Annotated in this window: 51 protein-coding genes, 7 pseudogenes and 1 other annotated feature (1 of these 59 cut by a window edge); of the genes and pseudogenes, 38 read left to right on the top strand and 20 right to left on the bottom strand. The window is 69.1% G+C overall.

What is annotated here, in order from left to right; genetic code table 11:
* Window positions 1-34: 34 nt before the first annotated feature.
* Window positions 35-1282 (bottom strand): aminotransferase class III-fold pyridoxal phosphate-dependent enzyme, encoded by a 1248-nt coding sequence (locus DA075_RS18825; protein WP_099954505.1) that lies wholly within the window; start codon window positions 1280-1282, stop codon window positions 35-37.
* Window positions 1283-1857: 575 nt separating this feature from the next.
* Here DA075_RS18825 and DA075_RS18820 point away from each other — a divergent pair.
* The 4 genes from DA075_RS18820 to DA075_RS18805 all read left to right on the top strand — a co-directional run bounded on the left by DA075_RS18820 (window position 1858) and on the right by DA075_RS18805 (window position 5747).
* Window positions 1858-2937 carry an ABC transporter ATP-binding protein gene (locus DA075_RS18820; RefSeq protein ID WP_244936207.1) on the top strand — a complete coding sequence of 360 codons (1080 nt, stop codon included), beginning with the start codon at window positions 1858-1860 and terminating at the stop codon, window positions 2935-2937.
* A 101-nt stretch (window positions 2938-3038) separates the two neighbouring features.
* The gene (locus tag DA075_RS18815; protein ID WP_244936620.1) at window positions 3039-3869 is read left to right on the top strand and encodes an ABC transporter permease; all 831 of its coding nucleotides are present in this window, start codon (window positions 3039-3041) and stop codon (window positions 3867-3869) included.
* Window positions 3866-4660 (top strand): ABC transporter permease, encoded by a 795-nt coding sequence (locus DA075_RS18810; protein ID WP_244936205.1) that lies wholly within the window; start codon window positions 3866-3868, stop codon window positions 4658-4660. Before DA075_RS18815 ends, DA075_RS18810 begins: the two co-directional genes overlap by 4 nt.
* A gap of 43 nt (window positions 4661-4703) precedes the next feature.
* The gene (locus DA075_RS18805) at window positions 4704-5747 is read left to right on the top strand and encodes an extracellular solute-binding protein (protein ID WP_244936203.1); all 1044 of its coding nucleotides are present in this window, start codon (window positions 4704-4706) and stop codon (window positions 5745-5747) included.
* A 98-nt stretch (window positions 5748-5845) separates the two neighbouring features.
* Here the strand turns inward: DA075_RS18805 and DA075_RS18800 are convergent, their stop codons facing one another.
* A complete protein-coding gene (locus tag DA075_RS18800) occupies window positions 5846-6493 on the bottom strand; it encodes a class II aldolase/adducin family protein (protein ID WP_244936201.1) in 648 nt (215 codons plus the stop codon).
* Between the two features lie 122 nt (window positions 6494-6615).
* Here DA075_RS18800 and DA075_RS18795 point away from each other — a divergent pair, with 122 nt between their 5' ends.
* The 3 genes and pseudogenes from DA075_RS18795 to DA075_RS18785 all read left to right on the top strand — a co-directional run.
* The gene (locus DA075_RS18795; protein ID WP_099956667.1) at window positions 6616-7875 is read left to right on the top strand and encodes a four-carbon acid sugar kinase family protein; all 1260 of its coding nucleotides are present in this window, start codon (window positions 6616-6618) and stop codon (window positions 7873-7875) included.
* A gap of 92 nt (window positions 7876-7967) precedes the next feature.
* Window positions 7968-8696, top strand: coding sequence for a TetR/AcrR family transcriptional regulator (locus DA075_RS18790; RefSeq protein WP_164712395.1), 729 nt, complete (start codon window positions 7968-7970; stop codon window positions 8694-8696).
* 707 nt (window positions 8697-9403) lie between these two features.
* Window positions 9404-9742, top strand: a pseudogene (locus DA075_RS18785) (hypothetical protein); the annotation flags it as partial.
* A 345-nt stretch (window positions 9743-10087) separates the two neighbouring features.
* Here the strand turns inward: DA075_RS18785 and DA075_RS18780 are convergent.
* Window positions 10088-10495 (bottom strand): FCD domain-containing protein, encoded by a 408-nt coding sequence (locus DA075_RS18780; protein ID WP_099954499.1) that lies wholly within the window; start codon window positions 10493-10495, stop codon window positions 10088-10090.
* 17 nt (window positions 10496-10512) lie between these two features.
* On the opposite strand from DA075_RS18780, the pseudogene DA075_RS18775 reads away from it, so the two are divergent.
* From DA075_RS18775 to DA075_RS18765, 3 genes and pseudogenes are all read left to right on the top strand, one after another.
* Window positions 10513-10854 (top strand): annotated as a pseudogene (locus tag DA075_RS18775) (helix-turn-helix domain-containing protein); the annotation flags it as partial.
* A 40-nt stretch (window positions 10855-10894) separates the two neighbouring features.
* Window positions 10895-12123 (top strand): IS3 family transposase gene (locus DA075_RS18770; protein ID WP_099952597.1). Its coding sequence is split into 2 segments (ribosomal slippage): window positions 10895-11189 and window positions 11189-12123, totalling 1230 coding nucleotides; the frame shifts between segments, so codons are not numbered across the junction.
* Window positions 11176-11292 (top strand) — a sequence feature (AL1L pseudoknot). Its footprint overlaps the gene before it by 117 nt.
* Window positions 12124-12163: 40 nt before the next feature.
* A pseudogene (locus DA075_RS18765) lies at window positions 12164-12805 on the top strand (integrase core domain-containing protein); the annotation flags it as partial.
* On the opposite strand, the pseudogene DA075_RS18760 reads toward DA075_RS18765, so the two are convergent.
* A pseudogene (locus tag DA075_RS18760) lies at window positions 12794-13638 on the bottom strand (IS630 family transposase); the annotation flags it as partial. The pseudogenes DA075_RS18765 and DA075_RS18760 overlap by 12 nt on opposite strands.
* A 407-nt stretch (window positions 13639-14045) precedes the next feature.
* Here DA075_RS18760 and DA075_RS18755 point away from each other — a divergent pair.
* The 9 genes from DA075_RS18755 (at window position 14046) to DA075_RS18720 (ending at window position 24547) form a co-directional block, all read left to right on the top strand.
* Window positions 14046-14240 (top strand): hypothetical protein, encoded by a 195-nt coding sequence (locus DA075_RS18755; protein ID WP_244936199.1) that lies wholly within the window; start codon window positions 14046-14048, stop codon window positions 14238-14240.
* Between the two features lie 296 nt (window positions 14241-14536).
* Complete coding sequence (locus DA075_RS18750; protein ID WP_099954497.1) at window positions 14537-15139, top strand: TetR/AcrR family transcriptional regulator; 603 nt, start codon at window positions 14537-14539, stop codon at window positions 15137-15139.
* 18 nt (window positions 15140-15157) lie between these two features.
* Complete coding sequence (locus DA075_RS18745) at window positions 15158-16951, top strand: ABC transporter ATP-binding protein (protein WP_244936197.1); 1794 nt, start codon at window positions 15158-15160, stop codon at window positions 16949-16951.
* A 57-nt stretch (window positions 16952-17008) separates the two neighbouring features.
* The gene (locus tag DA075_RS18740) at window positions 17009-17680 is read left to right on the top strand and encodes a response regulator transcription factor (protein WP_099954495.1); all 672 of its coding nucleotides are present in this window, start codon (window positions 17009-17011) and stop codon (window positions 17678-17680) included.
* Window positions 17680-19011, top strand: coding sequence for a sensor histidine kinase (locus DA075_RS18735; protein WP_099954494.1), 1332 nt, complete (start codon window positions 17680-17682; stop codon window positions 19009-19011). The genes DA075_RS18740 and DA075_RS18735 overlap by 1 nt, the downstream gene beginning before the upstream one ends.
* A 95-nt stretch (window positions 19012-19106) precedes the next feature.
* Window positions 19107-19403: a hypothetical protein gene (locus tag DA075_RS18730; protein ID WP_099954493.1), complete on the top strand. Its 297-nt coding sequence runs from the start codon at window positions 19107-19109 to the stop codon at window positions 19401-19403.
* 196 nt (window positions 19404-19599) lie between these two features.
* Window positions 19600-20052 carry a hypothetical protein gene (locus tag DA075_RS36040; protein ID WP_123834359.1) on the top strand — a complete coding sequence of 151 codons (453 nt, stop codon included), beginning with the start codon at window positions 19600-19602 and terminating at the stop codon, window positions 20050-20052.
* Between the two features lie 157 nt (window positions 20053-20209).
* Window positions 20210-21370 (top strand): efflux RND transporter periplasmic adaptor subunit, encoded by a 1161-nt coding sequence (locus tag DA075_RS18725; protein WP_099954492.1) that lies wholly within the window; start codon window positions 20210-20212, stop codon window positions 21368-21370.
* 21 nt (window positions 21371-21391) lie between these two features.
* Window positions 21392-24547 carry an efflux RND transporter permease subunit gene (locus tag DA075_RS18720; RefSeq protein WP_099954491.1) on the top strand — a complete coding sequence of 1052 codons (3156 nt, stop codon included), beginning with the start codon at window positions 21392-21394 and terminating at the stop codon, window positions 24545-24547.
* Window positions 24548-24821: 274 nt separating this feature from the next.
* Here the strand turns inward: DA075_RS18720 and DA075_RS18715 are convergent, their stop codons facing one another.
* Together DA075_RS18715 and DA075_RS18710 are read right to left on the bottom strand one after the other, a co-directional pair.
* Window positions 24822-25163 carry a hypothetical protein gene (locus DA075_RS18715; RefSeq protein ID WP_123834357.1) on the bottom strand — a complete coding sequence of 114 codons (342 nt, stop codon included), beginning with the start codon at window positions 25161-25163 and terminating at the stop codon, window positions 24822-24824.
* Window positions 25164-25254: 91 nt separating this feature from the next.
* Window positions 25255-26355, bottom strand: coding sequence for a DUF1214 domain-containing protein (locus tag DA075_RS18710; RefSeq protein ID WP_276330938.1), 1101 nt, complete (start codon window positions 26353-26355; stop codon window positions 25255-25257).
* A gap of 65 nt (window positions 26356-26420) precedes the next feature.
* Between DA075_RS18710 and DA075_RS18705 the strand changes: the two genes are divergently transcribed.
* Window positions 26421-27604 (top strand): IS3 family transposase gene (locus DA075_RS18705; protein ID WP_099954489.1). Its coding sequence is split into 2 segments (ribosomal slippage): window positions 26421-26685 and window positions 26685-27604, totalling 1185 coding nucleotides; the frame shifts between segments, so codons are not numbered across the junction.
* Window positions 27605-27670: 66 nt separating this feature from the next.
* Here the strand turns inward: DA075_RS18705 and DA075_RS18700 are convergent.
* Together DA075_RS18700 and tehA are read right to left on the bottom strand one after the other, a co-directional pair.
* Window positions 27671-28126, bottom strand: a complete 456-nt coding sequence (locus tag DA075_RS18700; RefSeq protein WP_099954488.1) for a carboxymuconolactone decarboxylase family protein — start codon at window positions 28124-28126, stop codon at window positions 27671-27673.
* A gap of 539 nt (window positions 28127-28665) precedes the next feature.
* Window positions 28666-29694: a dicarboxylate transporter/tellurite-resistance protein TehA gene (tehA, locus tag DA075_RS18695; protein ID WP_099954487.1), complete on the bottom strand. Its 1029-nt coding sequence runs from the start codon at window positions 29692-29694 to the stop codon at window positions 28666-28668.
* Window positions 29695-29804: 110 nt separating this feature from the next.
* Between tehA and DA075_RS18690 the strand changes: the two genes are divergently transcribed.
* From DA075_RS18690 to DA075_RS18670, 5 genes are all read left to right on the top strand, one after another.
* Window positions 29805-30026, top strand: coding sequence for a hypothetical protein (locus DA075_RS18690; RefSeq protein ID WP_244936193.1), 222 nt, complete (start codon window positions 29805-29807; stop codon window positions 30024-30026).
* 79 nt (window positions 30027-30105) lie between these two features.
* The gene (locus DA075_RS18685; RefSeq protein ID WP_338067980.1) at window positions 30106-31242 is read left to right on the top strand and encodes an integrase; all 1137 of its coding nucleotides are present in this window, start codon (window positions 30106-30108) and stop codon (window positions 31240-31242) included.
* Window positions 31243-31532: 290 nt separating this feature from the next.
* On the top strand, window positions 31533-32006 hold the full coding sequence (locus tag DA075_RS18680) for an integrase arm-type DNA-binding domain-containing protein (RefSeq protein WP_099954484.1): 474 nt from the start codon (window positions 31533-31535) through the stop codon (window positions 32004-32006).
* A 175-nt stretch (window positions 32007-32181) separates the two neighbouring features.
* On the top strand, window positions 32182-33147 hold the full coding sequence (locus tag DA075_RS18675; RefSeq protein ID WP_099954483.1) for a site-specific integrase: 966 nt from the start codon (window positions 32182-32184) through the stop codon (window positions 33145-33147).
* A 172-nt stretch (window positions 33148-33319) separates the two neighbouring features.
* Complete coding sequence (locus tag DA075_RS18670) at window positions 33320-33610, top strand: hypothetical protein (protein WP_099954482.1); 291 nt, start codon at window positions 33320-33322, stop codon at window positions 33608-33610.
* 19 nt (window positions 33611-33629) lie between these two features.
* Here the strand turns inward: DA075_RS18670 and DA075_RS37580 are convergent.
* From DA075_RS37580 to DA075_RS18645, 5 genes and pseudogenes are all read right to left on the bottom strand, one after another.
* Window positions 33630-33954: pseudogene (locus DA075_RS37580) on the bottom strand (metallophosphoesterase); the annotation flags it as partial.
* A 319-nt stretch (window positions 33955-34273) separates the two neighbouring features.
* A complete protein-coding gene (gene qatD / locus DA075_RS18660; protein ID WP_099954481.1) occupies window positions 34274-35068 on the bottom strand; it encodes a Qat anti-phage system TatD family nuclease QatD in 795 nt (264 codons plus the stop codon).
* A gap of 36 nt (window positions 35069-35104) precedes the next feature.
* On the bottom strand, window positions 35105-36286 hold the full coding sequence (gene qatC, locus DA075_RS18655) for a Qat anti-phage system QueC-like protein QatC (RefSeq protein WP_123834355.1): 1182 nt from the start codon (window positions 36284-36286) through the stop codon (window positions 35105-35107).
* Window positions 36287-36381: 95 nt separating this feature from the next.
* On the bottom strand, window positions 36382-37206 hold the full coding sequence (gene qatB / locus DA075_RS18650) for a Qat anti-phage system associated protein QatB (protein ID WP_329618775.1): 825 nt from the start codon (window positions 37204-37206) through the stop codon (window positions 36382-36384).
* Between the two features lie 48 nt (window positions 37207-37254).
* On the bottom strand, window positions 37255-39120 hold the full coding sequence (locus tag DA075_RS18645) for a KAP family P-loop NTPase fold protein (protein ID WP_099954478.1): 1866 nt from the start codon (window positions 39118-39120) through the stop codon (window positions 37255-37257).
* 287 nt (window positions 39121-39407) lie between these two features.
* Here DA075_RS18645 and DA075_RS18640 point away from each other — a divergent pair, with 287 nt between their 5' ends.
* Window positions 39408-40100 (top strand): DNA-binding protein, encoded by a 693-nt coding sequence (locus DA075_RS18640; protein ID WP_164712394.1) that lies wholly within the window; start codon window positions 39408-39410, stop codon window positions 40098-40100.
* A 136-nt stretch (window positions 40101-40236) separates the two neighbouring features.
* Complete coding sequence (locus DA075_RS18635; RefSeq protein ID WP_099954476.1) at window positions 40237-40557, top strand: DMT family transporter; 321 nt, start codon at window positions 40237-40239, stop codon at window positions 40555-40557.
* Between the two features lie 16 nt (window positions 40558-40573).
* Here the strand turns inward: DA075_RS18635 and DA075_RS18630 are convergent, their stop codons facing one another.
* A complete protein-coding gene (locus DA075_RS18630) occupies window positions 40574-41461 on the bottom strand; it encodes a LysR family transcriptional regulator (RefSeq protein WP_099954475.1) in 888 nt (295 codons plus the stop codon).
* A gap of 103 nt (window positions 41462-41564) precedes the next feature.
* Here DA075_RS18630 and DA075_RS18625 point away from each other — a divergent pair, with 103 nt between their 5' ends.
* From DA075_RS18625 to DA075_RS18615, 3 genes are all read left to right on the top strand, one after another.
* Window positions 41565-42017, top strand: a complete 453-nt coding sequence (locus DA075_RS18625) for a DoxX family protein (protein ID WP_099954474.1) — start codon at window positions 41565-41567, stop codon at window positions 42015-42017.
* 135 nt (window positions 42018-42152) lie between these two features.
* The gene (locus DA075_RS18620; RefSeq protein WP_099954473.1) at window positions 42153-43361 is read left to right on the top strand and encodes an MFS transporter; all 1209 of its coding nucleotides are present in this window, start codon (window positions 42153-42155) and stop codon (window positions 43359-43361) included.
* Between the two features lie 597 nt (window positions 43362-43958).
* On the top strand, window positions 43959-44435 hold the full coding sequence (locus DA075_RS18615) for a YciE/YciF ferroxidase family protein (RefSeq protein WP_099954472.1): 477 nt from the start codon (window positions 43959-43961) through the stop codon (window positions 44433-44435).
* Between the two features lie 127 nt (window positions 44436-44562).
* Here DA075_RS18615 and DA075_RS18610 read toward each other — a convergent pair whose 3' ends face one another.
* The gene (locus DA075_RS18610; protein WP_099954471.1) at window positions 44563-45036 is read right to left on the bottom strand and encodes a hypothetical protein; all 474 of its coding nucleotides are present in this window, start codon (window positions 45034-45036) and stop codon (window positions 44563-44565) included.
* A 204-nt stretch (window positions 45037-45240) separates the two neighbouring features.
* Window positions 45241-46152 carry an AraC family transcriptional regulator gene (locus tag DA075_RS18605; RefSeq protein ID WP_099954470.1) on the bottom strand — a complete coding sequence of 304 codons (912 nt, stop codon included), beginning with the start codon at window positions 46150-46152 and terminating at the stop codon, window positions 45241-45243.
* 95 nt (window positions 46153-46247) lie between these two features.
* On the opposite strand from DA075_RS18605, the pseudogene DA075_RS18600 reads away from it, so the two are divergent.
* Window positions 46248-46999, top strand: a pseudogene (locus DA075_RS18600) (SDR family oxidoreductase).
* A 24-nt stretch (window positions 47000-47023) separates the two neighbouring features.
* Here DA075_RS18600 and DA075_RS18595 read toward each other — a convergent pair.
* Together DA075_RS18595 and DA075_RS18590 are read right to left on the bottom strand one after the other, a co-directional pair.
* Window positions 47024-47679: pseudogene (locus DA075_RS18595) on the bottom strand (NAD(P)-dependent oxidoreductase).
* 229 nt (window positions 47680-47908) lie between these two features.
* Window positions 47909-48799, bottom strand: a complete 891-nt coding sequence (locus DA075_RS18590; RefSeq protein ID WP_099954469.1) for a LysR family transcriptional regulator — start codon at window positions 48797-48799, stop codon at window positions 47909-47911.
* A 102-nt stretch (window positions 48800-48901) separates the two neighbouring features.
* Here DA075_RS18590 and DA075_RS18585 point away from each other — a divergent pair, with 102 nt between their 5' ends.
* Together DA075_RS18585 and DA075_RS18580 are read left to right on the top strand one after the other, a co-directional pair.
* A complete protein-coding gene (locus DA075_RS18585) occupies window positions 48902-49771 on the top strand; it encodes an SDR family oxidoreductase (RefSeq protein ID WP_099954468.1) in 870 nt (289 codons plus the stop codon).
* A gap of 39 nt (window positions 49772-49810) precedes the next feature.
* Window positions 49811-50272: an SRPBCC family protein gene (locus tag DA075_RS18580; protein ID WP_099954467.1), complete on the top strand. Its 462-nt coding sequence runs from the start codon at window positions 49811-49813 to the stop codon at window positions 50270-50272.
* A gap of 123 nt (window positions 50273-50395) precedes the next feature.
* Here DA075_RS18580 and DA075_RS18575 read toward each other — a convergent pair whose 3' ends face one another.
* Together DA075_RS18575 and DA075_RS18570 are read right to left on the bottom strand one after the other, a co-directional pair.
* Window positions 50396-51286, bottom strand: coding sequence for an NAD-dependent epimerase/dehydratase family protein (locus DA075_RS18575; protein ID WP_099956666.1), 891 nt, complete (start codon window positions 51284-51286; stop codon window positions 50396-50398).
* 101 nt (window positions 51287-51387) lie between these two features.
* Complete coding sequence (locus DA075_RS18570; RefSeq protein WP_099954466.1) at window positions 51388-52296, bottom strand: LysR family transcriptional regulator; 909 nt, start codon at window positions 52294-52296, stop codon at window positions 51388-51390.
* 907 nt (window positions 52297-53203) lie between these two features.
* Between DA075_RS18570 and DA075_RS18565 the strand changes: the two genes are divergently transcribed.
* The 5 genes in view from DA075_RS18565 to DA075_RS18545 are tightly spaced (at most 11 nt apart) and all read left to right on the top strand, a layout consistent with a single transcriptional unit that may run on beyond the window.
* On the top strand, window positions 53204-54880 hold the full coding sequence (locus DA075_RS18565; protein ID WP_099954465.1) for an AAA family ATPase: 1677 nt from the start codon (window positions 53204-53206) through the stop codon (window positions 54878-54880).
* A gap of 11 nt (window positions 54881-54891) precedes the next feature.
* Window positions 54892-55122, top strand: a complete 231-nt coding sequence (locus tag DA075_RS18560) for a hypothetical protein (RefSeq protein WP_099954464.1) — start codon at window positions 54892-54894, stop codon at window positions 55120-55122.
* Window positions 55109-55696, top strand: a complete 588-nt coding sequence (locus DA075_RS36660) for a hypothetical protein (protein WP_164712392.1) — start codon at window positions 55109-55111, stop codon at window positions 55694-55696. The genes DA075_RS18560 and DA075_RS36660 overlap by 14 nt, the downstream gene beginning before the upstream one ends.
* Window positions 55674-56090, top strand: a complete 417-nt coding sequence (locus DA075_RS38785; RefSeq protein ID WP_459564363.1) for a hypothetical protein — start codon at window positions 55674-55676, stop codon at window positions 56088-56090. The genes DA075_RS36660 and DA075_RS38785 overlap by 23 nt, the downstream gene beginning before the upstream one ends.
* Window positions 56017-56223, top strand: the 5' portion of a protein-coding gene (locus tag DA075_RS18545; protein WP_164712390.1) for a metallophosphoesterase family protein. The gene runs 615 nt beyond the window's last position; 207 of the gene's 822 nt are visible here — the first part of the coding sequence; its start codon is at window positions 56017-56019; its stop codon lies beyond the right edge, outside the window. The genes DA075_RS38785 and DA075_RS18545 overlap by 74 nt, the downstream gene beginning before the upstream one ends.

The raw sequence follows: 56223 nt of genomic DNA, 5'->3' as shown, positions 1-56223 counted from the left end.
GGGCTCCGGTTCGGGGGGTCGCGTCGTCGTCGGCTCAGGCGGTCCGCGACCGGGCGAGAGCCGCAAAGGCGCCCTCCGTCGCCTCGAGCGCTCGGTCGATCACCGCCGGCGTGTGGGCGAGGGACAGGAACAGGTTGTGGCGGTGGTGGAGGTAGACGCCGCGCTGCAAGGCCGCCAGGCAGAAGGCCTCGCCGAGCGCCGCCTCGGGATCGTCGCGAAACAGCACCACGGGCATCGCCGGCGGGCCGGTGACGTCGAGCAGGAACCCGTGGCGCGCAGCCTGCTCCAGGAGCCCGTCGCGGAAGCGCAGGCCGGCGGCCTCCAGCACCCGGGGGGCGTCGACGCGCGTCAGCTCCTTGAGCGTCGCGATCGCCGCCGCCATCGGCGCGCCGGCATACCAGAACGAGCCGGTGACGAAGACCGTGGAGGCGGCCTCTCGGAACCGCTCGGTGCCGGTGACGGCGGCGAGCGGCTGGCCGTTGGCGATCGCCTTGGAATAGCCCGCGAGGTCGGGCCTGACGCCGACCCGCTCCCAGCTGCCGCCGAGGTCGAGCCGGAACCCCGCCCGCACATCGTCGACGACGAGCGCCGCCCCGCCCCGGTCGCAGGCCGCCCGCGCCGCCGCCGCGAAGGCCCGGGTCGGCAACTCCTGCGCCTGGCCGATATCGTGCCGGAAGGCCGAGACCAGGATCGCCGCGAGGTCGTCGCCCGCCCGCGCCACCGCCTCCTCCAGGCTCGCGACGTCGTTGTACCGGTAGTGGATGAGGTGGACGCGATCCTCCGCGGTGACGCCGACGAGCGAGGGCGAGCACCACGGCACCGCGCCGTGATAGGCACCGCGGGCGACCAGCACCTTGCGGCGTCCGGTCCCGGCGCGGGCCAGCGTCACGCAGGTCGTCATCGCGTCCGAGCCGTTCTTCTGGAACATCGCCCAGTCGGCGTGCGGGATGGTCGCCACCAGGGTCTCGGCCAGCTCCACCGCATGGGGCGTTGGACCGTCGAGGCAATCGCCGCGCTCCAGCTCGCGCCGGACCGCCTCCGACACCGCCGGATGGCGGTGGCCGAGGATGATCGGGCCCCAGGCGCACATGAAGTCGATGAAGCGGCGCCCGTCCGCGTCCTCGACGGTGGCGCCTTCTCCGCCGACGAAGAATTGCGGGTAGCCCCGCGGCACCGCTGCCGCGCGCTGGTGGCCCCACATCCCGCCCGGGATCACCCGGGCGGCGCGGGCCCGCAGGCCTGCATCGCCCATCGCCTCGGGGGCCTCGACGACGCTCGGCATCGGACAGGATCCTTCGCGCTCGGCGTCGCCGACATTCCACGGCCGCCATCGGAGGTTCCAAGCATCGGCCGAAGCCCGGGGATGTCAAGCGAAACAGGCGGAGAAAGCCATATAAAATTCGGCTATTGCCGGAGCCGCGAGGATCGGCACGGCGGTGGGCCGGTGGGGACGGCCCGACGAGAATTCGACAGTCCGCGCACTGAATCGGCCATCTAGCCTGCTCTCAAGGAGCTTAGATCCTCCCTGTCGTCCCGGAGCTGCGCGACGCAGCCTGGAATCCAGAACCGCTGATGGCGGAGGATCATACGAAGGATATTCCGCGTCGTTCAGCTCCACCTGGGTTTCTGGATTCGGCGCTCCGCTTCGCGGCCCCGGACTGAGGCGGAGAGTTGGAAGCGTCGTCTCCATGTCGATCGCACGCTCGGATTGATCTTGCGCGGCGCTGCCCGTCGTACGGGCGCATTGCCTCAAAAATCGTGCTTTGAAATTCGGCTAAACTCGGCTTCAATGCCCCATCACCTCAGCCGAGAGGAAACGGCATGCTCGCCATCGGAGCCAGCGCGGGAGGGCTTGGCGTGACCGCAGCGACGACGGGCGCGGCGATCAGCGTCCGCGGCCTGACCCGCCGCTTCGGATCGGTCGTCGCCGTCGACGACGTCTCGATCGAGATTGCCGCGGGCGAGTTCATCGCGCTTCTCGGCCCCTCCGGCTCGGGCAAGTCGACCGTGCTGATGAGCCTCGCCGGGTTCGACCTACCGGATGCCGGGCGGATCCTGATTGGGGGCGAGGACTGCACGCGGCTGCCGCCGCACAGGCGCAACATCGGCATGGTGTTCCAGCACTACACGCTGTTCCCGCACCTGAGCGTCGCCGATAACGTCGCCTTCCCGCTCAAGATGCGCGGCATCGGACGGGCCGAGCGGCGGGCCCGGGCCGAGGCAGCTTTGGAGGTGGTGCGGCTCTCAGGGTTCGGGGCGCGGATGCCGCGCCAGCTCTCGGGCGGCCAGCAGCAGCGCGTCGCGCTCGCCCGCGCCATCGTCTACCGGCCCCGCGTGCTCCTGATGGACGAACCGCTCTCGGCCCTCGACAAGAACTTGCGCGAGGAGATGCAGATCGAGATCAAGCGGCTGCATGCCGAGCTCGGCATCACCATCGTGTTCGTCACCCACGACCAGGGCGAGGCGCTGACGATGGCCGACCGGGTCGCGATCCTGCGGGCCGGGCGCGTGCAGCAGATCGCGCCGGCCCGCACGCTCTACGAGCGGCCAGCCAACCTGTTCGCGGCCGGCTTCATCGGCGACATGAACCGGATCCCCACGGCCTGGGACGGGCGCGCGGCACGCATCGCCGGCCGGGCGCTGGCCCTCGACGCGGAGGCGGCGGTCTCGCCCGTGCCGCCCGGGCCGGCGATCCTCGCGGTGCGGCCGGAGCGGATCGCCGTCGCCACCTCCGACCGGCCGGACGCCCTGCCGGCCATCGTCACCGACGTGGTCTATGGCGGGGCCGGCACCCTCGTGATCGCGACGCTCGACGACGGCGCGCAGGTCCGGGCGCGCGCGCCGAGCGCCGCTTTGCCGCCGCTCGTCCCCGGCGACCGCGTCGGGCTCGTCGTCCCGCCGGGTGCGGCCCTGCTCTATCCGGCGGAGGCGCCATGACCGCCGCCCGAACCACCGCCGCCCGAAACGGTTCCGTTCCGGCAGGCCACGCGACGACCGATGCCGTCACCACCGGCTTCTTCCGGGCCCGCGGGCGGCGGATGTCGAAAGCGGCGATCGTCGGCCTGATGCTGCCGTTCTTCTCGCTGCTGTTCTTCGCCTTCCTCTACCCGCTGATGAGCCTGATCGCGATCTCGGTCACCGAGCCGCAGCCGGGGCTGGCCAACTACGCCCGGGTGTTCCAGAACCCGGTCTACGCCACGGTGCTGCTGCGGACGTTGCGCATCGCGCTCCTCGTCAGCCTGCTGTCCCTGGTCCTGGCCTTCCCGGTCGCCGCCCTGATGGCCCGGTCCAAGGGGCCGAAGCTCGCGCTGATCACCGCCTGCATCCTGCTGCCGTTCTGGTCCTCGGTGCTGGTGCGCACCGCCGCCTGGGCGGTGCTGCTCCAGCGCAACGGGCTGGTGAACGGCCTCCTCACCGGGTCCGGCGTCACCGACGCGCCGGTCAAGCTGCTCTACACGCAAGGAGCCGTAGTGGTGGCGATGACCCACGTGCTGATGCCGTTCATGGTGCTGCCGATCTACGGCGCGCTTCGCAACATCCCGACCGACCTCACCCGGGCCGCCGCGATCTGCGGCGCGGGACCGGCCCGGGCCTTCCGCGAGGTGACGCTGCCGCTGGCGCTGCCCGGCGTGACCGGCGGGTTCATCCTCGTCTTCCTGTCGGCGCTCGGCTACTTCATCACGCCCTCGCTCCTTGGGTCACCGCAGGAGATGATGATTGCGACGCTGATCTCGCAGCAGATCCGCGAGACCCTCGACTGGCCGTTCGCCTCGGCCCTCGTCGGCGTCCTGACCCTGTTCGTCACCGGCATTACCCTCGCCTTCGGTCGGCTGTTCCGGTTCGACCGCCTGATGGGAGCCCGGGCGTGAGGCCGCGCCTCCTCGACGCGGCGGTCGCCGCGATCCTCGCCTTCGTGCTGCTGCCGATCCTGATCGTCCTGCCGATGGCCTTCAGCGAGACCACCTACCTCGCCTTCCCGCCGAAGGGCTTCACCACGCAGTGGTTCCACGAGTTCTTCGACGACCGGCGCTGGATGGGGGCCCTGCGGTTCAGCCTGGAGATCGCCGCCGCGACCGCCTTCCTCGCCACGCTCGTCGGCACCATGGCGGCCTACGCGCTGCTGCGCGGCGCGGGCGCGATCGGCACGGTGTTCCGGGCGCTGCTCGTTGGCCCGATTGTCGTGCCGCACATCGCGCTGGCGGTGGCGCTCTACCTGTTCTTCCAGCGGACCGGGCTCGGCGGCACCCGCCTCGGCTACGTGCTGGCGCATGCGGTCATCGCGATGCCGTTCGTGGTGCTCACCGTGACGGCGGCGCTGGCGAGCGTCGACCCGGCGCTCGAGGACGCGGCGATGATCTGCGGCGCCTCGCGCTTCACCTCCTTCCGGTCGGTGACGCTGCCGCTGATCCTGCCCAACGTGGTGTCGGGGGCGCTGTTCGCCTTCATCATCTCGTTCGACGAGCCGGTCGTGGCCTTCTTCCTCGCCGGCATCCGCGACAAGACCCTGCCGCGGATGATGTTCGACGACATCGAGCAGAACCTGACGCCGGTCATCCCGGCGATCGCCGTGCTGCTGACCGGACTGTCGGTCGCCGTCCTGATCAGCGCCGCGCTGCTGCGCCGGCTGAGCCGGAAGAACGCGGCGCCGGCGGGAGAATGAGAGGGATCCGGGCCCCTCGCCCGGCACCGACGGGAGGTCACTCGTGACGCTGAAACGGATCGTCGTCGCCACGCTCGCCGCCGCCCTGGCCACGGCGCTGCCGGCTGCCGCCGACGAGGTGGTGATTGCCACCACCGGCGGGCTGATGCGCAACACCCTTGAGAAGCTGGTCTACCGGCCCTTTGCCAAGGCGACCGGCACCGAGATCGTGCCCTTCGACATCGAGGTGCCGGACCAGTGGGCCCGTGCCGAGGGTATGGTGCGCACGAAGCGCGTCGAGTTTGACATCGTCACGGCGACCGGGCCCGACCTCGTCAGCCGCGCCGACATGCTGATGGACATCCCCTGCGGCGAGCTCGCCCACGTGAAGGAATACGGGTTGCCGGGCGCCTGCCAGCCGAAGGGCGTGGCGCGCACCACCGGCGGCATGGTGCTGACCTACAACAAGACCGCCTTCGGCGGGCGGGCGCCGAAGAGCTGGGCCGATTTCTGGAACGTCAAGGATTTCCCCGGGCCTCGCGGCCTGCCCGATACGGGCGACCGCGACTGGTGGGTGCCCGCGGTGGCCCTGCTCGCCGACGGCGTGCCGAAGGACAAGCTGTTCCCGCTCGACCTCGACCGCGCCTACGCGAAGCTCGACCAGATCCGGCCCTACGTCGCCGTATGGTGGAAGACCGGCAACCAGGTCCAGCAGATCATGCGCGACGGCGAGGTGGTGATGACCATGTCCTATTCCGGGCGGTCGCTCGCCACGATCAAGGACGGTGCGCCCTTCGCCATGGCCTGGGACGGGGCGTTGCGCGACACCGGCTACTTCGCCATCCTCAAGGGCGCCCCGAACCCCAAGGGCGCGCTGCGGTTCATCGACTACTTCTACCAGGTCTCCGAGAGCCACCCCGCCTTCATGCGCGCGGTCGGCTACGCCACTTCGTCGTCGAAGGGGCTCGCCGGCCTGCCTGCGGACGAGCAGAAGCTGTTCGCGACCGAGCCGGCGAACTATGCCGGCCTCGTCGACCCTGACTTCAAGTGGATCGGCGACAACCGCGACGCCCTACGCGCCCGCTGGACGGCCTGGCTGACGAAGTAGGCGGCGCTCGCGGCGATGCCCCGTCAGCGGGGCATCGCGGCAGCCCCGTCAGCGGGGCATCGCGGCAGCCCCGTCAGCGGGGCATCGCGGCAGCCCCGTCAGCGGGGCATCGCGGAGGACCCGTAATGGCCGTAACGGCGATGCACTTCCCGCATCTCGTCGTCCGAGAGCAGCACCGGCTCGCCGGCCTGGCGGGCGAGGATATACTGGCGGGCGAGGGTCTCGAGCTTGACCGCGAGGTCGAGCGCCTGGGCGATGTCGCGCCCGACGGCGATCATGCCGTGATTGGCGAGCAGGCAGGCGCGGTGGCCAGCCATCGCCGCCACGGCTGCCTCGGCCAGGGCGTCGGAGCCGAACGGCGCGTAGCGGGCGCAAGGCACGCTCATGCCGCCGAAGCTCGCGACCATGTAGTGGAAGGCCGGGATCGGCCGCCTCAGGCAGGACAGGGCCACGCAGGCATCGGCGTGGGTGTGGATCACCGCGCCGATCTCGGATCGCGCCCGCATCAGCTCGGTGTGGAATCGCCACTCGCTCGACGGGATGCCATCGCCCCGTACCGTCCCGTCGAGGGCGAGGTCGACGAGCCCGGCGGGCGCGAGGGTGGCCGCCCGCGCACCCGTCGGGGTGACCAGGAGGCCGTCGCCGTGCCGGATGCTGACATTGCCGGAACTGCCGTGGTTCAGCCCCTGCGCGTCGAGCGCGCGCACGGCCTCCACGACAGCCTCCCGCTTCCTGAATTCGTCCACGCAGCAATCTCCACCCGCCGATGGAATGAGATCCTGCCATGCCGCAATAATATTCCCATGTATGCAACAGATTTTTTGAAGTTTCATTATACATATTCACCGAAAGAAACATGGAATCTGCCATGCAACTCGGAATCATTGCGGACGACCTCACCGGTGCGGTGATGGTCGCCGGCACCATCGAGGCGGCCGGGATCGCCGCCCCGGTGGTGCTGGACGGCACCACCCCGGAGACGGCCGGCTCCGGGGTGGTCGTCTACGCGACCCGGGCCCGCCTCGCCCCGGCGGCGGAGGCGGTCGCCGAGGTGGCGCGGCTCGCCGACCGGCTCGACGCGGCGGGCTGCGCCCAGATCGCATACAAGGCCTGCGCCACCTTCGATTCGACGGATGACGGCAATATCGGCCCGGTCGCCGACCTGCTCGCCGCCCGCTACGGGCAAGTCCCGCTGCTGATGAGCGCCGGGCTGCCGCGCTTCGGCACCACGGTGCATCAGGGCTACCTGTTCTACCGCGGCCGACTGGTCTCGGAATCGATCAAGCGCTTCGACCCGGTGACGCCCATGAGCGATCCCGACCTCGTGCGCAGCCTCGGTCGGCAGACGCGGGCTCGGGTCGCGTCGCTGCCGCATCGCTGGCTCGCGGCCGGACTGGACGCCGCGCGCAAGGAGCTGCGCGACCTCGCCGCGGACGGGGCGGCGATGGTGCTGATGGATTGCAGCGACGATGCCGACGCCGCGACGGGCGCGCAGCTCGCCCGCGACGACCGCGCCACGATCGGCAGCGATCCCCACATCGTCGCCCTGGCGCTTCTGCGGGGGACCCGGTCGGTGACGGCGCGCCTGCGCCCCATCGACGGGCCCGGCGCGGTGCTGGTCGGCAGCGTCGGGCCGGTGGCGCGGTCGCAGGTCGGCGCCTTCGCGGAGATCGGCGCCGTCCTGACGCTCGACATCGCCGACGACCGGCCTGAGGCGGCTCTGGTCGCCGAGGCTCTGGACTGGGCGACCAGGCGGATCGGCGAGCGGCCATTGGCCGTCGCGACGCAGGGCGAGGCCGAGGCGGTGGCGCGGGCACATGGCCGGCACGGCGCGATGGGCGCGGCGCGGCGGGCCGAGCGGATCCTCGGCGCGGTCGCCGCCGGCCTCGTCGCCCGCGGCGTGCGCCGCCTCGTGGTGTCGGGCGGCGAGACCTCGGGCGCCGTCGCGGCCACCCTCGGGATCACCCGACTGCGGGCGCTGCCGGAAGGTCCGCTCGGCAGCGGCTTCTGCGTCGCCGAGGCGCAGGTCCGGGGGGCTCCGGTCTGCTTGTCGCTGTTCCTGAAGCCCGGAAAGCTCGGCGCCGACACGATCTTCGAGGATGCCCTTGCGTCGATGCGGGATCGATGACCCAATCCGGGCCAGCCGGGGCGTCCCGGCGCAAGGGTGCGGTCCAGCCCGCGATGGAACAGGAACCGACGGTCGGACATGCTACTCGGCCGATGCGCCGGCGCGGCCAGGCGCGCGCCGCCCTCATCCTGGATGCGACCGAGGGCCTGCTCGCCGAGCGTAGTGCCGCGGATATCAGCCTAGCCGACATCGCCGCCGCGTCGGGCGTTCCGCTGCCCTCGGTCTACCACTTCTTCCCTAACCGCAACGCGGCCTTCGAGGCGCTGGCGCTCCGCTTCAACGAGGAGATCTACCGGCGCTCGATCGAAGTGCTGACCGATCCCGAGCCGCACACCTGGCAGGAGCTGCTCGACCGCAAGCACCGGCGTGCGGCGGAGTTCCAGAACGGCCGGCCGGCCGCCCTGCGGCTGTTCCTCGGCGCCGGTGTCAGCGTGGCGGTGCGCAACGCCGACCTCACCGGCAATGCCAGGATCGCGCTGAGCCGCGCCCGGATGTTCGAGGCCTACTTCCAGATTCCGCCGATCCCCGGCTTCGTGACCTCTCTGGAGATCGCCGCCGCGGCGATGGATGGCATCTGGGCGCTCTCCTATGGCCGGCATGGATGCATCACGGAGCACTATCGCCAGGAGGCGACGGCGGCGACCATCGCCTATCTGCGACGGTTCCTGCCCGAGTTTCTGCCGCGACGGCCGCTCGAGCCCGCGATGCTCGCCCGCATCGCGGTCTCACCATCGGAGGTCTCCCTCTCCATCACGGGATCGCAAGGCGGCGCGACGGAGCTGACGGCTTCGAACACCCGAGCGACGCCGACATCCACATGACGAGAGGCATCCCGGCCGAACGGCGCCGGGGTCTGGCCCCGTCGCCACGCGGCTGCAGGGGTTGCACTATCCCGAGCGTCATCGCCTTGATCTGGAGTGCGCGATCTGAGCGGAAAGCCCCTTACCCCGCTGATCGGGAAGAGCTTTTTTGGCTGCGATAAGAGCGCGCTAGAATGCTGTCCGAGGGCCCAAGAGCGCCGCCGGCCGCCGAGTGGCCAAGCCGACGTGAACGCCGCTGGCAATTTCCGTCGAACGGAAGCGCCGGTGAACGATGGTTGAGTGATATCCTCTGGGGCGTTTTCGGTTTGGGCTGAGTCGGTATGGGGTTTGCGGGTCTGCTGCGGTGTAATCCCCGATCGCTCTGGACGAGGAGCGAGGCATGGGCCGACCTCCCAGGTCGCACCATAGGCCCCCTCCCCGGTGGGCAAGCCAGCTCAAGACGAACGTTCCGTCCGCGCGGCAGCCCTCCAGGGCCCGCAGCTCCTCGTTGGATACCGAGCCGTCGTCCTCGGCCTTCAGGACGGTCTCGATCTCGCGGATTAGGGCTGCCTGCCTCTCGCTCGGCTTCAGCCGCGCGTCGCGGATCAGGGGAAGGAGTTCTTCATCACGATGCAGCACGGATCTTGAGAGATAGGCGAAGCCGACGAGGGGCGAGGCGGGCCGGTCGGCTCGGCGGCTCCGCGACGGCGACACCCCACCCATGCAGCACGGCAGTCAAGGCGGCGGTGCCGACGTTCGACGAGGCTCGCTCTCCCCTGTCCCGCTTCCAGGCCATGGTCCGCGAGCGACGGCAGGACCACGACACCTGGACCGAAACAGCCGCCCGCAGCCTTCTCATGTCCTTCGTGAATGGCATTCGGAAGAACAGGAAAAGCTGTCCCGCGGCGCTAACCGAGCTTTGGTCGAACGGCCAGCTTGACGGGCAGATCATCCATCTCAAGCTCGTGAATCGACAGATGTTTGGCCGTGCCAAGCTCGATCTGTTCGAAGCTCGGCTGATCGATGCCGACTGCATCGGTAGTACGCCAGTTCCCCTTGGATTTTGATTGCCACTCGAGCAAGGCGCACCATCAAACCATACGATTGATCGTATACCCTTTTCAGGTATTCACGATTAGTATATCATAAATCTTTTCTGATTATATATATAGTTATAATCGATGATATACGATTTATTGTATTTTATATATCATATATTACCAATTAATTCTCACTTCGCGGAATGATCCAAGGAACTGCATTTGCCCCTGTCAGATAAATACGCGTAGTTATATTTTGATTATGCTTGTATGCCTAAATGTATATATCTTGCGCTCGGCGGAAAGGCTCCTGAAAGATATCGCAGCACACCAAACCATCATAGAAAGTCGGGCAGATTTTTCGAATTTTTGTCAACCACCGCGCGTGCTGCGCGGTCGCGGACCTATCGGGTGTACGGCACGGCCCTCCTCTGTCCCCTCTCGTGCGAGCAGCCCCTCCACCGAACTCTCCACCAGCGTGACGTGTCGCAGCATCGCGGCATGGGCCTCAGCCGCTCGGCCCGCCAGGATCGCGGCGACCACCGCGCTATGCTCCGCGTGCGAGCGGGCGAGGCGGCCGCTCAGGCGGAACTGCGCCTCGCGGTAGGGCTGGAGACGGCGGCGCAGGCCTGCGGCGAAATCGAACAGCACCCTGTTGTGGGCGGCGGCATAGATCGCGCCGTGGAACGCCGTATTGGCCTGTGCGTAGGAAGCGAAGTCGCCGGCCCGGGCGAGGTCGCCTGTTTGATCCCGCGATGTGGTGGTACATTTGACCACCATGCAGCGAGGGATGCGCTATGGGCCAAGTTCTCCACGGCAGCGCCCGCACGACGGAGGCGATCCGTCGGGCAATCCAAGCTCGTCAAGAGAGCGTGAGAGCCGCCGCCAAGCGCTACGGCGTCAGCCCGACGACGGTGCAGAAGTGGCGAGTTCGGCAGACGACAGCCGATGCCGCCATGGGGCCGAAGGAGCCCCGCTCGACGGTTCTGACACCGGAGGAGGCGGCGGTCATCGTCGCCTTCCGGCGGCATACCCTGCTGCCGCTGGACGACTGCCTCTACGGCCTGCAGCCCACCATCCCGCACCTGACCCGCTCCAGCCTGCACCGCTGCTTGGAGCGACACGGCATTGAACTGCTCCGGGTTTTTCGGAGGCTCCAACTTCTGAGAGGATGGAGCCATGACGAAACGAACAGCCCCGTTTTCCCCTGAGGTGCGTGAACGTGCCGTGCGGATGGTGCGCGAGCACGAGGGCGAGCACGGCTCGCAGTGGTCGGCAATCCAGTCGATTGCCGCCAAGATCGGCTGCTCGGGCGAGACGCTGAGGAACTGGGTGCGCCAGTCCGAGCGGGATCAGGGCGTGCGACCCGGGCAGACGACGGACGAGCGCGAGCGGATCAAGGCGCTGGAGCGAGAGAACCGCGAGCTGCGCCAGGCCAACGAGATCCTGCGCAAAGCGTCGGCGTATTTCGCCATGGCGGAGCTCGACCGCCGGTCACGGCCATGATCAGCTTCATCGACGATCACCGGGAGGTCTACGGGGTCGAGCCGATCTGCAGGGTGCTGCCGATCGCCCCGTCGACCTACTACCTGCATGCGGCCCGACGTGCCGATCCCGAGAAGCAGCCGGTTCGTGCGCGCAGCGACGCCGCGTTGATGATCGAGATCCAGCGCGTGTTCGAGGCCAACTTCTGCGTCTACGGCGTGAGGAAGGTCTGGCGGCAACTGGCCCGGGAGGGGATCGTGACCGCGCGATGCACGGTGGCGCGGCTGATGCGCCGATTGGGCTTGGCGGGGGTGGTGCGTGGCAGGACCGTACGCACCACGATCCCCGACCCGGCCGCTGCCTGCGCTCTCGACCGCGTCAACCGCCACTTCAAGGCTCCCCGGCCGAATGCCTTGTGGGTCAGCGACTTCACCTACGTGCCGACGTGGTCGGGCTTCGTCTATGTGGCCTTCGTCATCGATGTGTTCGCCCGGCGCATCGTCGGTTGGCGGGCCTCACGCAGCGCTCACGCGTGCTTCGTCCTGGATGCTCTGGAACAGGCGCTGCACGAGCGTCGCCCTGGTCAGGGCAGCGGGCTGGTGCATCACTCGGACCGCGGCTCGCAATACTTGGCTCTACGCTATACCGAGCGCCTGGCTGGAGCAGGCATCGAGCCGTCGGTCGGCAGCGTCGGCGACAGCTACGACAATGCCTTGGCGGAGACGATCAACGGCCTGTTCAAGGCAGAGGTCATCCACCGACGCGGACCCTGGCGCTCCTTCGAGGCCGTCGAGTACGCCACCCTGGAGTGGGTCGACTGGTACAACCACCGTCGCCTCCTCGCGCCAATCGGCAACGTCCCTCCCGCCGAGGCCGAAGCGCGCTACTATGCTCACGTCGGCGACCAGGCCTCGGCCGCCTGACCCAAGCCAACAAGCCTCCGAAAAACCCGGAGCGGTTCACATCAGCCGCCTGCCGGCGATGGAGGGCGACAAGCCCCAGAAGAAGCGCTTTGCCGAGTACGCCATCGGCTACATGCACATCGACATTGCCGAGGTCAGGACGGAAGAAGGCAAGCTCTACCTCTTCGTCGCCATCGACCGAAACTCAAAACTGGCCTTTGCAAACCTGGAGGCGGAAGCCAATCGCTACACCGCATCGGACTTCTTACGTGCGCTGGTCGCGTTCGTGCCCTACCAGATCCATACGGTTCTCACCGACAACGGCGTCCAGTTCTGCCATGCCCCGCGCAACCGCTCAGGCCCGACAGCCCTCTACAGCCGGCACATGTTCGATCGTGTCTGCCACGAGCACGGCATCGAGCACCGCCTGACCAAGCCCAACCATCCGTGGACCAATGGGCAGGTCGAGCGGATGAACCGCACCATCAAGGACGCCACCGTCAAGCGCTATCACTACGAGACCCACGAACAGCTCCGGGCGCACCTGCAGCTGTTCGTCGACGCCTATAACCATGCCCGTCGGCTGAAGACCTTGCGGGGCCTCACGCCCTACGAGCATGTCCTGCAGGCCTGGACGAAAGAGCCCGAACGCTTCAGGCTCGATCCGTCACACCACATCCCGGGACCATACAGGGTGGCGTAGTTGTCCAGGATCACGTGGATCAGTTTGCCGGCCGGCACCGCGGCCTCGATAGTGTTGAGGAAGCGCAGGAACTCGTCGTGGCGATGACGCTGCATGCAGCGACCGATCACGGTGCCCTCCAGCACGTCGAGCGCGGCAAACAGCGTCGTGGTACCGTGACGGACGTAGTCGTGGGTCTGGGTTTCGGGACGACCTGGCGTGACGGGACGACCTGGCGTGACGGGACGACCTGGCGTGACGGGACGACCTGGCGTGACGGGTCGGCTCGGACGGGTGCGTTCCAGGGCCTGGATCTGGCTCTTCTCGTCGAGCGAGAGCACGACGGCATGGCGCGGCGGATCCATGGAGAGGCCGACGATGTCCTCGACCTTCTCGGCGAAGGCTGGATCGTTCGAGCGCTTGAAGCTGCGGACCCGATGTGGCTGGAGGCGGTGTGCGTCCCAGATGCGCTGGACCGATCGTAAGGAGATCCCGACGGCCTGCGCCAGGGCGCGGCCGGTCCAGTGGGTGACCTCACCGGGCGGTTCGGAGCAGGTCAGCGCCAGCACCTCGGCGACGGTGTCGGTGGAGTGGGGCGGCTTGCCAGGCGGACGGGTCTTGTCGCGCAGCAGTCCCTCGACGCCTTCTTCGGCGTAGCGCTGTTGCCAGCGCCAGACGGCTGGCCGGCTGACGCCGGCCTGGCGGGCGACGTCGAGGACGGAGAGGCGTTCGGCCGAGAGCAGAACGATGCGGGCGCGCTGGATGTGCTTGAGGGGCTGCGCCCGATCGGCGACGATGGCGGACAGGTGCGCCAGGTCGGCGGCGCTGGGAATCACGCAGACAGTCTGAGCCATGCCTCAGACTCGCATGCCTCACGCCTGACGTGAATCATCTGAATGCGTCAATGCACTAGCGGTGGCCACGACCTTAGCAGGTATAGGTCCATTGGTGACCTAAAACCTGAGGACGCCACCTCAGCCTTCGTGCGCCTGCATGATGAGGACACGTCGCGCTCGCAGAACTGTTGGCCACAATGGCGTGCCACCATCTGCCGTTAGACGTATGAACGGCCGAGCCCTTTCCCGTCTTGACTTTACGGAAGTCTGAGGCCGGATGGGGTGGGCGCCCCGTAGCGGGGAAGCCACTCATGGTCGGGGACATTTCACTCGTCCAACATCCCGTAATGCTGCCGTAACCTAGCACTCCTATCGAGCCGACCTGCCATCACGGGAGGCGCCGAGTGGATACGGAACCAGAGAAAATGGACGACATCTTCGAGAAGGTGCTGCGACAGGCGGTCACGAAGACCGTCACCTCGGTCCTGGACGAGGATCTCTACTGGGACGAGGACATCATCGCTCGCCTGATGAACTACGAGATACGCGCACGCCAGGAGGAATTGGGTTCCCAGACGCTGCAGGTCATTCAGTCGGGGAAACGCCTGCTCGGCAAATGATTGGAAAGCCTACGGCTGGCCCGCCGGAGCATATGCATCCCGCCGGGCGTCTCACGCGGAGCAGATGACGGATCCGGGAACGCCACTTCGGTTGAAAGATACCGTACGGTATGTATGATACGCTGAGCCGGAAACGTCGACCACCGCGGTACTGGGTGCACGGTAGCGGGCCAAGGGACCCGCAGCGCTCCGTCGCGGTCGAAGTCGGCACCGAGCAACCGACACGTGGCGGCACCGGCGATGGCGACGGCCCATCCTGCCGGAGCCGTACCTTCGACGTCGCGAGAACCAGGACCATGGCGACCGAAACAGGATACCGACGCAAGAAGCAGCCCGAGTTCGTCCGGCGCACGCTGCTCGACTGCGCCGCCAAGCTCGCCCTGGAGCAGGGCCTCGCCGCGGTGACCGTGCAAGGGGTCTGCGAGGCCGCCGGCGTGACCAAGGGCGCCCTGTTCCATCATTTCGCGAGCAAGCAGGTGTTGGTCGAGGGCGTCGTCTCCGACCTCATCGCGCAGCTCGATGCCGACATCGAGGCGGCGATGGCCAGGGACGCCCACCCGCACGGTCGGTTCACGCGGGCCTACATCGACGTGACCCTGCACGACCCGATGATGACGGAGGGAGGCCAGTGGGCCGCCCTTCACATCTCCATCCTTGCCGAGCCGAGGCTGCGCCGACTGGTCTCGGACTGGTTCGCGGAGCGACTGCGCCGCCACCACGACACCGACGGAGGCCCGGAGCTCGAACTGGTCCGGCTCGCCGCCGACGGCGCATGGCTCGCCTATCTCGTACGCGAGAAGCCGAGCGACCCGGCACCCATCCTCGGCGAGCTCCGCGAACGCCTCGTCGCCATGACCCTGGCCGGACGGGCAACGACCTCGAACGACGGCAACCCCTGACCCATGAGACAAAGCTCAATGAACGGGTTCGCGCCGGAAGGGGCGGACGACACGGCCTACGAGGACCTCGCCACGGCGCACGTGTCGGTGGCGCGCATCCTCGGCCTTTTCCGGCCCTACAGGGGGCGGATCGCGCTCATCCTGTTCCTGATCGCCCTGGCATCGGCCGCCGGGCTCGCCGCCCCGTTCCTGCTGCGGGCGATCATCGACGAGGCCCTGCCGAAGGGCGACATCGCGTTGCTGGCCACCCTCTCCGGCAGCCTGGTCGCCCTCGCGGCGGTCGGCGCCGGCATCAGCGTGCTGCAGGTCCTCGTCACCGCGAAGGTCGGGCAGGCGATCATGCACGACCTCCGGGTGGCGGTGTACGCCCACCTCCAGTCGCTCTCGCTGCGGTTCTTCACAGCGACCCGCGCCGGCGACATCCAGTCCCGCATCGCCAACGACATCGGTGCCCTGCAGGCACTGGTGACCCACACGGCCGGCGAGGCGACCAGGAACGCCAGCACGGTCGTCATGACGGCCGCCGCGATGCTGCTCCTGGATTGGCGGCTCGCCCTGCTCTCGTTCCTCGTCCTGCCGCTTGCGACCTGGATCAGCGACCGGGTCGGCCGGAAGCGCGAGGAATTCACCTACGAGCAGCAGGGACGGATCGCGGAGATGTCGTCGGCGGTACAGGAATCCCTGTCCCTGTCCGGCATCGTCCTCGCCCGCACCATGGGGCGGACCGCGCATCTGACGCAGCTTTTCGCACGGTCGTCGCGCGAGGTCGCGACGCTGGAGGTCCGGTCCCACACGGCGGGCCAGTGGCAATGGTCGGTCATCGACCTGGTTCTCCAGGCCATGCCGGCCCTGACCCTCCTCCTCGGCGGCTGGCTGATGGCCTCGGGCACCGCCATGACCGTCGGCACGCTCGTCGCCATGATCGCCCTGCAGGAGCAGCTCCTGTTCCCGCTCGAAGAGGTGCTGCGCTCCGGCGTGGAGGTCAGGAAGACCCGGGCCCTGTTCGCCCGCATCTTCGAGTACCTCGACGAGCCCGTGGGCATCACCGAACGGCCCGATCCCGTCACGCTCGACCCTGCCACGGTCGCGGGCCACGTCCGGCTGGAGCGCGTGGCGTTTTCCTACGACCGGGCAGGACCGGCCACCATCCGCGGCGTCACCATCGACATCCCGGCGGGCTCGCACACCGCCATCGTGGGCGCCACCGGATCGGGCAAGTCCACGCTCGGCTACCTGCTCGCCCGCCTCTACGACGTGGATGCCGGCGCCGTGCTCTACGACGGCGTCGACGTGCGCGACCTGAGCCGGCATTCGCTCACCGACATCCTGGGGGTGGTCACGCAGGACCCCTACCTGCTCCATGCCAGCGTCGCGGAGAACCTGCGCTTCGCCCGGCCCGACGCCAGCGACGATGACTTGTACGCGGCCGCCCGGACCGCGCAGGTGCACGACCTGCTCGCGGCCCTGCCCGACGGGTACGACACCGTGGTCGGCGAGCGGGGACACCGCTTCTCCGGCGGCGAGAAGCAGCGCCTGTCCCTCGCCCGCACCCTCCTGCGCGATCCGCAGGTCCTGCTGCTCGACGAGGCGACGAGCGCGCTCGACACTGCGACGGAGCTGGCGATGACCCGTGCCCTCGACCGGCCCGGCAGGACCCGCACGACCATCACCATCGCGCACCGGCTCTCGACCGTACGCCGGGCGGACCAGATCATCGTGCTCGACCGGGGGGCGGTGGTCGAGCACGGGACGCACGACGAGCTGCTGGACCGCAGCGGCGCCTATGCCCGTCTTGTCCGCAAGGCGGCTTGACGACCCGCTTCGGCCGGCCCCGTCCTGCCGCCATCGTTCCCTGGAGGTCCAACCGTCTTGCGCATCCTGGTTGTAGAGGATGACCCGCAGCTGAGCGCGTGGCTCAAGACCACGCTCTCGGACGCCCTCGGGCACGCCGACGTCGTCGACAACCTCGACGAGGCGCTGGCCGCCGTCAGCGTCCAGCCGTTCGACCTCGTCGTGCTGGACCGCCGGCTGCCGGACGGCGACGGCATCACCCTGATCTCGCGCCTGGCGCAGCTCAGGCCACGGCCGGGGGTGCTGATGCTGACCGCGTTCGACGACCCGGTCGAGATCGCGCGGGCGCTCGACGCAGGGGCCGACGACTACGTGCCGAAGCCGTTCGAGCCGGTGGAGCTCGTCGCCCGCGCCAGGGCCGTGATCCGTCGGCTCCAGGTCGACAGGAAGGGTACGCTGAGGGCCGGCAACCTGTCTTTCGACACGGCCGCACGCTCGGTCAGCATCGACGGTCGCCCCGTCCCGGTCCCGCGCCGGGAACTCGCGTTGCTCGAAGCCCTCATCCGCCGGGCCGGGCAGGTCGCCATGCGGGAGGTGCTCGAAGCCGCGGCCTACGGCTTCGACGACGAGATCCAGTCCAATGCCCTCGACGCCCACATCTCGCGCCTGCGCAAGCGGTTGCGGGCCGCCGACTGCTCCGTGGCGATCAAGGCGCTCCGAGGCCTGGGCTACATGATGGAAGCCGGTTGATGCCACGCTGGCAGCCCTCCATCGCCCGGCTCGCCGCCGTCCTGCTCAGCCTGGTCGTCGCCGTCACCATCCTGTGCACCTGGACGCTGGTCATCGCCCTCCAGGGCGACGATGGCCTCCTCGCGCAGTATGATGCGGCGAGGGCGATCAAGGGGGCTCTTTCGCGCGACGGGGATGGGGCGCCGGTCGTGTCGTCGACGGGCGACCTTGATGGGATCAAGCGGTCCTTCCCCGACCTCTGGTACGTCGTGACGACCAAGGGAGGGACGTTGCATTACGGCGCCGTGCCCGTATCGGTCAGGGACGGCGACGTCGCGGCTCCCGATGCGTCGGACTTCCCGGAAAGCGGCGATGCGCTGCGCCTGACCAACGCGACCGTGGTGACGAGGCTCGGAGGGGAATTCGTACGGATTCAGGTCGGCGGCGCCGCCTACACCCCCACGCAAGCCGCGCTGACCAGCCTGCGCGACGTGAACTACACGGCCATCCCCATACTGGCCGTGGTCGTCGCGACCATCCTGGTCGCCCTCGTCACCGTCCCCGCCCTGATCGCCCGACCCGTACGCCGGGTCTCGCGCTCGGCGGAGCGTATCGACGGCGGGTCCGACGGCATTCGCCTGCCGTTGGGCGAGGCCCCGCGGGAGCTCGTCCCGATGGTGGCCGCCTTCAATCGAGCGCTGGAGCGCATCGACGTGGCCTCGGCCACGCAACGCCGGTTCCTGTCGAACGCGGCCCACGAGCTCCGAACCCCGCTGACCCGGGTCCGGACCGGCCTGGAGCGGGTGGACGACCCGCACCTGCGCCGGGCGCTCGTGGCGGATATCCAGTCGCTGTCGTCCACCGTCACGATGCTGCTCCAGATCGCGCGGCTGTCCTCGAACAGTCCGGAGATGCGCAGGTTCGACCTCGTGGCGACGGTTCGCGCCACGACCGCGGAGCATGTCCCCGCGGCGCTCGCGGCCGGGGTGGACATCGCGTTCTCCTCGCAGGGCGAGGCCGTCCTCGTCACCGGTTCGGACACGGCCGCGGGCATGGCCGTCGGCAATCTCGTCCGCAACGCGCTTCAGCACGCCCATGCGGACAGGAGCATCCTGGTCGACGTTCGCGCGCCCGGCACCGTTCGCGTCATCGACCACGGCGGGGGGGTCGAGGCTCGCGACCGGGCGGAGATGCTGCGACCGTTCGTTCGTGGCGAGGCGAGTGGCGGGACGGGCCTCGGGCTCGCCCTCGTCGCGCAGGTCATGGCCCTGCACGGCGGACGCGTCGCGATGGAGGAGACGCCCGGCGGCGGGTTGACGGTCGTGCTGACCTTCCGGGGCGCCGATGCATGACCACCGCCATCGATGGTGATGGCGGCGCGTAATGCTGCGGCAACCTCCGCCGCTAAGGTCACCTCAGGTTTTCCCCGCGCCTGAGGTGCCACACCATGTCCAAGACCATCATCGTCCTCGCGGCCTCGCTGATCGCGTTCTCGTCCGCGGTCCCCGGCGCCCAGGCCCGCGGTCGGGGGGAAGCGTTCGCGGCAGGCCTCGTCGGCGGCCTCGCGGTGGGTGCCCTCGCGGGAGCCGCCGCCCGGGCGGAGCCGGTCTATGGCGAGGGCTACGATTACGCGCCGGAATACGACCCGCCGCATTGCGAGCGTGTCTATCATCGACCGCTCGTCATGCGGGAATACGAGGAGCCCTTCTGGGAACCGCACCCGTACGACCCCTGGCACGACTGAGTCTTTCCGCCGCCCGGTTCCTGCCTTTGCCGACATCGGGATGGCGATGATCCGACGGCTCCCGCCCCTCGCCGGAAGACGGCCTACGCGATGGTGGCGGCGCGGCATCCAAGCCGCGCATGGCGCCGGCAACGGTCGAGACGCGCAACGTGCCTTCCATCGCATCGACCGAAATGCGCTGTCCCAAGGAGTACCGATGATACGGCTTCCCAAACCAAGCGCCCGTTCGATCATGACATGCCTCGTCCTGGCCGCGGCGGGTTTCGGACCGTCCGCGGCGACCGCGATGTCGACCGGATCCGCCGGCTCGGCATCCATGGATGGCCGGGCCAGGGGTGGCCCGCTGGATGCGCTCGAGCGCTCGTGGTCGGCCCTGCTCGCATCGCTCGATGCATCGACGACCGGAACGCCTTCGTTCGGGCCGGTCCTGGTCCTCTCGAAAGCCCCTTGTCCTAGAAGCGCCGACGGAACGTCGTCCGATTGCGGCCTGGCGACCGACCACCTCTGCCGCGGGGCGGGCCGCACGACGGGGATCTCCTTCGACCAGACGACAACGAGAAGCTGCCGAGGCGGCCTCGCATCGCCAACCGGCAAGCTTTCCATCTTCTGCAAGCCGTCGGCCTGGATCAATCATGCCCTGTGCTGGTGACGCGCCTGCGATGTCGGGCAAGACCATTCCGTCCCCGCTCGTTCGGACCGATGCGCCTGCGTCCTTCGCGTCGGGCGCATCGGGTCACCGTGGTGGATCGGTGGCACCGGTTCGTTCGAGGGCCGTTCCTGCCCGGCTGCAGACCAGCACATCCCTCATGGTGACGAATAGCGGCGGCTGGCGCCCGGGCGCCCTGGCCGTGGTCGGCCTGGTCGTTCTTGCCTCGACGGCCTGCAAGCCGGTTGCGGATACCCCTGCCGCGCCTACCTCCGATGATCGCCCCTTGGCAGTCTCGACGGCCGTGGCGGAGGCCGTCAGGGTACCGCAGACCGTCGACCTGCCGGGCCGCCTCGCCTCGACGCGGGTCGCCGAGGTCCGGGCCCAGGTCGCCGGCATCATCCAGGAGCGTACATTCGAGGAAGGCAGCTTGGTCCGGAAGGGCGATGTCCTGTTCCGCATCGACCCCGCCGTCTACCGGGCCGAGGTCGACGCCAAGGCCGCCGCACTCGCCCGCGCCGAGGCGACCAAGCTCCAGGCGCGGCGCCAGTCGGAGCGCACCGAGACGTTGTTGGAGCGACAGGCGGCGAGCGCCGCCCAGCAGGACACCGCGACCGCCGCCCTGCGCCAAGCCGAGGCCGACGTCGCGAGCGCCAAGGCGCAGCTCGCCCGCGCCTGGATCGACCTCGACCATGCCACCGTGCGCGCGCCCATCGCCGGCCGCATCGGCCGGGCCATGGTCACGGAGGGCGCCCTCGTAAGCCAGGGCGAGGCGACCAAGCTCGCGCTGATCCAGCAGGTCGATCCGATCTTCGCCGATTTCAACGCCCCGGCCGCCGACCCGAGCCGGCTCGGATCGGGCCGGGAGGAGACGAAGGTGCATCTCGTCCTGCCGGACGGCTCGCTCCATGCGGATGCCGGGCGGCTGCTGTTCACCGACGTGAGCGTTGATCCCGGCACCGGACAGGTGTCGATGCGGGCGACCTTCCCGAACCCGACGGTCGCCCTGCTGCCGGGCACCTTTGTCCGCGTCCGTGTCGAGCAAGGTTCACTGTCGGGCGCGGTCGTCGTCCCGGCCCAGGCCATCCAGCGTTCGAGCGCGGGCTCGGCCCAGATCTTCGTGATCGGCGAGGACAGGAAGGCCGCCCTGCGCCCGGTACGGGCGGGGGCGCTGACGGATGCGGGTTGGATCGTGGAGGACGGGCTCAAGGCCGGCGAGACCGTCGTCGTCGAGGGCTTCCAGCGCATCCAACCCGGCATGGCGGTGAACCCGATGCCCTGGCACGGCGCCCGGACGGCCGCCGCGTCCGCGAAGCCCTGACCGCGCCGGGACCTGACCGACATGAGCCGCTTCTTCATCGCGCGCCCGATCTTCGCCTGGGCGATCTCCATCTTCATCATGCTGGCGGGCGCGATCTCCATCGCCTACCTGCCGGTCTCGCAGTACCCGGACGTGGCGCCGGTCACGATCCAGGTGAGCGCGACGTACCCGGGCGCCCCGCCGGAACGGCTGTACGACGGCGTCACCCGCATCATCGAGGAGGAGCTGAACGGCATCCCGGGGCTGATGTACTTCGAATCCAGCAGCGACACCTCCGGCATGGCCCAGATCACGGCCTCGTTCGCACCGGGTTCGGACCCGTCGAAGGCGACGGTCGCGGTCCAGAACCGGATCAAGCGCATCGAGGCGCGCCTGCCTCGGGCCGTCACCCAGCAGGGCGTCACCGTCGAGGAGGCGAGCACCAGCTTCCTCCAGTTCGTGACCGTCTCGTCCAAGGACGGCTCGCTGAGCGAGACCGATCTCGGCGACCTCGCCGCGCGCCGTCTGCTGGGCGAACTCAGGCGCGTGCCGGGCGTGGGCCGCGCCACCCTGTTCTCGTCCGAGAAGGCGCTGCGCATCTGGATCGACCCGGTCAAGCTCGTCGGCCTCGGCATGACGCCGGGCGACGTCACCGCCGCGGTCGGGGCGCAGAACGCGCAGGTGGCCTCGGGCGTCGTCGGCGCCCAGCCGGCGCGGGAGGGCCAGCGCATCGCCGCCAACGTGCTGGTGAAGGGCCAACTGACGACCGTCGCCGAGTTCGGGGAGATCATGCTGCGCGCCAACCCAGACGGTTCGCTGGTGCGCCTGCGCGACGTCGCCGAGGTCGAGCTCGGCAGCCAGTCCTACGGGATGCAGACCCGCCTCGACGGGCGCCCCGCCGCCGGCATCGGCATCCAGCTCGCCCCGGGCGCCAACGCCCTCGCCGCCGCCGGCGGCGTGAAGGCGAAGCTCGCCCAGCTCCAGCGCACGCTGCCGGCCAACGTCAGCGTGAGCGTGCCCTACGACACCACGCCCTTCGTCGAGGTGTCGATCAGGAAGGTGCTGACGACGCTCGCCGAGGCGATGGCGCTCGTCTTCGCGGTGATGTTCCTGTTCCTCCAGAACGTCCGCTACACCCTGATCCCGACCATCGTCGTGCCGGTGGCCCTGCTCGGCACCTGCGGCGCGCTGCTGCTCGCCGGCTTCTCGATCAACGTGCTGACCATGTTCGGCATGGTGCTGGCCATCGGCATCCTCGTCGACGACGCCATCGTAGTGGTCGAGAACGTCGAGCGCATCATGAGCGATGAAGGGCTCCCGCCGCGGAATGCCACCGCCAAGGCGATGGGCCAGATCATCGGCGCCATCGTCGGCATCACCTCGGTGCTGATCGCGGTGTTCGTGCCTCTCGCCTTCTTCCCTGGCTCGGTCGGGGTGATCTACCGCCAGTTCGCGGTCAGCATGGCGACCTCCATCGCCTTCTCGGCCTTCCTGGCGCTCTCGCTCACGCCCGCCCTCTGCGCCACCCTGCTGAAGCCCGTCGAGGCCGGGCACGGCCACGCCAGGGGCGGTTTCCTCGGCTGGTTCAACCGCCGCTTCCGGTCCAGCACGCTGGCCTATCGCTCCGGCGTGGCGGGTCTGCTGCGCCGGCCCACACGGGCGCTCCTGGTCTACGCCCTGCTCGTCGCCGCGCTCGGCTGGGGCTACTTGCGGATGCCGGGAAGCTTCCTGCCCGTCGAGGATCAGGGCTACCTCATGGTCGATGCCCAAACACCTCCGGAATCGGCTACCGAGCGCACGCTCGACGTGGCCAAGCGCATCGAGGAGCATTTCGCGTCCGAGCCCGGTGTCGATAGCCAGACCCTGCTGCTCGGGTTCGGTTTTTCCGGCCAGGGCCAGAACGCGGCGCTCAACTTCGTCGGGCTGAAGCCCTGGGGCGAGCGCGGCCCGAACGACGGCGCCGATGCCATCGCCGCCCGGGCCAACGCCGCGTTCGGGGGCATGGCGGACGCCGTCGCCATGTCGCTCTCGCCGCCGGCCATCGACTCGCTCGGCAACTCCAGCGGCTTCGCCTTCCGCCTCCAGGACAAGGGCCAGCAGGGCCATGCGGCGCTGGCGGCCGCGCGCGACCAACTCCTCAAGGCGGCGAGCCGGAGTCCGGTCCTCGCCGGCGTCTACGTCGAGGGCCTGCCGACCGCGCCGCAGATCGAGCTCGTCCTCGACCGGCAGAAGGCGAACGCGCTGGGCGTCACCTTCGCGGACATCAACGACGCCCTCTCGACCAGCCTCGGTTCGTCCTACGTCAACGACTTCCCGAACCAGGCGCGCATGCAGCGGGTCATCGTCCAGGCCGAGGCGTCCAAGCGCATGAAAGCCGAGGACCTGCTCGACCTGCATGTCCGCAACGCCAAGGGCCAGATGGTACCGTTCCAGTCCTTCGCCCGCGTCTCGTGGGCGATGGGACCTTCGCAGGTCGTGGGCTTCAACGGCTATCCGAGCATCAAGATCTCCGGCAGCGCCGCGCCGGGCTACGCCAGCGGCGACGCCATGGCCGAGATGGAACGCCTCGCCGGGCAACTGCCGCCCGGCTTCGACTTCGCCTGGACCGGGCAATCGCTGCAGGAGAAGCTCTCGGGCAGCCAGGCTATCTACCTGCTGGCGCTGGCGCTGTTCTGCGTCTTCCTCTGCCTCGCCGCGCTCTACGAGAGCTGGTCGATCCCGCTTGCCGTGCTTCTCGTGGTCCCGACCGGCGTGGTCGGCGCGGTGTTCGCCATGCTGCTGCGGGACATGCCCAACGACGTCTACTTCAAGGTCGGCCTGATCACGGTGATCGGCCTGACGGCGAAGAACGCGATCCTCATCATCGAAGTGGCCAAGGACCTCGTGGCGCAGGGCCGGTCCCTGCACGAGGCGGCGTTGGAGGCGTGCGAACTACGCTTCCGGCCCATCGTCATGACCTCGTTCGCGTTCATCCTCGGCGTGGTCCCGCTCGCCGTCGCGACGGGGGCCAGCATGAACAGCCAGCGGGCCATCGGCACCGGCGTGCTCGGCGGCATGATCACTGCGACGATACTCGCCGTCTTTGTGACCCCGCTCCTCTACGTCCTGATCGCGCGCGCCTTCCCGCCGCGCCAGGAAACGAGAACGAACGACGGCCAAACCGACGCTCCGACTGCCCACGGCATCCCAGCGGGCTAGCCCTGCACCACGCGCTCATGGCTTCGCCCGACGGAGGTTACACGACCGCTTCATCCTAGCGGTCCGCGATGGCGGTCGGCGACATGCTTCATTCCCCCGGCAAGCCGGCAATCAGGATCTTGCGGCCGCCCAGCTTGAACCCTTTCTGCAGTGGTAGCTTGCGGCAGGAAAGCGGTCATTCCAGCGGCTATCGCCGAAGGTCCGGAAGTGGCGTCAAGCCGAACAAGCTGGATGCGAACACCTGACCCCTTGCAGGCCTTCGGGACTACCGGTCCTAACGTCCGCTCGGTAGGAAGAAGCGGACTTGCGGGCGGCGGCTACGATATTTGGAGATTGTGATACGAGGCGTCGGTGCCCCGCGGGTGATCCCGCCGCCATAGGCGCCGACCTCGCCGTAGCCGAGGTTGTCCATCAGGATGAAGGCAATGCTGGGTTTGCCGTCGCCTGTGGGCGGCGATCGCGCCAGGGCGGTCCCGGTCCACAGCGTGACGGCGATGGTCGGCGCACCGGAGAGCAACCGCTGCCGTTTCCTGCCGGCTTCTCGCCCACGCGCGAAAGGCTTACGGGCAGGATGAGATGTCGCAAGCGGACGCGTCGCGGCAACCATGATGCTCATTGCCTTCAACCTCGCTCGAATGGTTCGACGTCCTTCAGGATGGTCCCTCCGGCACGACGGCCCACCGGGTGATCGCGATGGCGTGCCATGCCTATTCCAGCGCGACCGTCTCGACGTCCGGCAGCACCCAGGTCCTGTCGAAGAACTCCTTTCTTGGCGCGTAGACGCGGAAGAGAAGCTCGAAGTCACGCTGCGGGTCGGTCGGTACCCAGTTCGTGTCCTTTCCGGCGGGGGCGTTCGGGCTGAAGTAGACGTCGATGGAACCGTCGGCGTTCTTCCGCAACTCTGAGACGTTGGAGGCGCGGCTCGCCCGGGGCATGTTCTTGACCAGCGCATGCGTCTGTCGGTCGTATACAGTCACTGACCAGTATTGGTCGACCGGCACGTTCGGTGGCACTTGCAAGCGGTAGGTCTTGCCGCCGTTGAAGCGCCTGCCGTCTCTGTCCTTCTCTGCGATGAGGTAGGCCTGGGCGGTGCCGAGGCGCTTGATGCCGATGTAGCCGAGGCTGTACGTGAGGGCGCGGGCATCGAGGGGGTACTGGTCGCTTGCGACGAACCCGGAGGATTGCGCTTTCACCAGTACCGGGAAGGCCGGCACCGCCCAGCGCGAGGTGGGGAAGAACCGGGGAAAGCCCCGATCGTACATGCGGTCGACGACGTCCCGCGCCTCGGTCGCGGCGGCGTTCAGTATCTCGGTCGTCGCGGCGTCCGGTGCGAAGGCCTTGCCCTTCTCGATCCCGAGCGACCGGAGCTGGTCGATCATCGCCATGTCGCGCGTCAGCCACGGCTCGGTTTGCACGATGCGGTCCAGCGACCGGAAGAACCGAACGTCGTAGGGAATGGTCGAGTCGTAGAGAATGTCCTTCGCGTCCGTGAACCTCGTTTCCGGCGGGCTCGCGGCCTGCGCGAGCGGGTAGACCTTGAGACGCTTCCCATATGCGGCTGACTTGGCAATGTCCTCCTCGCCGTGGCTCGCGAGGTTCGAGCGGAACAGTGCATAGCCTGCGAACGTCTCGGACGGGACAACGATGTATCCGTCAGGGGCCTTGCCGATGTGACCGGGGGGCAGGATCAAGTATTTGCCGCCGGCTCCCTTGTCGGCACCGTAGGGCCCGGCATCTTCCATCGGCGTTTGCCACACGGTATCGATGTTGGACGCGAACGAGCCCGTGTCCGCAGGCGGAACGTCGATTGGTCAGCCCCCAGCGGAGTGGTCCGCCCTGAAGTATGGCTCTGAGCCGACGGAGGACGGACGCGATGGGAACGAAGAAGCACAAGCCGGAAGAGGTCGTGACCAAGCTGCGGCAGGTGGACGTGCTGGTCTCGCAGGGGCAGAGCGTGGCTGATGCGATCCGGGCGATCGGCGTGACGGAGGTCACCTACTATCGTTGGCGCAAGGAGTTCGGCGGGCTGAAGTCCGACCAGGTGCGCCGGATGAAGGAGCTGGAGACCGAGAACCAGCGGCTGCGCAAGGCGATCGCAGATCTCACGCTCGACAAGCTGATCCTGCAGGAGGCCGCCCGGGGAAACTTCTGAGCCCCGCGCGCCGGCGCGCCTGCATCGAGCATGTCCGGACCGTGCTGACGGTCTCCGAGCGGCGCGCCTGTCGCGCGCTCGGGCAGCATCGCTCGACGCAGCGCAAGGTGCCGCGGGGGAGAGACGACGAGGCGGCGCTGCTCGCCGACTTGATTGAGCTGGCGCGCCGGTACGGCCGCTACGGCTACCGCAAGATCGCCGCCCTGCTGCGGGCGGCGGGCTGGCTGGTCAACGACAAGCGGGTCGAGCGGCTGTGGCGGCAGGAGGGGCTCAAGGTGCCGGCTCGCCAGCCCAAGAAGGGTCGGTTGTGGGACGGGGATGGCTCCTGTGTCCGGCTGCGGCCCGAGCACCGCGATCATGTCTGGTCCTACGACTTCGTCGAGGCGCGCACGCATGACGGGCGCAAGGTCCGCCTGCTGAACGTCATCGACGAGTTCACCCGCGAGTGCCTGGCCATCCGGGTGGCGCGCAAGCTCAAGGCCCCGGACGTGATCGATGTGCTCTCGGACTTGTTCATCCTGCGTGGCGTACCTGCGCACGTTCGCTCTGACAATGGGCCGGAGTTCATCGCACAATCTGTGCAGAAGTGGATCGCCGCCGTGGGCGCAAAGACGGCCTATATCACGCCTGGCTCACCGTGGGAGAACGGCTACATCGAGAGCTTCAACGCGAGGCTACGGGACGAGTTGCTGAACGGGGAGATCTTCTACTCGCTGCGGGAGGCGCAGATCCTGATCGAGAGCTGGAGGAGACACTACAACGGAGTTCGGCCGCACGCCTCGCTCGGCTATCGCCCGCCGGCCCCGGAGGTGTTCGTGCCGGCCTTGCCCGCTTGGCCGGCTGCGCTCGCCCGACCGGCTCCGCCGGCCAAGCTACCCGTGGTGGAAAGGCCCACGGTCCACTAACATTCCACTCGGGCCACCTCGTGGGGGCTGATCACTGGCGCCGCCCCTGACGGAGCGCAGAACCGACTAGGCCTTCGCCTGGACCGGGAGGCGGAAGGGTGCGCCGAGGCGGTTGAACGCGTTCATCGCGGCGATGGTGATCGTCAGATCAACGAGATCCTTGGCCGCAAAGACCGCGCTCACGGCGGCATATGCCTCATCGGAGGCGTGCGTCTCACTCACCAGCGTGACTTCCTCCGCCCAGGCGAGAGCGGCGCGGTAATTTTCAGGAAACAGGTGGGGCACCTCGGCCCAGACCGGAACCAGGGCGACCTTCTCGAAAGGCATCGTCTTTAGGAGATCCCGGGTGTGCAAGTCGATGCAGTGCGCGCAGCCATTAATCTGCGACACTCGCAGAAAGACGAGATGGATCAGCTCATTGGGTAGATCGGTGCCAGTGGTGATGTAGTGGTGGATGCCATAAAGCGCTTTGGCCCCCTGCGGGGCCACCTCGTTCCAGACCAGTCGCTTGTTCTCGCTCATGTCATTTCCTTGTGCTCGGAGCGCCAGAGATCGACGTTCAAAGCCATGACGAGCCGAGCGACTCGGATGTGACATGCGATGCTGCTTTCTCGTCCAAAGCGGATCATGTTCCAGCCGAGCGCATCTACGCCCTCTTCCAAGCAGGCTGAGCAGGTCGATTGTCGACCGTCATGGGTCGGACACGGAACTTCTGCTGCCGGACCAAGCGCCAAAGTCTGGTCGCCGCTCCCATCCGGACCTTCAGCGGCAGTGCTCCGAATGTCCGCTTGGGGTCAGGAGTTCGCACACCGATTTTTCGGCTGTGCGCCATCAGCGGACCTCCGACCGAAGACATCGGAATGGCCGCTTGGAGGCCAACAGCTGTTGTTGAGATGGAATGGTTGCTCCGACCACCATAACCGTCCTCGGCAACGAACCGCTGCCGAAGCAACACGAACAAGAACGCTCCACCGTGATCGGTGGTTGGTCCAACAGCAAGGCACTCAACAACCGCTTGAAAGCAGTCGTCGGATTACTTGGCGAGATGACCGGGGGTACGGTCACGTCCGTGATTGGCTCGATGCCGTCGGTGCAGCAAACATCTTGCCCTGGAGCAGTAAAGCCACGGTCATGATGGTAAGGCCGACGACGAGGCCGTTCGCTGCCAGGAAAAGCACCGGGGCGAGGACGGCGACCGCTCCGGCATCGCCATGGGCAACCAGGCGAACCGGGGCCGTTGCCATGGCAGTCGCGCCGAAGCTGAAGGCCCAGAGCCCAGGGACAGCGCCGGCCTTCGCGATCCACGGCGAGAGCCGGGCCAGAACCAGAACCTGGAGCAGACCGTAGCCGATCAGGGCATGCGCGAAGAGGTCCGGCGCTCCGCCCGCGACCGAGAGGTAGGCCACGGCCCCCACCGGCGCGGGCGCCAGCTGGATGCCCAGGGTCGGGCGCAACGCGACGGGCTTCTCAGGCCCGGTCAGCAGGCGGTGGAGCAGAACCGATTCCATCGCGAGCCAGGAGAACAGGCCGGCGCCGAAGGCGAGCTGACCCCAATCCTGGTAGCCCAGGGCCGACGCCCCGGTCGCCGAGACGAAGCTTCCGGCCACGGTCGGCAGGTACAGCACCGCGGTGGTGGTGCCGTGGTCCCGGCCGCCTTGCCAGAGGCCGCCCGTCCGCCAGACCGCGAAGCCGAGCGTAAATAGGAAGCCGAGGCCGAACAGGACGGTTGCGGATCCGGCCGAGTAAGGGATGAGCCCGCTCGCGACGAGCATGGTCGCCACTCCGGCGAGGCCGATGAAGCAGCACTGGACCGCATGGGCCGCCTCGACCGCCAGCTTGTCCGGGGTGAGGACGGCCTTGAGGGCATAGAGGACGACGAGCACGGCCCAGACTGCGCCGGCGAGTACGTAGACCGCCTCCCCGACGACCGTGGGCAGGTGCCAGGCGAGCGCGGCCGCGCGCCAGGCCCCGCCCAGGCCGGATAGCCCCAGGACGATGCCGAAGTAGGCGGCCGGCGTGTTCGCGGCGACTTCCCTAATGCGCTGCGCGAGGTGGAGGCGTGGGCCGGCGACGATAGAGACCGTGGTCATGACCGTTCTCCTGTGAGGTCGGGATGTTGTCGGGCGGGCGCTGCGCTCTCCGAAGCCATCCATGGGAAGCGGCTATAGCCATGCCGCGGACATCAGCACGCAGCCAGGGCATGTTCCCATGCGAAGCCGAGGTGGCGCGGCGCCTCAGCCAGACCCCGATCGAGTGGGCTGCCAAGGCGAAGATCCTAGAGCGCGATGGCCTCCCGAAGGTCGACCCTTTGATGGGCGGTCGGCCATGGCCGGCAGTTCAAGCCTACTTTCTGAGGCGCTACGGTCTCTCGACCGTCGAGGTGATGGCACCCGACGGCGTGGAGAACCTCGATGTCCTCTGAATTCCCAACCCCGGGCCTGAAGCGCAAAGCGCGGAAGGGTGGACCGGACGTGCCTATGTGGGCGGCTCGCGCCGACCTCGTGAAGCGCGGGTACGAGCCCAAGACCGTCCGCCTCCCCTATCGCCTCGACGAGCCCGATGACGCGCCGCTGCTCTCCGCCGCGTGCCTCCGGCTGCAGGCCGAGATGCTGGAATGGTCAAGCGGTCACCTGCGCGATCCGAACCGGTTCGACGGCACGATCCGCAGCCTGTCACGCCGCTACCAGACCGACCCGGAGAGCCCCTTCAATCGCCGCCTCAAGCACACCACGCGGGAGAAGGATGCCCACGTCCTCACGCTGATCGAGAAGGCTTTCGGCGACCGCCTGGTGCCATCCCTGAAGCTCGCCGACTTCTGGCGCTGGTACGATGCGGCGAAGAAGCCCAAGGCCACCGGCCAGCCCGAGCGCGTCAGGCGCGCCTGGGGCATCATGAAGAAGCTGCGCGAGTTGTTCGCCTACGGAGTTGCGGCTGAACTCGACGGCTGCGCCCGGGTGCGCGACATCCTCGCCGAGATCCGCTTCCCACAACCCGCTAGGCGCCGCGTCACCCTCGACCTGGAGCACATAGAGGCCTTCATCCCGAAGGCGATCGAGATGGGGCGCATCTCCTTGGCACTTGCGACCGCGATCCAGTTCGACGCCGTCATGCGGCAGAAGGATGTGGTGGGAGAGTGGGAGCCGATCCCAGAGGGCGAGGCACTCACAGGCATCGTGCTGAACGGCCGGCGTTGGGTGAACGGCCTGACCTGGGCGGGCGTGGTGCTCGACGGCGTGACCCGCAAGGCGACGACGAAGACCGGCGCGATGATCGCGCACGACTTCTCGCTCTGCCCTCATGTCCAGCAGGTGGCCGCGCACGTCCTGCCTGAGCGGCGTGTCGGTCCTCTGATCGTCGATGAGCAGCAAGGCCGGCCCTACGCCGGTGACGCCTTCCAGCGCGAGTGGCGCAAGGTCGCCAGGGCTGCCGGCATCCCGGACCACATCTGGAACATGGATGCTCGGGCCGGTGCCATCACCGAAGCGGAAGATGCAGGAGCCGATCTCGATGCAATCCGAGCCACTGCTGCCCACACGGATGCGAAGACCACGGCGCGCTACTCGCGTGGCGCGGTCGGGAAATCACGAACGGTGGCGGAGCTGCGCTTGGCCCATCGGGCGGTGAAGAACAGCGCCTGAACGGGGATGAGGACCGCGATGGGGACCATGGGGTCCGTGAGATCAGCGGTAGACCGTCGAAAAAGCTGACGCTTCAACGGGTTATATGGAGCGGGCGATCGGGATCGAACCGACGACATTCAGCTTGGGAAGCTTTAGAGGCGGGTTTCCGAGCACCCGCGAAGCCTGTTAACCACTTCGACTAACTTCTTCATGTTGCAAGAATTTCTTGTGCCCCTGCGCAGTCCGCTGCGTTGCCGCGACCTCCGGGGCCGTGTTGTATCCCCGTTGTATCCCATGCGGAGGACACGGTGGCGAAGGCGAAGGAGCGAGGCGGCTACGAGCGCGAGCGCGTCCATCTCACGGCCGATGCCGTGGCGCGGGCGATGCGGCTGATCGACGAGGGACGGGTCCCGGGCCGCGGCATCGAGTTCGCCGACACGGCCAAGGACGCGACCGGCCTGACGCTGCGTGTCACGAAGGCCAGCGGCACCTGGTACCTGCGCCACCGCCGGGGGACGATCCGGCTCGGAGGCACCGACGTGATGGACCTACAGGCCGCGCGGATCGCCGCGGCCCGCGCGCGCCTGGACTTCGCCGCCGGGTTCGACCCGAAGTTCGACGCCGAGATCTTCGAGCGGTCCCTCGGCGAGGGCACGTCCCTGCCCGAGGCGGTCGAGCTCGCCTACCCCCCCGTTCGAGCCTCGCCGGCCGGAGCGAACCGAGGCGGACCGTCGGCGCGATGGTCCGTGGGAATGGCGCGACCTCGTCGACCTGTTCCTTGAGCATCACCTTCCGACCCTTCGCGAGGGTTGGGACAGCCAGTACGAGCGCGCCCTTCGCCTGCCCGAGTTCGCCGAGATCGCGGAGACGCCGGTCTCCGACGTCACGCTCGCGGACTTCGAGCGCGTCCGGGACGCCCTGGTTCGGAACCAGGCTCCGAGCACGGCATCCCGGGCGATGGCGAACGCCCGCGCGGCGCTCGATTGGGGTCACAGCGATCACTCCGGGCTCTGCGGCTGGACGGAGCAGGATGTCCCGTGGTGGTCCAACCGCGCGAAGGTCCGGTACAAGGCGCAAACGCGCGAGCACACGCCGACGGTTACGGAGCTCGTCCGGACGATCCTCGTTGCCGAGCACTGCCGGGCGCTCGGCGGCACGGACCAGGAGACCACCCCGGGGACGATCGCAGCCCTGTGGGCCGTCGTCCTGACCGCGCAGCGGACCGGCGCGCTTGGCGGGACCCGGCGGGATGGCGTCATCCCCGTGCCCGACCACCCGGGCTGGCTTGCCTGGACTTGGACCGGCGAGGAGATGAAGGGCGGCACGAGCGCGGCCCGCCCGCACGGCCTCCCGATCCCGCCCGAGGCATTGGCAATCTTCGCCAGGTTCGAGCGGGACAACGACAGCAACTGGCTATTCCCGAGCCGGGCGGCCGGCAAGCACGTCACCTCCGATGGCCTGAACCAGCTCCTCTACCGCCTCCAGGGAAAGACGAAGGCGGGCAAGAAGGGCGCCGTCACCGTCCGCAAGCGGGACTGGCTGAGGCTTGTCGGGGTCCGGCATTGGACCCCGCACGATGCCCGCCGGACGCTCTCATCCTACCTCGCGGACGAGGAGCTCGGCGGCGCCGGCAGCGCCATCCTCGCGCATAGCTCGGGCAAGGACACCGAGGAGGCGCGGATCGAGGACATCACGCGAAGGGTCTACGCCCGGGCGCAGCGCTTCCCGCTGAAGGCCAAGGGCATGGCTGCGTGGGTCCGGCACGTGCTCGACACATACGAGCGCGAGCGTCCTGTCGTCGAGCGGATGCTGCGGGCGGCACCGCCGGTCGAGGCGCCCGATCCCACGCCGGATCCCGAGCCCGTCGTGCGCGGGCCGGGCCGGCCGAGGAAGCCCAAGGCGGAGAGGAAGCCCCGGCGATGAGCCCCCTCCCCTCGGGTGTGTCCGCTCACCGGACAGACCCGGCCCTTGCGGCGCGCCCCGCGCGGGGGCATCCTCCTGGCATAGGGGACCGGCTCCGGCCGGTCAGCCTCCCGCATCCCCTTGAGGGCTCCCAACGATCGCACCGGCCGCCGCGCCGGGCAGGAGCCTTCCTATGCGCACCATCGACATCGCCGACATCGAGGCCTTCCTCCGCACGGGGCTGCCCCGTGCCACGGACGAGGAAGTCGCGTCCCTCGTCGCCCGCCTCGGCGGACGGGGCATCCGCCAGGACGACGCCGACCTGCTCCGACCCTTCACGGACAGGGACACGCCGCGCGACCGCATCGAGCGGATCCGGGCGGCGATCGGCTGCGTGCTGACCGGGCACCGCAACGGGTGGGTGCTCGGCAGGGTGAGCCCGACGGTCGAGCGCATCGTCGAGGCGGTCGCCGCGCGGGCCTGACCTCTGCACCCGCCCGGGCTTGCCCCGGGCCAGACGCGATGGGCGTAGTGGCTCAGCCAGACGCCCTGGGGCGTGCCGTCCGGTTGCTGGACGACCACCCGGGCGACGTCGACGACATCGTCCCAGGGCAGGCGCGCGCCGATCCTGTCGTGGTTCCCGCGGACGAGGAAGCGGCGGCGTCCCCTGAGGCGGGCGAAGACGGAGCGGGCGTAATCTTCGCTGCAGCGGTAGCAGAAGTCGCCGAGGTGCCAGACGGTGTCGTCGAGGCGCACCGCGGCGTTCCAGTTCGCGATCAGCGTCTCGTCGTGCTCCTCGATGGAGGCGAACGGACGTCGGAGGGACATCCGCTCGTCGAGGATGGCCCGGTGGCCGAAATGGTGGTCGCTCGACCAAAGGATTCTGGATGGCATCGGAGCCTCGCGGGTAGGGAGGCTCGGCCGTGGCGGCACTCCTGCGATCAGTGGGTGGGGTGCTGGCCGACGGGTTTCATGACGGTGTCTCCAGAGGGGGCAGCGAACCTGTCCCGGTCCGGGAGCCCGCGCAAGGCCGTGGTGCCGGGATCCACAAGGGCGCACCGCCGGGACGGGGCCGAGGGCCGTTCCGATTCACCGAGCCGGGATCCGAAACGCGCCTCGGCGGCGGGGTATCGGATAGCGCTACTTGCTACCCAGCGCGCAAGCGACTTTCGTTGGCGTGGGGCGCGGTTCGTGGTTCGACCGACATCTCGGTCGCGCGTTTCGCCAGGCGAAGAAGGTTCCGACGCAACCGGTGGCGCGTCTCTTCCTCGGCGATACCCCAGAGCCCTGCCAACACGGCTTCCGCGTCCAGGACGTCCCACGGCATGAGCGGAACTCCCGCGACCTGGGCAAAGGGTGCGTCGGTCTCGGTCAGCACTTTGTCGGCAGGCATAGCGGACACGAGGCGCAGGCCCGCAGGGGTGGCGAGCATGAGTGGCCCGACGCTGAACCAGCAGCCGGCCGCGACGGCACGTTCGAGTTCGCGCGAGGTTCCGCTGAACCAGTGCAGGACCGGAACCCCGCAGGCCGGAGCCGAGCCGAGGATGTCCAAAACGCAGCCTGCGGCGCGTCGGGAGTGTATGCTCAGCACGCGCCCACCCAGGCGGGCGCACTCCTCGACGATCCTCGCGAAGACCCGCTCCTGTCGGCCGAAGCTGGCCCGGTTCCTTGGGCTGCCATCGAGGCCGACCTCGCCGACGTAGGCGGTTCGCGGCAGCAGGTCGAGAAAGAGGTCGATCTCGGCGTGACGCTCGGCAACCAGTTCGGGATGGAGCCCAAGCGCGACCCTGATGCGCTGGCGGCCCGCGACGAGATCCATGTTGCCCTGGAACGCGAGCGGCGTCGTGGTGACGGCCAGAACGAAGGCGCCGCGTTTCTCGGCCTCGTCCAGCACTGCCGCCGGGTCCGGGTAGAGGTCGATGTGGCAGTGAAGGTCGATCAAGCGGGTGCCTCGGCTAACCGACAGCCGCCCGGAGACCTATCGGATCACGCCGACCCCTCTCAGGAAGGAGCCGAGCTCACCGATGCCACGCCTGGCGACGTCCTCGTACGGCGCGGTATCGGCACCGAGTTGGGCCGCATTGAGGGCGCCCCCGAGCCAATCCTTGAGGCCCGATGCCTCGACCCTTCCGACGGCCATGGCCGCGGCCCTGACGTCCTCGAAGTCGCGGTGCTTCCGGCCCGGGAGCGAGATGTCGTACTTGTAGGCGAGCGTCGCGTCCGTAATGCCGGCCGCGTGGAACGAGGCGCGCCGGATGAGGCAGGGCACGCATCGCCCGCACTGGGTGAAGGCGGTTCGGGCGTAGCGGCCGCAGCTCGTGGTCTCGCCCGCGTGGCTCAGCAGGAAGGCGCGATCGGCGCAGCCGGACAGCATCTCCCCCTTGGTCTTCAGGATGTACGGGTTCACCAGGCGGACCCGGAGGTCGGCGGCGTCGATCAGGTCCTGCAGACGGCGCATGAACACCGGGTGGGTGGTCCGCGTGCTGTGGCTCGCCATACGCAGCGGCGTCAACGGCACGTTCAGGCTGATGAAGCCGTTCTCGGGAACGTACAGGTCGACGGTCTGACCGTCCCGGTAGGTCGCGAGGCAGGTCGCGGCAAGGACGCCGTAGGCGATGAAGATGATCGAGCGGGCCCGCTGCGACCGGTCCGAAAAGCCGGCCGGCGGCCTGGCATTGTGGTTGAGCTGCAGGTGCATCCCATCGCCGGCGATCATGTGCCCCAGCTCGCGCTGGGTCTGCTTGTCGCCCTTGGCGATCTGGCTGACGAGCAGCGCCCGCCGCCCTTCAGCCCTGAGGTCGAGCGCCCCGATGAGGCTGTCGAGGCCGCCGGAAAGGAGGCAGACGCACTCCTCCGGCCGCGGCATGACCTGGGGCGGCGGCGCTGGCTGCAACCCGCCCCCGACGAACTCGATTCTCCAGCGGTCGGTCGAGAGGAAGCCGAGGGCGTCTTGGAGGATCTCCCGGCGCGCGTGCCAGAACACCGGGTCCATCAGGGCAACCGACAAGTCGATGCTTCGGGTCCACCCGTCCGGGCTGGAGCTGCGGGAGCACCCTTCATCGGCCGCGATGACGGAGAGTGCGACCGACAGGAAATCCCATGCCCGGGCCGAAGGCGCCAGGCCGAGACGACGTACCGTCGGGATCAGGGCGGTGGCCACGGAGCCGACGTCTGCGGCCGGAGGCGTCCCGTAGAGGACGTAGCGGAGGTCGGAGGGCGTTGTCGCGGCGACGCCTGCCGGAACGCACGTCACTCTCATCGCAGGTAGCTCTCGAAGACCTCGAAGGTGTCGCGCAACACGCTGGCGGCGAGCGTCGCGGCCCCCTGGCGGCTGAGGCGCTGCCCCCGGTCGGACCGCGCGCGGAAGCGGCGCGCCACTTCCTGCCGGACGTAGTCCTTGATCTGTTCGAGCCGGCTCGTGGCGGTCGCGGGATCGGGGGCCTTGTCGTGGACCGCCTTACCGACGTCGAGCTCGACCCGGTGGCAGAGGTCGTGGGCCACGTACCCCTCGACCACCACCCCGATCTGCTCCGGCGAAAGCGCCAGCAGGTCGGCGTCCGGCTCCGCCGCGATGAGGTCGGAGAGCGCGCGGGAAATCGCGTCTCTAGCAGCCTCGGTGTCCTGCGTTCCGTCCGAAGGCCTAAGGGCGTTGGCGATCCGGTCGGCGACTTCGGTGGCAGGGCGGCCGCGAAGCTCCGAGGCATCCAGCCCAAGGTCCACGGGCGGCCGGGTGCCGGAGCGCAGGGCATCCAGGACGCCGTAGAGGCCGCCGGCGGTGACCACCGTTCCGCCCATCCGGCGGGTCGCGGCCGTCGATCCGCCTAGCCCGGTCCGGCTGTAATGCCCAAGCCCGCGGCGCAGGTCGTCCCGAGAACCCGAGCGGGCGAAGTGCCCCAGGCTCGTGCGCGCCGCCGAGAAGCGTCGCGGTGGCGCAAATTGATTGGGTGGGGCCGGCGGGAGCGGCTGCGGGACGTCCTGCGCCGGGGGTGCGGGGCTCTCGTCCGGCGCAGCGTCGGGCGGCGCCTCGGGCGGCAAGGGCGGGAGCAGCGGCGGCAGAGGGGGAACCCAGGGGGGCACCATGGGCACCCCGCCGCCCGGACCAGTGCTCGACGAGGAGGTGCCCATCAGTCAGCGCCCCCGTCGCGAGCCAGCCGAAATCGCACGCTTGACAGGTGCCGGCGTGTCGTCCTGCTCGGCCCAATGCGACAGGACCGTTGCGGCCCAGGGCTTGTCGGACAGGATCGGCACGATGGGGGCCGTAAGCTGCGCCGGCGGCACGTCGCGCAGGAAACGGGCGAACGTCGAGCCGTGATCCGGGTCGACGGCCGCGATCGTCAGGGCGGCGTGCAAGATGGGCGGGGTCCCCCATTCCTGAACCTGTCGAGCCTTGCCGAGCACCCGTTCCATGATCTGGGCGGTCTCCCGGTGAGGCAGGCCGCGAAGCTGGGTGACGAGTTGCTCGCTGATGCCGGACCTAATCGCGAGCACCCCGGCGAGTAGCGCTGCGGCCTCGGACGACATCTCGTCGTTCGGCGTGATGACCGGCAGGTGGTCGCGGCTCACGTACACGACGGCTCGGAGGTCGAGGTCGGCAAGTGGGGGATCGAGCGCCAGCCATCCCTTGGCGAAGTCGCCGTTGAACTCGGGCCTCAAGCCCGGCGGCTGCTCTCCCTTTCGCGCGGCCTCTTCCCAGGGTGCCAGGAACGCCGGCTTGCCCTCGTCGTGCGCCGCCACCGCCTTCAGGATGCTTGCGTAGGCGTCCTTCTGCCCGCACCGCTCGAACAGCAGCATCTTCGCCAGGACCTGTTCGTCCACCGTGACGCCCTGCCTCCGAGCAATCGACATCCGGATCGAAAGCGTATTGAGGAAGCGCTTGATCAGGCGCGGATTGCCCGAGATGCGCTCCGCCGTCGCCATCGTCGGCGCGAGGCGGTCCGCGAGGTCGAAACGGGCGGCCAGGGCGTCGGGGCAGTCCTGGATGAGGGTCTTAACGAAGGCCGCGTCGACGCGCTTGCCCTGCCAAGTCTGTCCGAGCCGTGCGCAGATCGCCGTCCGGAGCTCGTCGCGCCGTTCCGCCTCAAGCCCGCTGTTCTCGATGAACAGGAGCATCAGGTAGGCGCGCACGTCTTGGGTCCCGAGCGGCGGCACCCGGATCGGGACCTGGATCAGCTTATCGAAGTAGCTCGTGATGAGGTCGTCATCGAGCGCCACGTCGAAGTTGAAGTGGGCGCGCACCGCGTTCCGGATCATGCGATCGTCCGCCGCGATGACGAAGGCCGTGCCCTCAAGGAAGAGGAATAGGCGGACCGCCTCCAAGGTCGCGATGGCGGTCGCTGGCAGGCAGCGGTCCAGGTCGTCGATGAGCACCACGAGCGTGACGCCAAGCTCCTCCAGGGTCGCCTCGAAGTGGTCGCGCAACTCCTGGATCTGCTTCGGTGGCGAAGGCCGCTCCTTCTTGTCGCCGACGAGCCCCTTGCCCGTGTCCGCCGCCTCCTTGCCCGCCGCCTTGGCCGCGTCGACATCCTCCTTCGTGACGTCGCCGTCCGTCAGACCGCGAAACGCGTCCCAGAGCCCCCCGAGGACGCCGGGCAACGGCATGCCGACCGCGACGGAGCCGGCCACCCCGGCGGCCAGACCCGCCGCGCGTGCCCAGCGGACACGACCGAGGAATTCAAGGATGTGGGTGGTCGGCTTCTCGTGCTCCTCGGCGTACTCCAGGAGCTTGGTGCCGATGACCTCCATCAGCGCCGACCGGGCATCGTCGTAGCCCTGGTAAAGCCAGGCGTTGAACTCGACGAACGCGAAGTCCCGACCCTCCCGGCCGTCAAGCTCGGCCCGGAGGAGCTTGACCATGGAGGACTTACCGGCGCCCCATCCACCCGATACCCCGAGCGACAGCGCCTGCCCCTCGGCCTGAACGATCATCTCGGCGGCGGTCGCCGCGACGGCATGGAAGTTGAGGAAATCCCGCGCGGTTTCCTTGTCCGACCACATGCGCCAGCCCCCCAAGGCCAAGTTCGCCAGTCAAGGCATTTGAGCCCCTTTTGTTCCAGTGCCTCGGTGAGGTGACCCACAACCTAGAAGCGACGATGCACGCTCGGGGCCGCGCAGTCGTCCTGAACTGCGCCAAGCCATTGCTCTGGATGCCGCGCGAACAGGGTATCGGGTCACGCTACCTGATACCCGACCGCGGAGTCGCGAATCCGCGCCCCCGCAGGGCCGATTTCAGCGCCCGCTTAACTTCGTGCAGGCATGCTCCCCGCCACCCCAGGGGACCGCCCATGCCGTCCGAGTTCACCGTCTTCCTCGTCGCCGACAGGCTGCTCGCCAACGGCGAGCGGCCCAGCCTGCGCAAGGTGCGCGAGGCCATCCCAACCGGCGGTTCCCCCCGCGAGGTTTGCAAGCACCTGCGCGCCTGGCGGAAGAAGCGCAGCTACGACCCCAAGCTCGAACCCACCGACATGACCAAGGGCATGAAGGAAAAGGGGCAGGCGCTCGCCATGGAACTCTGGAAGCAGGCCAAGCGCGAGGCCACCCAGGCGTTCGCCCGCGAGCGTGCCGCCGCCGAGACCGACGCCGCCGACGAGAATCAGGACCGCGAGCACCTGCTCGGCATGATCGAGACCCTCCAGGCCGAGAACGTGGCCCTGCTCGCCCGCGCCGAGGCCGCCGAGGCCGGGAGCGGTCGCGTCCAGGCGCGCCTAGCGAAGGTCGAGTACCAGCTCGACCGCTTCCGTGCCGAGGAGTTCAGGGACCGTGTCATGCAAGAGATAGCCGAGCTCCTCGCCGAGCGCGGTCCCCTAACGCCGACCGAGATCCTGCCGGAGCTCAGGGCCGCGACGCTGCGCGGCGCCACCTTGCACAAGGAACCCCTGACGGCGGGCACGCTGAAGAAGAAGATGGATGTCCGCGTCTTCCACGGACGGTACTTCGAGCCGCAGGACGAGGGTCGCTACGCCCGAAAGGCCAGCTGATCGCGGCCAGGAACGCTTGACTGGGGAGTGGATGTCGTATTCCCTGGCCATCGCCGCATACGCAGGCGACGGGGAACGACCCCGCCCATCGTGGGAAGCAATGTCCGGGTCGGCCCGGCTCTCTTAGGAGGGCCGCATGGCCTGGATCTATCTCGTCGGCGCAGGTTTCCTGGAAATCGTCTGGGCCTACGCCATGAAGCAGTCCGAGGGCTTCACCCAGATTGGTCCGACGCTCGTCATGGCGGCGGGCATGGTCGGCAGCTTCTGGCTGCTCGCGGTAGCCATGCGCACGCTGCCCTTGGGCACGGCCTACACCATCTGGACCGGCATCGGCGCGGTGGGCGCCTTCGTCGTCGGCATCGCCGTGCTGGGCGAGCAGGCGAGCCCCATGCGCATTCTCGCCGCGGCGCTCATCGTCTGCGGCCTGGTGACGATGAAGCTTTCCACCTCCCAGTAGACACGGCGGCGCCCGCTCAAGGCGACCAGCGGGCGGTCGCGAGGCCCTCGACCAGCGCCGTCACCACGGCATCGACCCGCGCGACCCGGCGCAGGTCCTCGTGGGTCAGCACCCAGAGCGTCGAGGCGAGGTCGAGGACGTCGCTGCCCGGCAGGCGCACGAGTCCCTCGGAGGCCTCGCCGAGGTAGCAGGGGAGCAGGGCGAGGCCGATGCCCGCGCGCGCCAGGTCGCGCAGGGCGACGAACGTGTCGGCCCGGAGCACCGGCTCGCAGTCCAGCAGGTTTGCCCGCAGCCATCGGGCGGCGGCGGTGTCTTGCAGAGAGGCGTCGGGCCGGAGCCACGCGTGGTCCGCGAGGGCGGTGTCCGGCGGGCGTCCGTCCAGATAGGCCGGCGCACCGTAGACCGCGTAGGGGACGACCGCGAGTTGCCGGCCGATCAGGCTCTCGGGCGGCGACTTGGGGGTCGGCCGCAGCGCGATGTCCGCCTCGCGCCGGGTTAGGACGGCGAAGGCGTTCGCGGTCGACACCTCCAGCGTGATGCCGGGGTGCGCCGCCCGCACCGATGCCAGCGCCCGCGGCAGGACCGAGGCGACGAGCGTGTCCGTGGTCGAAAGGCGCACCGTGCCGGTGAGCCTGCGGTCGAGCCCGGCCGCGCGGCGCTCGACGTCGTGGATGACCCCGTCGACGGCGGCGAGGCCCCGCACCATCTCCTCGCCGGCCGCCGTCGGGACGTAGCCCCAGGGATGGCGGTCGAACAGCCGCACGCCCAGGCGGGTCTCGTAGGCGCCGAGGCGGCGGAGCACCGTCGAGTGGTTGACCCCCAGGGCGCGCGCCGCGGCCGCGAGCGACCCGGCCTGCGCGACGGCCAGCACGTAGCGAAGGTCGTCCCAGTCGCCCCTGTGCATTTCCGCGGATGATATCGGCAAACTCGCAACTCCCCATGCGTCAGAGCACAGGGTACATCATGACGGTGCGCAAGCGAGACAATTCTCCATCGGGAGCCGAGACATGACCCAAACCCCCGCCGCCTACGGCACGACGCTGCTCCGCGTGACGCTCGGCTTCGCCCTCATCGCCCACGGCCCGTATCTCAAACCCTTCGTCTTCGGCATGGACGGGGCCTCGGCGTTCTTCGACAAGCTCGGCCTGCCCGGCCCGCTCGCCTGGGCCGTCATGGCCGTCGAGGCCGTGACCGGGCTGATGCTGGTCCTGGGCCTGCAGACCCGCTACGCCGCGCTCGCCGCGCTCCCGGTCCTGCTCGGCGCGACCTGGGCCCACTCCGGCAACGGCTGGCTGTTCACCAAGGGCGGCTGGGAGTACCCGGCGTTCTGGGCCCTGGCGCTCGCCGCGCAGGCCCTGTTGGGCAACGGCGCGCTCGCGCTCTCGAACGCCCTCGGCCATCCGGATGCCCTCGGGCGGTTCCCGAAGGCGCAACCTCTTGCGGCCCGACAGGCAGCGTAGCCTCGTCCGGCAACCGGACCTAACGACAAGAGCGCCGCGACCGGTTCGCGGCGCCCTCGCTTGTCCCGCCCTCGGCAACGCTTCGCGGCGCCGGAAAGGAAATACGTTCATGGTGCCGCGGCATCCCGGCTCTCGATGACCGAACGACTTCACGCCCCCGTCTCCCGCGCCGACGCCATCGCCACCCAGACGCCGCCGGACGGCCTGGCCCTCCTGCGCTGGTTCGTCTCCGCCGCCGCCATGGGCGTCCTGCAGGCGGCAGCTCCGGTCGCGTTCTCGCTGGTCGCACTGGGCCTGACCGGGGACGCCAGCGGCGGGGCAGCCATTGTCCTTGCCATGACGCTCGCGCAGGTCGTCGGCGCCGTGCCCGTCGCCCGGCTCGGCACGGCCATGCGCGCGGCGGCGTTCCTCAGGATCCTGGTCGGCATCCGCACGCTCGCGCTAGGCTGCATGGCCGTCCTGGTCTCGCGCGAGGTGGCGCTGCCGTGGCTCGTCGCCTGCGCGGCGGTCTCGGGATCGGTCAACGGCGCGGCCTACGGGTACCTGCGCTCCACGCTCAACCGGTTGACGCCCGAGGCTCGGTTGCCGCGCGCCCTCGGGATCGCGGCCACGCTCAACGAGGTGACCTTCGTGCTGGCCCCGGTCCTGGCGTCGGTGGTGGGCACTGTCTCCCCAGCCTTCGCGGTTGCCACCATCGCGGTGCTGGGCGCCGTTCCGGCTCTCCTGGTTCCCTCCGCAGGAGAGGCATGCGCCGGTGACGCGCCGGAGACCGGTGGTTCGGTCGTCAGCGCTCCCATGCTGCTTTGGCTGCTGTGCGCGACCGCGGGCGGCGCCGCGGTGGCGGCCATCGAGATCGGGGCCGTCGCCCTCGCGCTGAGCTTCGGCCACGAACCGGCGATGGCCATCCTGTTCACGGTCCCCCTGTGCCTGGCCTCCGTGGCGGGCGGCGTGTGGGTCAGCGTCCGGAATCTGAAGGCTTCCCGCACATCCGTCCTGGCCCAGTTGTCGGTGATGACGGTCGGCTCGCTGCTCGCGGCCCTCGATGCGTCCCTCGCCCTGACCGTGGCCGGCGCCGTGCTGATGGGCTTCGTCCTGGCACCCCTGGGTACCTACTACTCGCTCGTGTTCGACGCGCTCGCCCCGGCGCACAGGCGTGCCGAGGCGTTCGCCCTCCTGCGCACGGCGAACTCGGTCGGCATCATCCTGGCCAGCGCGGTCCTGACAGTGGCGTCCCTCCCGGTGACCCTGGCGGCCGTCGCGGGCATGATGCTGGCCGTGACTTCGTTGGTCGGCTTCACCCACCGGAGGGCGCGAAGCGAGCCGCGGCCCGCCACCGCCGATTAGCGCAGCGAACCGCCGCTTCCGACCCCGACCGGGCCGTTGCGGGACCGAGGTAGTCATCCCATCCAGATGTTCTCGACGGACGCTCCGGTCCCGCTTTGACCGCGGTCGCTCATCCACTTGCCGTAGGGGCCGATGCAGCCCATCCCGACCGCCACGACCTTGCCTGACGGCTACTCGGCGGTGCCCGCGGGCCACATCGCCACCGTGGTCATCAGCCCTGAAATGTTGGCAGCGCCTTCCCCGGCGCCCAAAGCGACCCTTCCCGCAGCGTTGGAGCTACGGCCGCTCGACCGTTCGACGTCGGACGTCTACCGCACGCTGTTCGTGCGACGGAAGCGCCGGGTCATGCCTATCTCTGACTTACACTGTCCCAGCAATGGCCGCGCTCAACGGCCAGCCTGGTTGTTTGAATTCTAATGCTTTTCTGATCTTGATGGTAAGTGCAAGCGCCAATCCCAACCAATACCTGGCTGAATTCAGCCGGTTATCATAAAGCAACTGACATTTATCGTCGCACACGAGGTGCAGCTTGCTTTTTGGGCGTTCTCCGTGGTGTCGGCCGCATCCTGCGTCGACGCTCCCACCCGGAGGACGACGATGAACAACGACGCTCTCAAGACGCTCGTGGCCCAAGAGCTCGCTGCCATGAAGAACGGCGGCAAGGTCGCCGCGCAGGCCACCGACGAGATCCGGCACGACGCCCACCATCCCGACCTCAAGGCGGCCCTGGAGCAGGGCAACCAGACTTCGCAGCAATGGGCGCAACGCATCGACCAGGCCCTGCAGGAGGCGGGCGGCAGCGGCGAGCAGAAGAACCCGGTGCTGGAAGGCCTCTACGAGGTCAGCCGCCAGATCCGCCAGCAGGCGCCCGATGACGATTCGCGCGACCTCGGCATCATCGCCACCGGCCAGCTCGCACTGCACTACTGGATCACGGCTTTCGGCACGATCCGCGCCTACGCCGAGCAGGCCGGCTTGAGCGGAACGGCGCCAGCGATGCAAACCTCCCTCGACGAGGCCAAGGCGGCCGACGAGCGGCACAACGAGATCGCCGCCACGATCATGGGCGCCTGAGCGACCGACCAACCCTCGGGGTCCCGCGACGCGCAGCATGTGGCTCCAACGCATGCTGCGCGAAGCCGATGTGATCCACTTGGTAAGCCGACGCCGCTCGATACGCTTGAGCCGGCGCCAGGCCGCCTCACGGCGATGACCGGTGCCTTTTCGTCTCCGCCGATGCGACCACCAAAGCGGCGAGGCCGACGGCGACGGCGTCCTCGGCAAGGCCCCGGGCTCGTCCTGTAGATGTCCGCGAGTCCCCGCCCCGGGCGCCTCGCCCGAGGAGCGTGCCCGCGACCGCGCCGGCGACGCCGGCCAGTGCGCCGTACTCGGGCGAGGCACGCCGGCCGGCCAGGACCCAGCCACCGACCGCGCCGATGGCGAGCCGGAGCGCGAACGAAGGCGGGATGCGGCGGTCGGGTGCGAACGGCATCTTGTCGCCGGCCATCTCGGCCGCGGCGGCCGTCGTGGCAAGAGCCCGCGCGCCCGGACCGGCGGGGATGAAGTCGCCGCGCGTCCGGCCCTGCGATGCCGCCCACGTCAGCGCGGCGCAGGCGGACATGCTGCGCATCCCCGCCACGAACCCGATGCCGAACGAGGCCCCGTATTCCCGCATGTTCGCCGCCCCTTGCCCGAGATGCCCCGACCGGATGGCAAAGCGGCTGCGTCGGCCGGTGTTCCGCGCGAGCTACGCCGGGGGTCATCAACGACGGAGGCGGGACGCTCTTCGACCGGGCGCGGTCGCAAGCCTGACCCGCGACCGCCGGCCGACGGCTCGTGGCGGTTGGGCGTGTTCCCGGTCCGGTCGCGGCCCGCCTTGTCATGCGACTTCGCGAACGCCTCGCTCCCGCGCATACGCGGCCGGCGGAAGGCCCACATGGCGGGAGAACGCCACGCTGAACGTGCTCGCGGAGCCGTAGCCTACCCGCGCGGCCACCTCGGCGACGCCGCCGCCCTCGCGACGCAGGAGGTCCTTCGCCAGGACCATCCGCCAGTCGAGGAGGTACTCCATCGGCGCGACCCCGACCGCTCGCCTGAACCGCTCGAAGAACACGGAGCGCGAGAGCCCCGCCTCCTGCGCCATGCGCGCGACGGTCCATGACGCGGTCGGTCGCTCGTGCATCCTGCGCAGGGCCGCGGCCAGGCGCTCGTCGCCGAGCCCCCGCACGAGGCCCGGCGACGTCGCGGGACCGTTCATGGAGCGCAGTGCCTCGATCAGCATGACCTCCAGCAGCCGCGTCAGGATGAGGTCGCGCGCGGGCCTGCGCTGGCGCGCCTCCTCGCCGACGAGGTGCACGAGGGAGGCGAGCCTGGTCTGGCCCCGGACCTCGACGAGGCTCGGCAGGAGCGACACCAGCAGCCCAGCATCGGGCGAGCCGAAGGTGCAGTAGCCGACGAGCAGCCGGACGTCCGCCGGCCCATCCTCATGCCCGATCCGGAACTCGCCGGGCCGCATCTCGACCGGCATCGTCTCGGAGCCTTCGGTCGGGGGCGTGGGGCTCGACATCTCGAACGCGTCCGCGGCCGGGACGAGGACAAAGTCCCCCGGCTCCAGGATCACCCTGTCACGCCCCCGGACCGCCAGGCCGCAGGATCCATCAAGGACGGCGCAGTAAAACGGACGACCGTGCTCCGCCCGGCGAACGCGCCACGGGCCCGAGCCGCTCACGGACTTGGAGAACGCGGCGCTCGGCCGGAGGAGGGTGACGACATCGGCGAGCGGATCGGCCATTTCCGGACTGACGCTAATAAGATCGGGACGTGCGATTGTAGCCCGTCCCGCAGGCCGGATCTATCCAACGACGGTCACAACTTGTTGGAGCCGACATGCAAACCGTCCTGATCACCGGCTGCTCGTCCGGGTTCGGTTTGAGACCGCCCGCCTCTTCCTAGACCGGGGGTGGAACGTGGTGGCCACCATGCGCACGCCGCGCGAGGTGAACCTGCCCGCCACCGATCGCCTGCGCGTGCTCGCCCTCGACGTCACCGACGCGGCGAGCATCCGCCAAGCCGTCGAGGCCGCCGGGCCCATCGACGTCCTGGTCAACAACGCCGGCATCGGCTGGCTGAACGCACTTGAAGGCACGCCGATGGACGTCGTGCGCGAGATCTTCGAGACGAACACGTTCGGAACGTTCGCCATGACCCAGGCGGTGCTGCCGCAGTTCCGGGAGCGCAGGGCTGGCGTCGTCGTGAACGTCTCTTCGAGCGTCACCCAGAAGCCCCTGCACCTGCTCTCCGTCTACACGGCGAGCAAGGCCGCGGTGAACGCCTTCACGGAATCCCTGGCCCTGGAGCTGGAGCCGTTCGGCGTGCGGGCGAGGCTCGTCATCCCCGGACGGGCGCCGGAGACGGCCTTCGGGCAGAGCGCACGGTCCCGCATGACGGGGGGCTTCCCCGAGCCCTATGCCGACCTGGTGCAGAAGGTCTTCGCGTCATGGCAGCAGCAGCCCGAGACCGAGGTGACACGCCCCTTCGACGTGGCCGAGGCGGTCTGGCGCGCCGTGACCGACCCGGCCTGCCCGATCAGCCTGCCCGCCGGCGCCGATGCCGTCGTCCTGGCCGGTCGCGCCGCCTGAGGCGGCGTCGGCTCGCATACGCGCTCACCAGGTGATCAAGGGGGTTCGACCGAGCCACGCGTCGGCATCGACTTGGTCGAGCACAAAGCGCGCGACGTCCTCGCGGGTGATGCTCCCGCCATGGAAGCCTGACAGGTCGGTGAGCGCCCGGACGGCGCCACGGCCGGCCTTATCGCTCAGGACGGCGGGACGGACGAGCACCCAGTCGAGGCCGCTCCGCCTGACGATGGCCTCCTGGCGGTCCTTGTCGGCGTAGACGTGGCGTAGGAGCAGCGGGAAGATCAGGCGGTCGAAAGCGAAGCCGCCGTGCCCCCGACTGTCACCCGCACCGATTCCCGTGATCGCGACGAGGCGCGCAACTCCCTCGGCCTTCATGGCGTCGACCAGGGTACGGGTGACCTCGGACAGGAGCGTCACCTGCCGGAACGGGCTTGCCGGCGTGCCTAGCGCGCTCACCACCGCGTCCCGCCCCCTCAGAGCCTCTCGCAGCACCTTCGGGTCGCGGGCGTCGCCCACCGCCAGCCTGGCACCAGGGAGGACGTCTGCCTTCCCAGGTGAGCGCACCAACGCCGTCACGTCGAAGCCGCGTGCCGGGCCTGGGCGACGATCCGCCTGCCCGTCCCGCCGGTGGCGCCGAGAACCAGGATCTTCGGTCGGGGTTCGCTCGATACGGTTTGCATGGCTGCCTCCGGGAAGCTGGCTGCTTCTCACGAGGCCAAAGCTAGCGATCCGTGAATGGGCGAATAGTCGTACGATATAGACGTACCGTTCCACATGCGAGACGGCTGGCGCACGTTGGCTGCCAACCCTGGAAGAGCTTCACGGGCTGATTACGCGAGCGCGAGCCGCTGATCGAGGACGCCCGCCGCACCTTCGATGACGCGCAGGCTTCGGGGCGCCGGCCCGTACTCACGTGCCGATGTAGGACGCCAACTCGTCCGGCGTGCCCTGCGGAAACGCCTGCTTCAGGTGGTCGAGGAACGCCGAGACGCGGGCGCTGAGCAGCCGGCGGGAGGGGTACAGTGTCCAGAGCGCGATGTCGGGCCCCTCGACGTCGCCCCAGTGGACCAGCCTGCCCGCGGCCAGGTCGTGGCTCACGAGCGAGATGGGGAGCGAGGCGGCCCCGACGCCGGCCCGGACCGCGTCGCGGACCATGATCATCGACGACAGCCTGAGGACCGGCTCGAACGGGATGCGCGGCGTCCCGTCCTGCACCTTCACCTTCCAGCTGTCGCCACCGCCCGGACCGCGCACCACGGCCGGAACGGGCCGGTTGCCCCGAGGCTGCCCGAGGGCTGGACTGGCCACGACGACCAGCCGGTCGCGCAGGAAGACGCGGCCGACCAGGCTTTCGTCGGTCTCCGGGTTGACCCGAATCACGAGGTCGTAGCCCTCCTCGACCATGTCGACGGCCCGGTCATCCGTCGTGACCTCCAGCCGGACCTCCGGGTGCTTCACGGCGAACTCGGCCGCGAGCTTTCCCATGGCCACCTGCGAGAACAGGAGTGGCGCGCTCACCCGCAGCCGGCCGCGCGGCTTCGCGCCGCCCGAGGCGATGGCCGCCGCGGTCTCGTCGAGCTCGGCCAGCAGCATCCCAGTCCGTTCGTGGAGGGCCCGCCCCTCCTCGGTGAGCGTCAGCGTGCGGGCGCCGCGTTCGAACAGACGGAGTGCAAGCGCGCCCTCCAGTTCCGAGACCCGGCGCGACAGCGTCGCCTTCGGGCGTCCGGCCGCCCGAGCGGCGCGCCCGAACCCGCCATGGCGGGCAACGAGGTTGAAGTCGGCGAGGGCGAGAAGGTCCATGCGTTCCACCAGCGAGACGGACCGTCCAGATATAGTGTCTGTAAGTACGAACGTGGATCGCTAATTTCCGTCCTGTCAACAGCAGCAACCCGGAGAGATCCCATGACCATTCTCGTCACCGGCGCCACCGGCACCATCGGCCGCCATGTCGTCGACAATCTCGCGAAGCGCGGCGCCGACGTGCGTGCCCTCGTCCGCGATCCGGCCAAGGCGGGACTTCCGGCCGGCGTGGCCCTGGCGCAGGGCGACCTGCTCGACGTCGACGCCCTTCGCGGCGCCTTCCAGGGCGTCTCCACGCTCTTCCTGCTCAACGCCGTGGTGCCCGACGAATTCACCCAGGCGCTGATTGCCCTCAACGTCGCCCGGGAGGCCGGCATCAAGCGGGTCGTCTACCTGTCGGTGATCCACAGCGACGTCTACGTGAACGTGCCCCACTTCGCGGGCAAGTTCGGCGTCGAGCGGATGATCGAGGCGATGGGCTTCGAGGCCACCATCCTGCGCCCCGCCTACTTCATGAGCAACGAGATGACGGTCAAGGACGTCGTCCTCCAGCATGGCGTCTACCCCATGCCCATCGGCGCCAGGGGTTTGGCCATGGTCGACGCGCGCGACCTCGGCGAGGTCGCCGCTCTCGAACTCATCCGCCGGGAGCGGGCTGACGGGCCGCTTCTCCTGGACCGGATCAACGTCGTCGGGCCCGAGACGCTGACGGGCGAGGCCGTGGCCGCGATCTGGTCGGAGGTGCTGGGCCGCCCGGTCGCCTACGGCGGCGACGACACCGCCGGGTTCGAGCAGAACCTCCGGCAGTTCATGCCGGGCTGGATGGCCTACGACATGCGCCTGATGGCCGAGCGCTTCCTGACCGACGGCATGGTCCCGGAGGCCGGCGACGTCGAGCGCCTGACCTCGCTCCTGGGCCGCCCGCTGCGCACCTACCGCAACCTGGCGGCCGAGATCGCGGCCTCGGCCTGACGGACGGCGCTCACGCCACCCCATCGAAGGACCATCGTCATGATCTATTCGACCGCAACCGTCCCGGTGAACCCCGAGGGCGAGGCTCCCCTAACCCGCGCGCAGGCCTGGGCGGGCCTCGTCCTCAAGGCCCGCGACGCCCGCCAGTTCCTGCCGCCGGGGCTCTGCACACGTTGCGAAGTGGTGGAGGAGAGCGCCACGCATATCGTGCGCGAGGCCACCATCGGGGGTGTCGACCTGCGCGAGATCATCGCATTCGAGGCCGGGGCCAAGGTGACCTTCTTCCAGGCCACCGGCCCGCGGGAAGGGGCCATCGTCAACGAGCTGTTCGAGGACGAGGAGGGCGCGCTGCAGCTTCGGTTCTACTGCTACCTCGGCCTGCGCGGGAAGGAACCGGGCGGTCGCGAGGAGCAGGCCGAGCAGGCGCAGTTCGACGGCGGCAAGGGCTACAAGGCTGCGCTGCTGTCGACGCTGAAGCGTACCCGCGAGCTGCTCGCCTAGAGCGCGCTTTAAGGGCGCCGAGGCGGGGCTGCCTCGACACCGGGAAGCTGGCCATCGGTCCGGGCGTCCGTGCATTGCTTCGTTCGGCTTGGCGGCATGAAGCGCGCTTCATGCCGGCCGGCCTCAGTCGGTTGCCGACCGGTAGGAACGGAGTTCATAGACGATGGAGCGGTGCGACGGACGCCAACCGAGTTCGCGCTCCGCCTTCTCCCCCGAGACGACCTGATCGCACGCTATGGCGTCGGCGAACGCCCAAAGCACCGAACGCGCGTACTCGAGCGCCCATGCTTCCACCCGCCCCCCGGCACCGGCCCCCTCGCTCGCCGCTCGCGCGATCTCGATGAGGGGCGTCGCCGCTCCGTGGACGCCGTTGAAGACCGAACCTGCCGGTGCCCGTTCGAGCGCGAGCGCGTAGAGGTCGGCGAGGTCGTCGGCGTGCACCGTCGTCCAGCGGTTCCGCCCGTCGCCGACGTAGCGCGCCACGCCGTGCTCCTCGGCCGCGCCAACCATCATCATCGCGGTGCCGCCCCGGTTGCCATAGACCCAACCCGGCCGGATCACGACCGGGTGAATCCCGTGGTCCGCCGCGCCAAGGATCTCCCGTTCGAGGGCTTCGCGGAAGCGGACGAGTTCGACCGCACTCAGCGGGCTGTCCTCGGTCGCGGGCGTGTCGCCGGTCGACCCATAGACCAAGCAGCCGCTCGTATAAACGAACCGCTTGGACGTTCCGCGGAGCCCGCCGATGATCGCGCGCACCGCCGTCTCATCGTAAGCCGCCGTGTTCAGGTCGCCCGGCGAGGCGGCATGGACGACGGCATCGACCCCGTGGACGGCGTCGGCGACGCTGGCCCCATCGGAGAGATCTCCGTGAACGACCGTGAAGCCCTCGCCTCCCAGCTTGGCCGCACTCCTCTCCGAGCGGGCGAGCCCGACGACTTCGTGGCCGCCCCGTTTCAGGCGTCGTGCCACGGCGCCCCCGATCAACCCCGTCGCCCCTGTCACCAAAACTCGCATGCCCGCCACCACCTTGACTTCGACATGGCCGTTTAAGCGGACCTGGGGACCGGATGGAAATCGTACGTTCTGATGTGACGGTATCGCTCGCGCCGATGGCTTCAGACCGCCGCGGCGACCTCGGCGACGACATCGCGCAGCCACGCGGTGGCCGGGTGCGCGTCAGCTCGCCGGTGCCACATCAACGCGAGCGGCCAATCGGGCAGTATGACCGGCGGCTCGTGCACGGTGATGCCGACCCCGACGTCGGCACACCGCCGGGCGACGCGGGCGGCGAGCGTTGCGACGAGGTCGCTCTCGGCGACGATGAAGGGCGCGACCAGGAATTGCGGCAGGCTCAGCACCACGCGGCGTTTGAGCCCCAACTCGGCGAGCTTGCGGTCGACCAGTCCCGCGCCGTCACCTTCGGGTGAGACCAGGAGGTGCGGCACGGCCACGAAGGCTTCGAGGTCGACGCCGTCCGCGAACGCGGGGTGCCCGCGCCGGGCGACGCAGGCGAAGCCTTCCCGGAGCAGCGGCTGCGTGAGGATGCGCGCCGATGCTTCGACCGGAACGCCGACGGCGAGGTTCGCCTCGCCGCTGTCGAGGAGTTCCACCGCCTCGCCCCGGCCGAACATCCCGCGCACGCGCAGGTCGATGCCCGGCGCCTCGTCGCCGAGGCGCGCCAGCAGCGGCGGCAACAGGACGAACGCGGCGTAGTCGCTCATCGCGAGCGTGAACGCACGCTCGGCGGTTGCGGGCTCGAAGCCGTCGGCCTGCAACGCGCCGCGCACGAGGCGCAGCGCATCCGCCACGGGGCCGGCGAGGTCGTCGGCGCGGGCCGTGGGCCGCATGCCTGACGGGGTCCGCACGAACAACTCGTCGCCCAGCAATTCCCGCAGGCGGGTGAGGGTGCCGCTCATGGCGGATTGGCTGAGACCGATGCGCAGCCCGGCACGCGTCACATGGCGCTCGGCGTAGAGGGCGTCGAACGCCTTCAGCAAGTTCAGGTCGAAGCTGCCTATATCCATACGCGTCCTTGGGTCGTCAGCTCGGCGGCCGCTTCCCCTGTTGGGGGTTCGAAAACGGATTGCCTCGAATCCATCCGTTCCACCCGTAGCTCACTGCCTCACCAGCCAGGCCGCAAGCGGAAGTTCCCGGTTTCTGTACAGGGGCGGGCGCACCCGCTTCATCAGGGGAGCGTGATGGTCGCGATCTTCCTGCTGCCCCAGTCGACGATGCTGCGCCTCTCGCGCGAGGCAGGCTGCAGCGTGACACTGGCTGAGGCCCTGGCGGCGCAGCTTTGACCGGGTACGAGGGCCGAACGCGCGCCCGACCAGGCACCTGTGATGCGCTGCCTGGCGGAACTGGTGATCCTGGTCGGCGTCACCGACTCGACCGTGGCCGAGCGCGTGCCCGCCGCCCGACGGTACCCAGACCCGGTCCACCTCGTTCCACCGGGACCTATCGCGGAACGCGTGGTGGCCACCGCTGATGGCGGCCGCCTGGCCATGGGCTTTCTTCTCGTACTCACCACGAACGGGGACGAGCCGAATATCGCCTCCGCGGGTCCGGGCACCATGCTGCTGACGTGGACCTGCATCACAACAACAAGAAAGGGCCGCTCAAAGACCGAGCGGCCCTCTCTCACTCTAAGTTGCCACGACGCGGAACTTTGGTGTTCGAACGCGGGACACTCGTTCGGCTATCACCTGATTCGGGGTGTCCTGGAGTTTCGGCAATCCGGCCAGGGAAAAGTTCACCAGACCGGAAGAGGCCGCTTGCAGGGGCGCCGGGGACCCGGCAACCTGAGCTCCTCCTTGAACGGGAAGCCCCCGCCATGATTGCCCTCTCGAAACGGAAGAAACCCGCCACCGCCGCCTGAGCCCCTCGCTCGGCGTGCTCACGCGCGTCCCGTTTTCAGAGAGCACTTCCCCGATGACGAACACCGGCTTCACGCAGGCGTCGCAGATCCGCGCCTTGCTCCTCGACCCGTCCCCGATCTGCGGCCCCCGCGAGCCCCGGTCGCCCCTCACGCTGCAGCAGCGTCAGTTCGGCGGCGAAGATCTCATGTGGGACGCCCGGTCCGACCAGCACGCCCGGCTGGATCCGCTCGTCAGGCGCGAGGACCTCCCGCGCGAGTGTCGGCTCGCCATTCAAGCGGCGCTCACGAAGCCGACCGCCGCGACCGCACTGCGGGCCGAGCGGGCGCTGCTCGTCGCCTGCGAGAAGAAGGGGGCGCCCGAGCATCTCGCCACTCCGCTCTACGACGCCGCGCAGATCATGCCCTACTACGCGGCCGCCTTCGGCAGCGCGGAAGCGGCCGCGCGGATCAGCGCCCGGTCGCTCGATGTCGCCTGGCTGCACCTGCGCGGCAATGACCTCGGCCGGGGCTGGCTCGCGCTGCGGGCGGCCCTGCTGTGGGCGAGCGACGCTCAGGAGGATCTCCGCGACGTCGAGTATACGCCCCGGCCTCTGTTCGACCGGCTGACCGCATTCGATTTGCAGGCGCTCTCGTTTGCCCGCGCATTCGCAGTCATCGCCAAGGCCGAGCGGATGATCGCCGACGAGGATGCCATCTTGCGCGGCGGCGCCGGGGCGCAGGGAGGAGCCACGCCCGAGGTCGACGACCTGCCTGGGTTGGAGGAGATGCCTTCGCTGGGCGAGTACCTCGCTGCGGCGAGCGAGCCTGCGCCTCAGGCTCCTCCGCCCACCCGGCCGGCTCTGTCGCGCGTCGTCATCACTTACGTGGATCACCTCCCAAAGCCGTCGAAGTACGCGGTCGAGCGCGGGGATAGCCCTCGGGCCCTGGCCGAGCCGTTCGCGGGAAAGGCGCTTCCACTCGCGCCGCCGCCGAACCCTGCCGCCTTTGCGGCAAGGCTGAACGCGGAGTTCCCGTGGGCGCAAGAGGTCAATGAGCTCTACGCCAACGCGCTCGTCGGCGCGACCTTCGCGGCCCTGCCGCCCCGCATCCTCGTCGGCGGCGCCGGTGGCGGCAAGACCTCGTGGGCCAGGGCGGCCTTCGAGGCGGCCGGGCTGACCTCGACGCTGTACTCCGGCGCCGGCGTCGCGGACGGCGGCACGTTCTCGGGGACGTCCAGGCAGTGGAGCACCTGGCGCTTGGGCGTGTCGCTCCAAGCTTTGCTCCGTGCTCAGGCCGCGAGCGTGGGGATCATCGTCGATGAAGTGGAGAAGGGGACGCATGACAGGCGGCACGGGCGCCTCGACGAGACGCTCCTTGCCTTCCTGGAACGGAGCTCAACGGCTCGCCGCATCTTCGATCCCGCCCTGGAGTGCGAAGTCGACCTCAGCGGAGTCTCCTACATCCTCACGGCGAACGACCTCGCGGGGCTGTCCCGGCCGCTCCTCGACCGGGCCCCGCCGATCCGGTGGCCAATGCCACGGGCCGAGGACCTGCCCATCGTCGCCGGCAGGATCCTCGCGGATCTCCGCCGGGAGCGCGGGCTCGCCGAGGCGTGGTTGCCGGACCTCGATGGCCAGGAGCTCGACCTCCTCTCCGACCGGTGGAAGGGGGGCAGCCTGCGGCCCCTGCGCCGGCTCGTCGAGGCAGTGATCTCGGGCCGCGAGGCCTTCGCCAGGTCGATGCCGAACTGAAGGGGGATGCCATGCACACCGACCTGCACATCATCGCGTCCAGGATCCAGACCGCGTGGGAAGCCCGCCGGATCTGCAGCCTCGTCGGCAGGGGCTGCCGCGCCAGGGTCGTGCGCCTCGGCCGTCTCGCCTCCGCCGGGCGGATCGAGCCCACCCTGGCCCTGCAGCTCGCCCGTGAAGTGGAAGCTCTGGCCTTTTGCTTCCTCCCTCTGCCTGCGGAGGACCAAGATGATCGTGGATGAGTTCTACAGGATTGGGGCAGACGCCATCCATGAGCATGACTTCAACAGGAGCTTTACTGTCACAAGCGTCGTTCCTTCTTGGAGCGGCCCCGTCGTGCAGTGGCGCCCTATCAAGGGCAAGCGGCTCGCGCCGGATCCCGAATTCGATCACCTCCGGCCGGCGGCCGTCCTCGATGCCCTCGCCCGGACGCTCGCGCACCGCTGGGCGAGCGGGCGGCCGCTGTGCCCCCTGGACTGGAAGCAGCGGCTGACGTCCGGAATGCCGCAGCTGTTCCCCTTCGAGCCCGAAGTCGGCAACGGCTGGATCTGGCTAATCGCATCGGCCGCGAACCACCTCTCCGCCGTGAACACCTGCAACGACATGCGGACACATGATCTGAAGGACAAGTACGGCACTTTGAGGTGGGATATTGCCTCTGTGGAATTTCATCAAGAAGTGGAGGAATACACGAGTTGCGTTGATAGATTGTCAGGATATATCTGCGAGGATTGCGGCGCTCCAGGAGCGATACAGTCTCTCAGGGGGTGGGATCGGTGCGTGTGCAGTCGACATGCCGTCCCCTCGATCCGTTGAGATCTACCGGAACCGGGTGCGGCGCTGCTGGTCGGTGCGGGTCGGCGGGCGGGTCGTGGGGCACGTCCAGGAGATCACGCTGGCCGGCGTGACGCTCAGGGCGTCGGAGGCGGGGCGGCTGCGCTGCCTCCGGACCGGGGCCCGCGACGTCCATGCGTGGGCCAGCGGCGAGGTGGCGGAGGGGGCCCGGCCGCCGGGCGCGGTGCGGCTCCGGTACCAGCTGGATGAGCCCGGGTTCCGGGCGGGAGGGAGGGTCGTCACCGCCGCGGCGGCGGTCTGGTTCGAGGCGGATGGGTTGGCGTGGATCGAGGGAGGCGGCTGTGAAGATCTGGATTTTCAGCGACCTGCACACGGACGCGACGCCCTGGACGCCGCCCGAGGGGCTGGCATGTGACCTGGCGATCTGTGCCGGCGACGTCGCCGATGGCCTGACGAAGCGATCCATCCCATGGCTGCGAGAGCACGTCGTCCCGAGGGCGCGGGAGGTCGTCTACGTCCCGGGCAATCATGACTTCTGGCGGACCCGA

Origin of the sequence: Methylobacterium currus (assembly GCF_003058325.1) — a bacterium.
Classification (GTDB): Bacteria; Pseudomonadota; Alphaproteobacteria; order Rhizobiales; family Beijerinckiaceae; genus Methylobacterium; species Methylobacterium currus.
This window is presented reverse-complemented; position numbering and strand designations above follow the sequence as displayed.

Coding starts and splice junctions, on each gene's coding strand:
- DA075_RS18825 (WP_099954505.1), bottom strand. CDS start 1,282: ATGCCGAGCGTCGTCGAGGCCCCCGAGGCGATGGGCGATGCAGGCCTG.
- DA075_RS18815 (WP_244936620.1), top strand. CDS start 3,039: ATGTCGAAAGCGGCGATCGTCGGCCTGATGCTGCCGTTCTTCTCGCTG.
- DA075_RS18795 (WP_099956667.1), top strand. CDS start 6,616: ATGCAACTCGGAATCATTGCGGACGACCTCACCGGTGCGGTGATGGTC.
- DA075_RS18790 (WP_164712395.1), top strand. CDS start 7,968: ATGCGCCGGCGCGGCCAGGCGCGCGCCGCCCTCATCCTGGATGCGACC.
- DA075_RS18780 (WP_099954499.1), bottom strand. CDS start 10,495: ATGGTGGTCAAATGTACCACCACATCGCGGGATCAAACAGGCGACCTC.
- DA075_RS18755 (WP_244936199.1), top strand. CDS start 14,046: ATGGACGACATCTTCGAGAAGGTGCTGCGACAGGCGGTCACGAAGACC.
- DA075_RS18750 (WP_099954497.1), top strand. CDS start 14,537: ATGGCGACCGAAACAGGATACCGACGCAAGAAGCAGCCCGAGTTCGTC.
- DA075_RS18745 (WP_244936197.1), top strand. CDS start 15,158: ATGAACGGGTTCGCGCCGGAAGGGGCGGACGACACGGCCTACGAGGAC.
- DA075_RS18735 (WP_099954494.1), top strand. CDS start 17,680: ATGCCACGCTGGCAGCCCTCCATCGCCCGGCTCGCCGCCGTCCTGCTC.
- DA075_RS18730 (WP_099954493.1), top strand. CDS start 19,107: ATGTCCAAGACCATCATCGTCCTCGCGGCCTCGCTGATCGCGTTCTCG.
- DA075_RS36040 (WP_123834359.1), top strand. CDS start 19,600: ATGATACGGCTTCCCAAACCAAGCGCCCGTTCGATCATGACATGCCTC.
- DA075_RS18725 (WP_099954492.1), top strand. CDS start 20,210: ATGGTGACGAATAGCGGCGGCTGGCGCCCGGGCGCCCTGGCCGTGGTC.
- DA075_RS18720 (WP_099954491.1), top strand. CDS start 21,392: ATGAGCCGCTTCTTCATCGCGCGCCCGATCTTCGCCTGGGCGATCTCC.
- DA075_RS18715 (WP_123834357.1), bottom strand. CDS start 25,163: ATGAGCATCATGGTTGCCGCGACGCGTCCGCTTGCGACATCTCATCCT.
- DA075_RS18700 (WP_099954488.1), bottom strand. CDS start 28,126: ATGAGCGAGAACAAGCGACTGGTCTGGAACGAGGTGGCCCCGCAGGGG.
- tehA (WP_099954487.1), bottom strand. CDS start 29,694: ATGACCACGGTCTCTATCGTCGCCGGCCCACGCCTCCACCTCGCGCAG.
- DA075_RS18690 (WP_244936193.1), top strand. CDS start 29,805: ATGTTCCCATGCGAAGCCGAGGTGGCGCGGCGCCTCAGCCAGACCCCG.
- DA075_RS18675 (WP_099954483.1), top strand. CDS start 32,182: ATGGCGAACGCCCGCGCGGCGCTCGATTGGGGTCACAGCGATCACTCC.
- DA075_RS18670 (WP_099954482.1), top strand. CDS start 33,320: ATGCGCACCATCGACATCGCCGACATCGAGGCCTTCCTCCGCACGGGG.
- qatB (WP_329618775.1), bottom strand. CDS start 37,206: ATGGTGCCCCCCTGGGTTCCCCCTCTGCCGCCGCTGCTCCCGCCCTTG.
- DA075_RS18645 (WP_099954478.1), bottom strand. CDS start 39,120: ATGTGGTCGGACAAGGAAACCGCGCGGGATTTCCTCAACTTCCATGCC.
- DA075_RS18640 (WP_164712394.1), top strand. CDS start 39,408: ATGCCGTCCGAGTTCACCGTCTTCCTCGTCGCCGACAGGCTGCTCGCC.
- DA075_RS18635 (WP_099954476.1), top strand. CDS start 40,237: ATGGCCTGGATCTATCTCGTCGGCGCAGGTTTCCTGGAAATCGTCTGG.
- DA075_RS18630 (WP_099954475.1), bottom strand. CDS start 41,461: ATGCACAGGGGCGACTGGGACGACCTTCGCTACGTGCTGGCCGTCGCG.
- DA075_RS18625 (WP_099954474.1), top strand. CDS start 41,565: ATGACCCAAACCCCCGCCGCCTACGGCACGACGCTGCTCCGCGTGACG.
- DA075_RS18620 (WP_099954473.1), top strand. CDS start 42,153: ATGACCGAACGACTTCACGCCCCCGTCTCCCGCGCCGACGCCATCGCC.
- DA075_RS18615 (WP_099954472.1), top strand. CDS start 43,959: ATGAACAACGACGCTCTCAAGACGCTCGTGGCCCAAGAGCTCGCTGCC.
- DA075_RS18610 (WP_099954471.1), bottom strand. CDS start 45,036: ATGCGGGAATACGGGGCCTCGTTCGGCATCGGGTTCGTGGCGGGGATG.
- DA075_RS18605 (WP_099954470.1), bottom strand. CDS start 46,152: ATGGCCGATCCGCTCGCCGATGTCGTCACCCTCCTCCGGCCGAGCGCC.
- DA075_RS18590 (WP_099954469.1), bottom strand. CDS start 48,799: ATGGACCTTCTCGCCCTCGCCGACTTCAACCTCGTTGCCCGCCATGGC.
- DA075_RS18585 (WP_099954468.1), top strand. CDS start 48,902: ATGACCATTCTCGTCACCGGCGCCACCGGCACCATCGGCCGCCATGTC.
- DA075_RS18580 (WP_099954467.1), top strand. CDS start 49,811: ATGATCTATTCGACCGCAACCGTCCCGGTGAACCCCGAGGGCGAGGCT.
- DA075_RS18575 (WP_099956666.1), bottom strand. CDS start 51,286: ATGCGAGTTTTGGTGACAGGGGCGACGGGGTTGATCGGGGGCGCCGTG.
- DA075_RS18570 (WP_099954466.1), bottom strand. CDS start 52,296: ATGGATATAGGCAGCTTCGACCTGAACTTGCTGAAGGCGTTCGACGCC.
- DA075_RS18565 (WP_099954465.1), top strand. CDS start 53,204: ATGACGAACACCGGCTTCACGCAGGCGTCGCAGATCCGCGCCTTGCTC.
- DA075_RS18560 (WP_099954464.1), top strand. CDS start 54,892: ATGCACACCGACCTGCACATCATCGCGTCCAGGATCCAGACCGCGTGG.
- DA075_RS36660 (WP_164712392.1), top strand. CDS start 55,109: ATGATCGTGGATGAGTTCTACAGGATTGGGGCAGACGCCATCCATGAG.
- DA075_RS38785 (WP_459564363.1), top strand. CDS start 55,674: ATGCCGTCCCCTCGATCCGTTGAGATCTACCGGAACCGGGTGCGGCGC.